Genomic DNA, 56,368 nt, shown 5'->3' with positions numbered 1-56,368 from the left:
CGCCACCGCCCAGCACGAAGCCCGCCACCAGGAAAAGCGCCGCGGTCGACAGCACCGTACGACGGGCCAGCCCCGAGATCAGCACGGCGGCGAACAACACCACCGCGAAACACAACCCGATGATGACGATGTCCGAGGGGCCGTTCACGGGAGGACGACACCATGTCGAGGACCGGTTCCTGTCCGCGCCATTGCGGTCATCTCGCCTGTGCCCTTTCTTGATCTCCGGAGGTGCCGCGTCGGCCACCGTGGGGCGGGCGTCGGCCCTCACGCGTCCTCGGCCTCCGCCACCTGCTCCTGGCTTGCAGGGGAGCTGCCGCCCTTGCCCCGTGCCGCCGACGTTATACCTGGGCGCTCACCAGGCGACCGCCATACAGCCGGACAGGCGTGTCCGTCCGCGCCTTACCGCCGGCGGCAGCGGATCGCTGGCGGGGCTCGTACTGGGCCAAAGAGGTGAACACCTCACCCCCCGAAGGCCTCAATACGGTCACGCACATTAGCCAGCTCCGCTGGAGTCACGCCCAGAACGTCCCACGAAATACCGAACTAACAAAGTACTACTAAGCATGGAGCAGCATGGCAGTCGCCACCAGCAGACGGGCCCGGTACAGGATGGCGAGCAGCACGCGGGCGGGCGCTCGACGACGATCCGGTGCTCGGTCCGGCCAACGCCGTCGAGCAGCGCGAGTCGGTCTCTGGCCGTGCTCATGCTCATGGAGCGTGCCCGGCCGAGCGGGCCGTCTACTCCCGCGCGAGGCGTTCTCCTACAGCCACGCCGAAATCGCCGGGATGCTCGGCGTCAGCAAGTCCGCGAGCCAGCAACACCTTCACTTGGCCCTGCGCCGCGTTACCGCCGCACGCCGCCGAGCGCCCAGGCGGCGATCTCCACCGCCTCCAGCTCTTTGCCTTGCACATCCCCGAACCACCTCCTCATCACCCCTGCCGTCGTCGCCCGGTGTGGTGGCCGCAGAGATTTACCCGATCCTCGACCGGCTCTTGGCGCTGCCGCCCTCCGGACAGGGGCAGGCGTAGCTCTACGCGGGCCGTACGTGGTGACTCCGGAAGGGGGAAATGTGACGCTGCAGATGAGCAGCGGTGAGTGGCGTGCGCAGCAGCCGGCACGCCGGCGCCTCGCTGCACGCCTGCAGCGCGCCGGATGGACCGCCTTCGCGCTCGTGGGCGGCGCGGCGCTCGCCGGGCTGATGGGACCCGGCCCGTTGAGCTGGGCGAGCGTGGTGACTCCGACGGGGTCGGTGCGGATGGATTACGAGCGCTTCACCCGGTTGCAGGGAGATACGAGTCTGCAGCTGCGGGTCCGGCGCGACGTGCGTCAGCCCGATAAGGCGCGGGTGTGGATCTCCAAGGAGTACCTCTCCACCGGCAACGTCCAGCAAGTGGTGCCGACGCCCGAGTCGTGGATTGTGGCGAACGACGGCTATGTCCTGACTTTCGCGCTCATCGGCCCGGCCGATCACGTGATGGCCGAGATTGAGCTCAATCCCGGTCGGCTGGGCCTGTCCCGCGGCAAGGTCGGCGCGCCCGGCGAGGAACCGGTCGGGTTCTGGCAGTTCGCCTACCCGTGACCACCCTGACGAGAAGGAGCCGGGTATGGACGCGGTGCTGCGAGCGGCTTGCATTTACATTGCCCTGCTGGTCATTTTCCGGGTGAGCGGCCGTCGCACGCTGGCCCAGGTGACCACGTTCGACTTCGTCCTGCTGCTGATCATTTCCGAGGCCACGCAGCAGGCGCTGCTCGGTGAGGACTTTTCGATCACCATGGCGGTTCTCGTCATCCTCACGCTTGTCGGCATGGACCGGTTCGCGGACTTTCTCGGCTGGCGGTTCCAGCGCGTCAACAAGGTCCTCGACGGTGTGCCGGTCCTGCTGATCGAACGCGGCCGGCTCCTGGAGGAGCCGATGCGTCACCATCACGTCGATCTGGAGCAGGTCCTGCAGGAAGCCCGCTCCGGCCAGGGCATACAGCGATTGGACGACATCGAGTACGCGATTCTGGAGCGCTCGGGGAAGATCAGCGTCATCCCTAAGCAAGGCGAGCAGCCCACGTGAGGGCCGGATGGCCCCGGCTACGTGCGTCCGGGCAGGATGACAGGCACGAACCGGCCCGCGAGCGCCCGCTCGATCTGCTCGGCCAGCGCGGTGAGTCGGGCCCGCTCCCCCGGCCCGAACCGCTGGCGGGCCGCCTCGGCCTGCAGCGCCCTCAAGCGATCGGCGATCGCCACGTGCCGGGAGGTGGAGGTGCACCAGGCGAGGTCGCGCAGCAAGCGGAACAGCTGGGTCAGGACGAGGGGATCGTGCGCACCGTAGTGGGTCGGTTGCACCAGCGCCTCGCCCAGCACGTCGGCGAAATCCGGCCGGCACAGCACCACCCGTACAGTGCCACGCCGGTCGCACAGCGGGTGCAGCCCGAGCTCGCGGCCAGCCAGCTCGCACAGCACGGCCGACAGGTGGCCCAAGGCGTGCACGGCAGTGGTCGGATCGTTGATCCCCGGGGAGAGCGCCTTCACCACCACGTCGACCAGTTGCCGGACGCCGTACGTCACGTCATGGGCGGCGGTGCGCTCCGGCCCGGTCCGCACCGCCGCCGCGACAGCGCTGACCAGCCTCGAGCGCGCGCCCGCGTCGAGGACGGTGTCGGCGCGCGACCAGCCGGCGCCCAGGGGCGTTCCCGATACCACCATGCTGCCCGGGCAACACTCCATGAACAGCACGACGTCGGCTTCCGCCGCGGCGGCCACCAGTCGCTCCTCGTCCAGGCTCAGCACGAAGCCGGAAGCGCCGGCAGGCAGGCACAGCGCCTCGGACGGCGGGGGCTCGAACACGAAGCCTGCACCCACGGGCGCCCGTTCCGGCAGGACACGCCGGATGGTGCCCTTGGCTTCCCGGTGCACCTGGCGCAGCAGTGTCTCCACCCGCACCTTGCGGGCCAGGTGCGCGAGGAACAGCACGAGCGCGAGAACGCTGGCCAGCGCCAGCACGAATCCCACCGTTACCGCCAACTGGGGCACGAACTCCTCTCCCTCCTGCCGGGATCGGATGGTGCGCAGGACGGTGAGCGCGTAGGTGAAGGTGGCCAGGCACACCGCCAACGTGAGCTGGACGAACCGATCACTGGAGAACGTACGCAGCAGCCGCGGCGAGAACTGGCTGCTCGCCAGCTGCAACGTCACCACCGTCATCGAAAAGGTCAGCGACGTCACCGTGATGAGCGATCCGGCGATGATCTCCAGCACGGTTCTGGCCGCGCTCGCTCCACCGCCGAACAGGTAGGCCGTCAACCACGCGGGAAGCTCGTCCCCGGTCTCGGCCCCCAACTGAGTGAGCCCCACCCCGAGCGCGAGCGCCAATGCCACTCCGATGGCAGGCGAAAGCCACAATTGGGTACGAAGGGTGTCGCGCAGGACACTCAACCTGCCCCGGAGATCCGATGGCCGCATGCGGCAGAGTTCCGTTCCTTCACCGACTGTACGCGCACTCCATCGGATCACAGGAGTCGCCGGTGGCGCCGGTACGACACGCGGCGACGCGGGGCGGCTTCGCCTTCATGGGCGCCACCGTGCCCGGCACAGTGCTGGCCTCGATCGGCCTGCAGAAGTCACTGATCCACGGCTGGGACATCGCCATCGGCGCGCACCTGCCCTACCCCGCCGACGGCGCCATCGTGCGCGCGGTCTGGCAGTTCGCCGCAACCGGCGTCGGCGACGCCCAGCGCCGCGCCGGCGAGTTCGCTGCAGCGATCATGGTCCCGCCCACGGCTTCGCTGTTCACCCGGCTACTCGCCCACCTGGGACGGCATAACCGGCTCTGACCCGCGCGTCATCCGTATCGCCCGCCGGCCACAGGCGGTCGACACGGCCAGGTTCGCACGAGCGGATGAGCAAGGCGATGGAGATCAGGACTGCGCGCGCGTTGAAGAAACCGACGTGGCGGCCGTTCCCCTAACGTTTGAAGCCCAGGTTGACGATGGAGAAACGGGGCAAGAGGGGGGCGCATCGCATGGGAACACCGTCGTGCTCTCCGCCGCATCGATGAAGGGACTGGAGAAGTGGACCGCCTTGGCCGGACAACCTGGATCGAAGCCGAAGGCCCCGCAGCGCCGGAGAGCACCGGTGGGTGCGGGTCCTTCTGCCGGCAGATGGTCGTGCCGTCCCGACGGACGGCTCACCGGCGCGTCGACGATCTGCAGAAGCCTGTCACCAAGGGTGGGGCCTACGCGAGGAGAGCCATGCTCACCTCGCGCTGTGACGCATCAGGCGGCTCGGCCGGGGCCGGCCGATGAACGGATTCTTCGCGCCCGTGTCCCTGCTCATGGTCGCTCTGCTGGCGGTGGGAGCGTTGTACGCCGTCTCGAGGTGGTCGCGTGCTAGCGCCGTCCCCCTCGCCGCCGCGCCCTTCAACGCGGGCGGGGAACCGGCTGAGCACGCGATGAGCCGGTACCACGTCCGCTGGTATCCGGTGACGATGCTGTTCCTCGCCTTCGACATGGAGATGGTGTTCATGTACCCGTGGATCAAGGTCATCTCCACCGTGGGTCCGGGCGCGGTGATCGAGATGTTCACCTTCCTGGCCGTCTTGCTGGCCGGTGTCGCCTACGCCTGGCGGGAAGGGGCTCTCCGGTGGACCTGACCGCCGTGCTCCTGCGAGCGGTGGCCGCTCGGCCGCACGTGTTCCTGGCGACCATGCCCGGCGGGACGCCGGTACGGCTCGCCCTGGAACGGGAGCTTCGCCTGCGTGACCTGCCGATCGCGCTCACGCCCGCGGATACCGACATCCTGCTCGTCGCCGGCCCTGGCCACCCTCGGTTCGAGGCGGTGGAGCGATTGTGGCGGGACACGCCCGCTCCGCGCCAGCGGGTACATGTCGAGGATCCCCGGGACGCGGCCACGGTCATCGACGCCGCCTGTGCTCGCCTGTCCGACCCGGACGACGACGGGGCACGGGAGCGTACAAGCGGCAAAAGCGAGCGCAGTGGAGACGGCGGCGATGACATGAAGATGCCGGCGGGGCTGCCGATGGCCGAGCGGGGGCCGGATCGTGACGGGCTCACGCTCGACCGCCTGCACGTGTCGCTCGGGCCGTTCCTGCCCGACTGGCCGCATGGGTTGACGGTGGGCGTGACCCTGCAGGGCGATGTCGTCCAGGAGGCCGAGCTCGCACACTGGCCGGTGAACCGTACGCCTGCCGGAGCCTGCTTCTGGACGGAGCCATGGGTGCGGGCCGCCGCAGGTGAACGAGTCCGGACCGGGGAGGCGGCCCGCCGCCGGGCGGCCGCTCATCTCGACAGCCTTGGACGGTTCCTCGCCGTCGCGGGATGGCCGGCGGCGGCCATGAGCGCCCGGCGGCTGCGTGACGCCCTGCTGGGCGAAGCGAGCCGCGAGGCCGTCCTGCCGCTTATGGCTGGCTTCACCCGGCGGGTCGGCGGTTCGCGCACTCTGTACTGGCTGACCCGCGGGCTGGGGCCGCTGCCTGGTCGCGAGGCCGCGGCCGCGGGCATCGCCGGGCCGGCGGCGAGGGCGGACGGCGACGTTTCGGCGCGTTACCGGCTGTGGCTGGCGGCGGTCCGGCAGGACATGGATCGGCTGGAGGACTCCGCACCGCTCGATCCGGTCCGCCACGAGCCGCCGCGTGGCCCGCTGTCCGCCCCTCGGCCACCGTCGGCGGCGCTGGCCGAGGTGCTGCCACGCCTCTTGGCGGGCGCTGAACTGGCCGCGGCCCGGCTGATCGTCGCCAGCCTCGATCCGGACCCGGACGAGCCGGCGGCCCAACCGGCGGGGACGGCTCATGACTGACGCCACACCGTGGTGGAGCTTGCTCGCCGCACCGGCCCTTCTGGTGGCCCTCGCGCTGCTGGCGGTCGCGGGTGACGGTGTGCTGTCCTCCCGAGCGGCGGGGCGGCCTGTCACCCTGTTCGCGGTGACTCGTCCACTGCTGGAGGTGCCGCGCCTGCTGGTGGCGCAGCCGCGCCGCTTGCCCGCGCCCGACGTGCCGCTGTGGCGGATCGGCGTGGTGACGGTGCCGGTCGCGGCCCTGTTGTCGGTCGTGGTCGTGCCCCTCGGGCAGGTCGTGGTCTCCGACCTGCCCGAGGGACTGGTGTGGTTCAACGCGATGGAGGTGCTGACCTGGGCGGGGCTGTGGCTGGCCGGGTGGGGGCCGAACGCCGCGTTGAGCCTGATAGGCGGTTACCGCTACCTGGCCCAAGGGCTCGCGTACGAGCTGCCGTTGATGTTCGCGCTGATGACGCCGGGCATCGGGGCGCAGTCGTTGCGGGTCGTGGACATCGTCACCGCGCAGGACGGGTTGTGGTTCGCGGTGTGGATGCCGGTGGCGTTCGTCGTCTATCTCGCCAGCGTACTGGCGTTCAGCTTTACCGGCCCGTTCGCCTATCCGGCGGGTGGCGACATCGCCGGGGGCGTGTTCGGGGAGGTGTCGGGTCCCGACCGGCTGCTGCTGTCAGCCGGCCGGTGGCTGTGGCTGGCCGCAGGGTCGGCCATGGCGGTGCCGCTGTTTCTGGGAGGTGGAGCCGGGCCCTGGCTGCCCGCCTGGGTGTGGTCGCTGGCCAAGACAGTGGCCGTGCTCGCGCTGCTGGTGTGGGCGCGCAGGCTGCTGCCGGTGGTCCGCGCGGACCGGTACATGGAGGTGGCCTGGGTCGTCCTGCTGCCCCTGAGCGTCCTTCAGGCGCTGGTTCCGGCACTGGTCGTGCTGTGAGAGGGGATCGCTGATGGAGGTGGCGCTGTTCTGGCTGCTGGCCACGCCGGCGCTGGCCGGGGGCGCGTTGGTGTTTCGTGTCAATTCGATGGCACGGGCCACGTTCGCGCTGCTGGCGGCGCTGATCTGCGTCGGCGGCGAGCTGGTGTTGCTGGGGCTGCCATATCTGGGGCTCGTGGTCGTGCTGATGATGGTCATGGAGATGCTGATCATGGCGGTGTTCATGGTCGCGTACATGATGAATCCCGGCGGCCTCATGCCGATGTCGATGGTGCACAACAAGCGCGGCGCGCTGGCCATCAGTGCCGGCGTCTTCCTGGCCCTGGCCGCCGGGATCCTGCTCGCACCGTGGCCGGCCCCGGCCGCCGCCCCACCTTCTGACACGACGTTCCAGCTCGGCGAGTCGCTGATGGGCGGGAAGATGCTGACGATGGTGACGCTGGGGTTCGTGCTGCTGGCGACGATGGTGGGCGCCACCGTGCTGGCGACCCGCCGGGGCCGCTACGACCGGTTCGGCGACGACCTCGACCAGCACCCGGCCGACGATCCGGCGCGCGGCGGGGTGGGCCGGTGACCCTGCAGCTGTTCCTCCTGCTGGCGGCGGGATTGTTCGCGATCGGCCTGTTCGGGGCGCTGTCCCAGCAGTCCATCGTCATGATCATGATGGGCCTCGAGCTGATGATCGGTGGAGTCATCGTGGGTGCCGCCGCGTTCTGGCGGTTCCTTGCGCCTGCGGCGAGCGGGCAGGTGATCGTCGTGGCGGCCGTTGTGGCGATGGCCGTCGAGATGGCGATGGGATTCGCCGTGACCACCGCCATCTACCGGTCCCGGCAAGTGGATATGACCGATATGGCCAAGGACCTCAAGGAATGAGCGCCCTCCTCTGGGCGCTGGTCGCCGTGCCTCTGGCCGCAGGAACGCTGCTCGGTGTCACCGGCCGACGCTGGAACCGGCAAGCCCCGGCGCTGGGCGTCGCGGCCGCCGTGGTGACGCTCGTCCTGGCCGTCGCCGCAGCACTGCTGCGGCCGGCGGCGAGCACGCCGCTGCTTGCGGGGATCGAGGCAGGACTGCGGGTGGACGGTCTGTCGGCCGTCATGGTGGTCACCGTCGCGGCCGTCACCGTCGCCGTGCTGGTGTTCGCGGCCGGTGAGTTCGGGACGGAGGCGAACCGCGGGCGCTTCTTCGGGCTCATGCTGCTGTTCGCCGGGGGCATGCTGGTCACCGTCACGGCGACCACGCTGCCGCCGCTCCTCATGGCGTGGGAGGCTATGGGGGCCACGAGCTGGGCCCTGATCGGCTACCGGTGGCACGAGCCTGAGCGGGCACGGGCTGCGGACGTCGCCTTCCTCACCACGCGGACCGCCGACCTCGGCCTGTACCTCGCGGCCGGTGCCGCCCTGGCCGGCGGCGTCGGCTCGCTCCGCCTGGACGCCCTGCCCACGGCCGCGTCACCGTGGCTGCAGGTGGTCGCCGCCGGGGTGGTGGTGGCGGCCCTGGGCAAGTCAGCGCAGCTGCCGTTCTCGTTCTGGCTGTCACGAGCGATGGAGGGCCCGGGCCCGGTCTCCGCGCTGTTGCACTCGGCTGCGATGGTCGCGGCGGGCGCGTACCTGTTGCTGCGGCTCGCGCCGCTGCAGGCGGCCACCGGTTGGGCCGGGCCTCTGGTGGCGTGGATCGGCGTGGGTACCGCGCTGCTCCTGGGTCTCGTCGCCGTCGCCCAGACGGACCTGAAGCAGCTTCTGGCGGCATCCACCGCAGCACAGGTCGGCTTCATGGTGCTGGGTGCGGGCTGTGCGGCTGTCGCAGCGGCGACGACGCAGTTCGTCGCGCACGCGGCCACCAAGGCAGGATTGTTCCTTGCCGCCAGCGCCTGGCTGTCCGCGCTGGGCACCAAGCGGCTGCCCGCGCTGCGCGGCGCCGCCCGTTCTCATCGGGTGGTCGGCGCCGCGTTCACCGCGGGGGCGCTCGCCCTGGCGGGGGTGCCGCCGCTGTCGTTGTGGGCCGCCAAGGACGAAGTGCTGGCCGCCGCCGGCGAACACGGCTGGGGGCTGCACCTGGCAGGGTTCGCGGCGGCCGTCGTCTCGGCCCTCTACAGCGTCAAAGCGCTCTGGTACGTGTGGCGGCCCCTGCCACGAGACGCCGCCGCCGGCTACGACAGCGAACAGCGGGGCACCCGCCGGGTCACGCCGCTTATGCGGGCGCCGCTGCTGGTGCTGGCGCTCGCCGCCGCCACGCTGGGAGTGCTCGCACTGCCTGGGCCGGCCGGCTGGCTGCGCGCGGCGGTGGGCGGTGCCGGGGAGCCCTCTCCACAACCGTGGGAGGTCGCGCTGTCGGCGGGCACCGCCCTGGCCGTCGCGGCGTTCGCCTGGTGGCGGGGACCGCGCCCGCTGCCCGCGATCGGATGGGCGGCCGGGTGGCTGGGGCTGGAGCGGGCGGCCCGGAAGCTGATCGTCCGCCCGGTCATGGCGCTGGCCAGATTCCTCGCGGACTTCGACGAGCGCGTCATCGACGCAACGGTGCAGCGGCTGGCGCGCGCGACCTTGTCGGTCGCTCGACTGTCGGCCGGATTCGACGATCGCCGCATCGACGGCGCGGTGCAGGGCGTGGCACGCGCGAGTCTGGCGGCGGCCAGGTGGTCGGCCCGTGCCGACGACGGCGGAATCGACGCTGTGGTCGGCACGGTCGCCGCCGGTGTGCGCCGGCTCGGGCGGTGGGCGCGCCGCCCACAGACAGGGCTGCTGCACCAGTACTACGCCCAAGCCGTGATCGGCCTGGCGGCGCTGCTCCTTCTCGTGTTGCTGATGGGGTGACCGTGTGCTGACCGTGATCGTCTTCCTGCCGCTGCTGACGTGTGCCGTGCTGCTGCTAGTGCGGCGCCGACTTCGCAACCGCACGTACGTAGGGGTGTGGGTCGCCGTCGCGGTGGCCGACCTGCTGCTCGTCATCGTCGCGTGGCTCGGCTTCCGGGTCGGCGGCGGCCTGCAGTACGAGCAGCGGCTACGCTGGATGCCCGGCGCCGGGGTGAGCTACCACGTCGGCGTGGACGGCCTGTCGCTGCCACTGGTGGCGCTGACCTGTCTGCTCTTCCTCGCCGTGGCCGTCTACTCGCTGCAGGAGGAACGCCGGGTCCGCTCGTACGTGTGCCTGTTCCTGTTCTTGCAGACGGTCTGCCTGGGGTTGTTCGTCGCGCAGGACCTGATTCTGTTCTTCGTCTTCTTCGACCTGTCGATCGTCGGCATGTTCTTCGTCATCGCGGGCTGGGGCCATGGCGAGCGCGGACGGGCGGCGGCGCTGAAATTCTTCCTCTACACGTTCGTCGGCTCGCTCGCCCTGCTCCTGGGTTTCATCGGCCTGTACCTGGCCGCCGTTCCGCACACCTTCGACCTGGTCGAGCTGACGCGGGCGAACCCGCTGGCCGGGCGTGGCGGGTACGGGGCCATGGTGCTGCTCGCGATCGGCGTCGGATTGGCCGTCAAGACGCCGACGGTACCCTTCCATACCTGGTTGCCGCCCGCGCACACAGAGGCGCCGGCCGCCGGATCCGCCATTCTCGCCGGTATCCTGCTGAAAATGGGCACCTACGGTTTGGTGCGCATCGCGATGCCGCTGCTGCCGGGCAGCTGGCGGGACTACGCTCTGGTCTTCATCGTCGTCGGTGCCGTCTCCGCCGTCTACGGAGCCCTGGTGGCCCTGGCCCAGACCGATTTCAAGCGCATGGTCGCTTACACGTCCGTCAACCACATGGGGTACGTTTTCCTCGCGGTCGGCGCGGCAGGCGTGCTGGCCGGCACCGATGCCGGGGCCCGTGCCCTCGCGGTCACCGGAGCAGTCACCCAGATGGTCAGCCACGGCCTGATCACGGGCGCCCTCTTCCTGATCACGGGGGTGCTCTACAACCGTGGCGGCACCTACGAGATGGACGCCTATTCCGGACTGGCAGGACCGGCGCCCAGACTGGCGGCGGCGACGGGCGTCGCGGCGTTCGCGAGCCTCGGCATCCCCGGTTTCTCCGGCTTCATCGCCGAATTCCAGATCTTCGCTGGAAGCCTGGCCTCCCAGGCGGTCGCCACCGCCGTGGCCTTGACCGGCATCGTCATCACCGCCACGCTGTTCCTACGAGCTCTGCGCGGCATGTTCCTGGGGGCTGTGCGCCTGCCGCCCTCCACCGATGTGAACGGCCTGCGCGACCTGGCCGGCACCGAGACGCTGTCCATCGTGCCGCTGCTGGCGCTCGCCCTGCTCATCGGTGTCGCCCCACGCCTGCTGCTGGACGTCGTCGAGCCGGCCGGCCGGGTCCTCGTGGGGCTGGTCGCGCGGTGAACAAGAATCTGCCCGCCCTCATCCCCGAGATCGTGCTCCTCGCCGCAGCCGTCGCCGGGTTGCTCGCCGGCTCCTGGCTGCCCCGGCGCAGCCAATGGATCATCGCGGCCCTGTCCGCCGTGGCCTGCGCGATCGGCATCGGCACGACCGCAGGCGGACTCGGGCGGACCCAGACCGTGTTCTCGGGTACGTTCGCCGTCGACACCGCCACCCATGTAGGCCGGCTGATCGTTCTCCTTGCCCTGCTGCTGGTCTGCGGTATGTCCGTAACCAGGATGCGGCGAGACAAGCGCGAGGCCGAGTACTACGTGCTGCTGCTCCTGACCGGCGCCGGCACCCTCGCCATGATCGGTGCCGGTGATCTACTGATGCTCTTCGCCGGCTTTCTGCTAGCCGGCATCCCAGCCTACGCACTCGCCGGCTTCGCCAAGGACGGTGCCGGTACCGAGGCCGCCCTGAAGTACTACCTGATGGGAGCGCTGCTGGGCACCGTGATGCTGGCCGGAGTGGCCACGCTGTACGGAGCGGGCCACACCACCGTGTACGCCGGTCTGCGCGCGGAGCTGCACACTGCTCCGCACGCCCTGGTCGCCGCCGGGCTCGTCGCGGTGCTGGCCGGGCTGCTGTTCAAGGCCGGCGCCGTACCGGCTCACTTCTGGGTGGCCGACGTCGCCGACGGAGCGACGGCGCCCATCGCCGCCTATGTCACCACCCTGCCCAAGATCGGCGCGCTGATCGCCACCTACCGGTTCCTGCACCAGACTCTCCCCTCGGGAGACGAGTGGCCCCTGCTGGTCGCCGTGCTCGCCGCCGCCTCCATGACGCTGGGCAACTTGGCGGCGTTCTTCCAGACCTCGGTCAAGCGTCTGCTGGCCTACTCCACCATCAGCCAGGTCGGCTACCTGCTCATGGCCATCGCCGTAGCCACGCGCAGCGATCTGTCCCAGCCGGCTCTGCTGTTCTACCTGGCCGCCTACGCCGTGACCAAGTTGGGCGCGTTCGCCGTGGTGACCGAACTGTCTGATGCTCGTGTCATCAACGACTACCGCGGGCTCGCCCGCCACCGTCCCGGCTTGGCCGCCGTTCTGATCGTCTGCCTGCTCGGTCTGGTCGGCACCCCGCCCACGGGTGTTTTTCTCGGCAAACTGGAGGTCTTCAGCGCCGCGATCGACGGCGGTTACGCCTGGCTCGCCGTCCTGGCCGTCGCCAACACCGTGGTTTCCCTCTTCTACTACCTGCGCTGGCTCACCCCGCTCTTCCGGCCCGCGCCCGTCGCCGCGTTCCCTCGCGCGAGCCGGTGCTCCTGGCCTACCGGGGTGGCCTACGTCGCCGGCGCGCTCTCGCTCGCCCTGGGCATCGCGGGAGGAACCGTCCTCCCCTTCCTGCAAGGCAACCTGGCACTCTGACGCCGGTCCACACACCCCTGATCACGCGCGGCTGCCTGGTCACTCCGTGACACGACCCGGTCATCCTCGTGACGGTCCTGGTGACCGGTGCTTCGCCTGCAGGGGCGGACAGCGTTCCCGCGTGCCAGTCTGGCGAGCACGGTCAGAAGCAGGGTGGCGTGCCTGATCATCATGACCCGGGTGGTGACGGCACGTATGCCTCGATCCATTCGGCAGGAGCGCCGATCAAGTGGGCGGCGATGGAGCCGTCCCGGTTGAGCAGGTCGCGTGCGGTGACGGATAGCGAAACCTTCTGGCGGTGTCTTGACTCTCTGGATTGTTGACATGGCTGATCGGTGTCGCCATCGCCGCCCTCTCCCTGGCCGCCGTCTAGGTCGTGTTTCATAAGGCACTGAGCCACTGGTTGATCGCAGCGATGATGACGACGGCTTCGTAGCGTACGGCGAGCTTGCCGTAACGGGTCGCCATGCCGCGGTTGCCTTTGAGCAGGTTGATGCCGCACTCCACAGCGTGACGCAGCCGGTAGAACGCGGGGTCGAAGGACGGCGGGCGACCTCCCTTCGATCCCTTGGCTCGCCGGTGAGCGTCCTGGCCGGCCTTGCTCGGAATGCACGCCTTGATCCCACGCCGGCGCAGATGAGTCCGGTTGGCCTTGCTGGTGTAGGCCTTGTCGGCCAGGACCCGATCCGGGCGGGTCCTGGGACGGCCACCGCCGAGGCGGGCCACCCGGATCTTGGCGAGCACCGGGATGAACTGCGGGCTGTCGCCCCGCTGCCCGGCGGTCACCACCGCAGCCAGCAGCTTGCGGCCCTGCTCGCAAGCCAGATGGGTTTTGGTGGTCAGCCCGCCGCGTGAGCGCCCCAGCGCGTGATCGGCCGGCTCGCTGTGCACCCCGCCGGGTGGCTCCTTCTGCAGGTGGCCGTCCCGGCGGGCTCCGGCCGCGTGCTGGTGAGCCCGGGTGATCGTGGAGTCCACGCTCACCGTCCAACCGATCTTCCCGGCGGCGTCCGCACACGCCTGCAACGCCGCCAGGATCCGCGCCCAGACCCCCTCCCGCTGCCAGCGCCGGAACAAGCCATACACGCTGAACCAGTGGCCGTAGCAGGCAGGAACGTCCCGCCACGGCGCCCCGGTCCGGATCCGCCATCGGATCCCGTCGATCTGCAGCATCAGCCCGTCGATCGCGGCAAGGATCAGCGTGGCGACCCCGATCGCCTGGCCGGCCAACCAGCCGGGGTGCAGCGCGCGCAGCCGGTCGGCGATCTGCCGCCGGGCCTCGCGATGCTCGTCGCGGAGCATGGCGCTGAGCACGGGGGCGGTGGTCGCTCCGATGATCAGCTCGGCGGCCAGCCGGGAGGCCAGCTCGTCGCCGGCGGCCTGCGGCACCAGGGTGCGAATCGAGGCCAGTGCGACCCGCTCGTCGCCGGCAGCTCGTCGACGAGCGGGTTGACGAGGAGGCCGGTGCCGCGCCGGAAGATCGCCGTGCGCTGGCCGGGCCGGCCGCCGAAATGGTAGCGGGTCAGGCCTGGATTGGTGCCGACGCGCTCGGCCGCGGCGCGCCGTGTCGCCGGGCCAACCGTGCTCGCTCAGGAGCGCGAGGCCGGTCTCCACCCGTTGCTCGCGCCGCCAGTCGCCCCGCGCCGAGTTTGGTCGTCCGGCCAAATTGGTCATGTGGTCAACTTAGCGCGCGAGCTGGCGGCCACTGCACGTGATCGGCCCGCACTCGCTGGGGGTGCGCGCCATCTGGCCTGGCAGCAGCCGTCTGAGAAGCGTCCATGCACGGAGGGGCATTACCGCAGATACTCGCGGATCCGCGGCAGCGCTGGATGTCCGGCGGGGGCGACGGCCAGGAATCGGGCGAGCGTGCGACGGCCCTGCGCCGGTTCGGTGGTGAGCTGCGCCGTGCCGAGGACAAGCAGCAGGTCGGCGTCCCGGAAGTGGCTGCCGGTGACCACCGGCTGGAGTAGCGACAGGGCCTCAGCGGCCCGTCCCGTCTCGATGAGCTGTAGTCCCAGCAGGCAGAGCGCGGTGCGGTCGTCCGGTCGCCGGCGCAGCGCCTCCCGGTAGGCGCGCACCGCACCCTCGTGATCGCCGGTGGACGCGAGCACCCGCCCCCTTGCCAAGGGTTCGGCGGGCTGGTCCGCCGTCATCCGTTCGGCGGTCCCGCCGCTCGCCCAGGCGACGGCACCGCCGGCCGCGAGGGCCAGCGCGGCCAGCACGATCACGGGCCTGGCCGCGGCGTCCGGGGCGGGTGCGGTGCACGATCGGCGGCCACGGGACGACAAGCGCGGCGGCCGCCGTACAGCCAGCAGCACCGCCGTCGCCACGGCGGCGGTGGGGAGCGCCCAGAGCACCACCGGGATGCCGCTCACTGGCGGGGAGAGCAGGATCCAGTCCCCGTAGCGCTGCCGGAAGCGGCCGACGATGTCCTCAGGGGCGTGGCCGGCGCGCAGGAGGCGCTCGATCTCGGCGCGGACGGACAGCGCCATCGCCGAGGACGACTCCGCGGCCGACACGCCAGCGCAGTCGGGGCAGCGCAGTACGGCGGCGATGTCTCGCGCCTGCTCGGCCGGATCGGGTTCGCGCCGGGCGGCGGTCCAGAGCGCCAGGCCGGCGAGCACCGTCAGGAGCAGCACGGCAAACCTGGCCATCATGGATCTAGCAGGGGCGGCACGTGGGCCTCGATCCACCCGGGAGTAAGCGCGCCGATCATGCGGTCGATGATGAAGCCATCCCGGTCGAGGAGGAAGGTCTCGGGGACGCCCCGTGCCCCGAGCTCGAGGGCCAGGCGCCCGTCGGGGTCGGACAGGTGCGGGAAGGAGGTCGCGCCGGTCTCCTTGAGGAACGCGCGGGCTGCGCTGGCCGTGTCGCGCAGATCGACGCCGAGCACGTGGACGCCGCGCAGGTCGCGTGCGGCGGCGACGAGGAGCGGGAACTCCTGGCGACACGGGTCGCACCAGGAGGCCCACACGCTGACGAGCACCGGGGCGCCGCGCAGGTCGCTGGGTGTGAACGGCCGCCCGTCGAGTGTGTGGCCGGACAGGTCGGGCTTGCGCCGCTCGGGCGCGGGCCGCGTGCCCGGGTCGTCGCCGAGGGCATGGACGAGCACGGCCACCAGTATCGGGACCGTGATGGTGACCGCGAGCAGGCGTCTCATGCCGCCGGCACCTTGTCGGCGCGGGCCCGTACCCGGCCGCCGCGCAGAGCGAGGACGCCGCCCAGGGCGATCAGGCCGCCGCTCGCCCAGAGCATCCCCATGAGGGGGTTCACCGCCACCCGCAGCATCACCATGTCCCCCGCCTGGTCGATCTCCGTCACCGACAGATACAGGTCGCCCGCCGGCCCGCTGCGGACGGCCGGCCGGGCGACCGGGGCGCCTCCCCATGACGGGTAGAAGGCGAGTGAGGGCCGCATGACGTCCACGATCCGTCCCTCCGCAATGACGCTGACACGGGCGGTCGCCGTCATGGCGTCAGCGCTTCGCTGCCGTTCAATGCCGTCGAGCCGGACGCTGTATCCGCCGGCCTGGAGTGAGTGGCCCTGTTGGATCCGTCCTTGGCTCTCCTCGGCGTAGGCGGTGGAGGCGGCGATGGCGACGGCTGCCAAGGCGACCCCGGTGTGTGCGAGCAGCCCGCCCACGCGTTTGCCGTCGAGGCGTTCGCGTGCCGGGCCGAGCAGGCGTCTCGCGATCGCGGCCAGCGCGAACGCGGCCACTCCGAAGGTGATCAGTGCCATGAGGGAGTGACGGCCGGTGAAGCCCAGGCAGGCGATCGTGGCGGCCCCTGCGCCAGCGGGCAGGATAAGGTCGTGGCTGGGTCGGCGGGTGCCCGCTCCCATGAGGACGACCAGCGCCAGCAGGCCCGGCACGACCGTGCCGTCGTAGTACGGCGGTCCTACCGACACCTGCTCACCGCCGAGCAGGCCACTGATTGCGGGAAACAGGGTGCCGAGCAGCACGGTGCCGGCCAGCACGGTCAGCAGCGCGCAGCCGAGCCGGATCAGCGGGTCCTGCCGGGCCGCCACCTGCGGCTCCCGGCCGCGCCAGGCGAGCAGCCCGCCCGCGCCTACCAGTGCGACCGTCAGCAGCGCGAGCAGCGCCGGCCCGGCCTGCGAGCGGGTGAAGGAGTGCACGCTCGCCACCGCCCCGCTCCGGGTCAGGAACGTGCCGAGCAGCACGAGCAGGAACGTCCCCACCGCCAGCGGTGTCGTCCAGGTGCTCAGCGAGCGCGTCCGGGTGGCGTGCAGCAGCGCCGTCGCGAGCAGCCAGGGCATCAGGGACGCGTTCTCGACGGGATCCCACTCCCAGTAGCCGCCCCACCCGAGCACCCCGTACGACCACCAGGCGCCGAGGACGATTCCGGCGGTCAGCGGAATCCAGGCGGCCAAGGTCCAGGTCCTGATGCGCGCCACTGCCGTATCACCAGTGACAAGACACGCCACACCGTACGCGAAGGGTGCCATCAGTGCGGCGAATCCCAGGTACAGCAGCGGTGGGTGCACCCCCATCAGCGGGTGGCCGCGTAGCAGCGGGTTGGGGCCGGGTCCGTCCGCCGGGACGGGGCCGGCCAGGACGAAGGGGTCGGCTACGAGGGCGGTGAGGGCGAAGAACGCGGCGCAGACCAGCATGACGACGGTCATCGCCACCGGCTGGAGCGGGTCGCGAGCCCGGGCGACGGCGGCGGTTACCGCGGTGAGGATCAGCAGCCACAGGACCAACGATCCTTCCAGCGCCGACCACAGGCTGGTGATCGTGTAGTAGAGGGGCACGTGGCGTCCGCCGTGCCGGGCCACGAATTCCACTGCGAAGTCGTGGGTGACCAGCGCGGTCTCCAGCAGCAGGAAGGCCAGGAGCGCGGCCCCGAGCGTCGCCGTCGTGCCGCGGGCCGCCAGGGTGCGGGTCCGTTCGCACGGCCACGTAAGCGCGGCGAGCAGCGACGCGGCCAGCCCGGACCACAACGCGGCGGTACCCAGAAGGTTGATCACGGTCGCGCTGTTGGGCTGGTGGACATGGTCCAAGCATTCCGCTGGCCGCCCCTCCGGACAAGTTTCCCCAGGTCACTGGCGTGGCGGTGTGGCTGCGTCGCCAATGTCGACTTAACTTGCGCACATAGGGGATGGGAGGCCCGGCACGTGGCGGCATTGACGATCAAGCGCGTGGCGTCAGCCTGGCTACCGCTTCTCACCGCGTCCTGCTCGGGCGGAGCGCCGTCCGCGTTGTCACCGGGCGGGCCGGGTGCGGAGCGGGTGGCCGGGCTGTGGTGGCAGCTGTTCACCATCGCTACTGTCGTCTGCGTCGTGGTCACTGTCCTGGTGGTGTGGGCGATCGCGCGGCGCCGCGACGCCACCGCGCGCGCCGCGTCCGGACGGCGGTTCGTGGTGGTGTGCGGGCTGCTCATCCCGGCCGCCATCCTGACCTTCACGTACCTGACGGGCCTGGACGCCATGCGGGCTTTCGAGGATCCGCGTGACCCGAAGGCGCTGACGGTCGAGGTGACCGGGCATCAGTGGTGGTGGGAGGTCCGCTACCCAGCTTCGCACTTCACCACCGCCAACGAGATCCACGTGCCGGTCGGGCGTACCGTGCACGTGCGGCTGCGCACCGCCGACGTCAACCACAGTTTCTGGGTGCCGCAGCTCACGGTGAAGACCGACCTGGTCGCCGGACGGGTCAACGACCTGTGGTTCACCGCCAACCGAGCCGGCCTGTTCCGGGGGCAGTGCGCCGAGTACTGCGGCACCCAGCACGGCCGCATGGCCCTGCACATCGTGGCCGAGCCGGACGCCGCCTTCCGCGCGTGGCTGGCCCGCCAGTCGCGGCCGGTGACAGCGGCGAGCCAGGGGCGGCAGGTGTTCGAGGCCGCGTCCTGCGCCTCCTGCCACACCGTCGCCGGGACGTCCGCGCAGGGCCAGCAGGGGCCGGACCTGACGCACGTCGGCGGGCGCCGCTTCCTCGGCGCCGGCACCCTGCACAACACGCCGGCGAATCTGGCCGCCTGGATCGCGAACGCGCAGGTGTACAAGCCGGGCAACCGCATGCCGCCGCAGCCGCTCACCCCGCAGCAGTTGCGTGCCGTCACCGCCTACCTGAACAATCTGGAGTAGCACGTGGAGACCGTCGCCCAGACGCGGGCGAGCGCCGCCGAGCGCGTCTCGCGCCACTGGCAGGAGCCGCCCGGCCTGCGCGGCTTCCTCACCACGGTGGACCACAAGCGGGTGGGCCGCCGCTACCTGGCGACCGCCGCCGTGTACTTCACGCTGGCCGGGCTGCAGGCCGTGGTGATGCGCACGCAGCTTATCGCACCGGACGCCGGCGTGGTTTCGCCGCAGACCTACAACCAGTTGTTCAGCCTGCACGGCACCGCGATGATTTTCCTGTTCGCGACACCGATGCTGTTCGGGTTCGGCAACTTCCTGTTCCCGCTCATGCTGGGCACCAGAGACATGGCCTTCCCGCGGCTGAACGCCTTCGGCTACTGGGTGTTCGCGCTGGCCGGGGTGTTCATGTTCGGCAGCCTGCCGTTCGGCGCCGCACCCGACGGCGGCTGGTTCGCCTACGTGCCGCTCACCGGCCCCCGCTTCGCCCCCGGCCCCAACCTGGACGTCTACACGCTGGGGCTGCTGTTCCTGGGCGTGTCCACCACGGCGGGCGCGATCAACTTCATCGCCACCGCGCTGAAGCTGCGCGCTCCGGGCATGACGCTCAACCGCGTGCCGGTGTTCGTCTGGGCGCTGGTGGTCACCTCGTTCATGGTGGTGTTCGCGCTGCCGCCGCTGAACACCGCCAACTTCCTGCTCTTCCTGGACCGCCGGTTCGGCACGCACGTCCTCGACCCGGTAGCGGGCGGCGACGCGGTGTTGTGGCAGCACCTGTTCTGGCTGTTCGGCCATCCCGACGTGTACATCATCGTGCTGCCCGCGCTCGGCATCGTCTCCTCGATCGTGCCGGTCTTCTGCCGCCGCCCGATCGCCGCCTACAGCCTCATCGTGCTGGCCACGGTGGCGACCGGGGTGATCAGCTTCGGCGTGTGGGTGCACCACATGTTCGCGGTGGGGCTGCCGCAGCTGTCGCTGACCTTCTTCTCCGCCGCCAGCATCGTGGTGTCGATCCCTGCCGGCATCCAGGTCTTCTCCTGGCTGGCCACCATGCTTATGGGCCGCGTGGTGATGGGAGTGCCGATGCTGTGGGCGGCCGGGTTCATCGTGGTGTTCACGATGGGCGGGGTGACCGGGGTGATGTTCGCCGTCGTCGCCTTCGACCAGCAGGTCACCGACTCCTACTTCGTCGTCGCGCACTTCCACTACGTGCTGTTCGGCGGCGCGGTCTTCCCCATCATCGGCGGGCTGTTCCACTGGTGGCCGAAGCTGACCGGCACGATGACGAGCGAGCGGGCCGGGCGCTGGTCGTTCTGGCTCACCTTCGCCGGGTTCAATCTCACCTTCTTCCCCATGCACGTGTCCGGGCTGCTGGGCATGCCGCGCCGCGTCTACACCTACCCGTCGGAGATCGGCTGGGAGCCGTGGAACCTGGCAGCGACCGTCGGGGCGTACCTGCTCGCCATCGGCCTGATGGGGGTGCTCGGCACGTTCTGGCACGCGCACCGGCATGGGCTGGCCGCCCCCGCCGACCCGTGGGGCGGCGAGACGCTGGAATGGGCGACCGCGTCCCCGCCGAAGCCGTACAACTTCCCGGTCATCCCCACGGTGCACAGCCTGCACCCCATGTGGGACGAGCGTTCGCGCGCCTCGCTCGCCGAGGGCGCGACGGCCGAGGCCCGGGTACTGGGCGGCGGCCACGAGGTGCTGCGCACCTCGGAGCTGGACGGCGAGCCGGAAGGTCCGCTGGAGATGCCCGAGAACTCGTGGCTGCCGGTCGCGGCAGCGACCGCGCTGTTCCTGACCGTCGTCGCCTTGCTGTTCGACCGGCTCGGCTTCGCCGCCGCCTTCGGCGCCGCCACCGCGCTGGTCGTCGTCCGCTGGCTCTGGCCGAAGGAGGCCGCACGGGCATGACCGCCGTTAACGAGATCACCGAGCCCGCGGCGCTGAGCAGCGCGCCCCCGGGCCGCACTCCGGCCTGGTGGGGCATGGTGCTGTTCGTGGCCACCGAGGCGACGCTGTTCGCCTGTCTGCTGGCCTCCTACTTCTACCTGCGTTTCCTGACCTCCGCCGAGTGGCCGCCATCTGGGATCAAGCAGCCGGAGCTGGTCAAGCCGCTGGTGATGACCGCATTGCTGCTGTCGAGCAGCGGCTGGATCGCCTGGGCCGACTGGGCGATCAGGCACGACCGACAGCGGCTGCTCAGGATCATGCTGGTGCTCACGCTGTTGTCGGGTGGGGCCTTCCTGGGTGTGCAGGCCTCCGAGTACGCCACCAAGCTGGCGGAGTTCACCTGGACCACGAACGCCTACGGCTCGCTGTTCTACGTCATCACCGGCTTCCACGGCACGCACGTCGTCACCGGCCTGGTCATGGTGGGTTTCACGCTGGTTGCGGCACTGGCCGGCAAGTTCGGCGGCGCTCACCACGAGCGGGTGCGGATCGTGTCGTTCTACTGGCACTTCGTGGACGGCGTCTGGCTGGCAATCCTGTTCTCGATCTACCTGAGCCCCCACCTATGAGCACGCGACCGATCACCCGGCGGGCGGGGCGGTGGCTGCTGGCCTTCGCCGTCGCGGGAGGCGCGCTGGCCTGGGCGGCGCACCTGCTGGTGGCCTGGGGCGTAATTGAGCTGGCCTGTTCCATCGGGCACCAGCACGTGGCAGGGATTTCGGTGCGCGCCTTCGCGCTGCTGGCCACCGTGCTGCCCGGCGTGGTCGCGGCCGCGGCACTGGCCGTCTCGTGGCGGTTGCACCGGCACGACCTGGCAGCCCCGCGGGGGCGGCGGGAGCGGCGAGCCGGGTTCCTGGCAGAGCTGGGGCTCGGGCTGAACGCGCTGTCCTGCCTGATGGTCCTGTTCGGCGCGATCGCAGTGGCGGTGCTGGCCCCGTGCGGATAACGGTCCTGCACCATCACGCCGGCGGCCTGGACCTCGCCGGGCTGGTGCCGGTGGCGTGCTGGCTCGTGCTGGGCGCCGCCGGATATCTCCTCGGGCTGCGGCGGCTCGGCGGTCCCTCCCGGTCTCCGGCGGCGGGTGCGCGCCGGCTGGGCAGGGCCAGGGTGTGGGCCTTCGCCGGCGGGCTCGCAGCGGTTGCGGCGGCCCTGCTGCCGCCTCTCGACGCTGTGGCGGACCAGCGGTTCGCCACGCACATGCTGCAGCACATGATCCTCATCTCGGTGGCCGGCCCGCTGCTGGCCGCCGGTTCCCCCGGCCTGCCGCTCACCCTGGCCCTGCCACGACGGGCACGGCGGGTGCTCGCGCTGGTCAGGCACGGTTCACGCCGGGTGCCGTTGCTGGGGCACCCGGTCGCGACCTGGGCCGGACACGTGGCCGTGCTGTGGTTCTGGCACCTGCCGGGCCCGTACGACCTGGCGCTACACGATCCGGTGACGCACCTGGTGGAGCACGCCTGCTTCCTTGGAACCACGTACCTGCTGTGGAGGCACGTCGTTTCCGCCTCCCAGTCCCGGTTGAACCCGCCCGCCGCGATCCTGTACCTGTTCGCCACGGCGCTGCCCAGCGCGGCCCTCGGCGCTGTCCTCACCTTGGCCGGGGCACCGCTGTTCCCCGGGCAGGCGGCGGCCGCGCTGGCGTCGGGCGCCGACCCGCTGACCGACCAACAGCTGGCCGGGCTGGTTATGTGGATTCCGGCCGACCTGGTATATCTCGGCGCGATCTTTGCCATCTTCCTCGCGTGGATGGACAGGCCCCGGGAAATCAGGCCATCGAGGCCGTCCGTCGCCTCGTCCACGTCCGGAGGTGAGCGATGATCGCACGCGTGCTCGCCGCCGCGGGCAGCCTCGCCCTCGCCCTCGCTGTCCCGGCCGCGGCCGCCCGGACCCCGTCCCCCGAGGAGCGGGGCAGGGACCTGTACGGGGCCAGCTGCGCCACCTGCCACGGCCAGGCGGGCGAGGGCAGCGATCGCGGGCCGTCGCTAAGGGGTGCGGGCGCGGCCGGGGCGGACTACCAGCTCTCCACGGGACGTATGCCGATACCGCGGCCCGACGTACGCCCGGAGCGGCAGCCGCCCGCGTTCACCGAAGCCGACATCGCCGCCCTCACCGCCTACGTCGCCTCGCTCGGCACTGGACCGGTCATCCCCCGCGTCCGGCCCGGGGACGTCCGGCAGGGCCGCGAGCTGTACCTGGCCACCTGCGCCTCCTGCCACTCCGGCTCCCAGGCGGGCGGCACGCTGGCCCACGGCCTGGCTGCTCCCCCGCTGCTGTACTCCACCCCAACGCAGATCGCCGAGGCCGTCCGGCTCGGCCCCGGCGCGATGCCCGCTTTTCCTGCCTCGGTGCTCAGCGACGCCCAGCTCGATGCGATCGCGTCCTACCTGACCACCACCCGTCCCCAACTCGACCACGGCGGCGCCCCGCTGGGCGGCATCGGCCCGGTCGCCGAGGGCGCGGTCGCCCTGCTGGCCGGCCTCGGCCTGCTCCTGCTCTTCATCCGCCTGATCGGGAAGAGGGCGCCATGACCGATCCGCAGCGGGGGGCCGAGCGGGGCATCGCGACGGCCTTCGCGGTGACCGTCGCCGGCGCGGTGCTGGCCGCGGTCGCCTACATGGCGGGCCACGACCGGCTGCTGCTCGCGCTCGGCTTCTGCGCGGCCTTCGCCGGGCTGGCCGCCGGCTTCACGCTGTGGGCGGCCCGGTTGCTGCCGCAGGGCCCGTACGTCGGGGAGCGCGAGCCGATGCGCTCCCCGCCGCAGGAGCGGCAGGCGCTGGAGCCGGAGTTCGAGCGGCCCGCCGGCCGGCTGCCGCGCCGCATGCTGACGGCGGCTCTCGGCGCGCTGGGGCTGGCAGGGCTGTTCCCGCTGCGGTCGCTGCTGGTGCACGGCCCCTCGCCGGCGGTCGCGCTGGCCACCACCGCCTGGCGGGACGGCGTACGCCTGGTGGATCAGGACGGCCAGCCCGTCCGCCCCGAACGCGTCCCCCCGGGCACGATGCTGACGGTCTTCCCCGAGGGCCACCGTGACACCGGCGACAGCATGGCGCTGCTACTGCACGTGGAGCCCGCCCGGCTGGACCTACCGGCCGGCCGCGAGCGCTGGACGGTCGGCGGCATCATCGCCTACTCGAAGCTGTGCACCCACGCCGGCTGCCCCGTCGGCCAGTACATGCGGCCGCAGGAGCGGCTGGTCTGCCCGTGCCACCAGTCGGTGTTCGACGTGCTGCGCGGCGCCGAGCCGGTGTTCGGCCCGGCCGCCCGCTCGCTGCCGCAGCTTCCACTGCGGATTGGGCCAGGCGGGGTGCTGGTGGCCGCGGGCGATTTCCCCGAGCCGGTCGGCGCGGGCTACTGGAGGACGATGTGATGCTGCGCCAGCTGGGCCGCGCCGCCTGGCGCTGGACGGACGGGCGGCTGAGAGCAGCCCAGCTCACCCGGACGGCACTGACCAAGGTCTTCCCCGACCACTGGTCGTTCATGCTGGGCGAGATCGCGCTTTACAGCTTCGTCACGCTGGTGGCAACCGGCGTGTTCCTCATCTTGTTCTTCGTGCCGAGCAGCGCCGAGACGATCTACGGCGGCTCGTACGCTCCGCTGCGTGGCTCGTCGGTGTCGGCCGCCTACGCCTCGGCGATCAGGCTGAGCTTCGACGTGCGCGGCGGGCTGCTGTTCCGGCAGGTCCACCACTGGTCGGCGTTGATCCTCCTGGGCGCGATCGCCGCACACGCGTGCCGGATCTTCTTCACCGGCGCGTTCCGCAAGCCGCGCGAGATCAACTGGCTGGTCGGCGTCACGCTGCTGCTCACGTCGCTGGCCAACGGCTTCATCGGCTACTCCCTGCTGGACGACCTGCTGTCCGGCAGCGGGCTGCGCATCGGCTACTCGATCGCGCTGTCGGTGCCGCTGGTCGGGCCGTGGCTGGCGTTCCTGCTGTTCGGCGGCGAGTTCCCGGGCGACGTGATCATCTCGCGCCTGTACGGGCTGCACGTGCTGCTGCTGCCTGTGCTCATCGCCACCCTGATCGCCGTGCATCTGGCGATCCTCGTGCGACAGAAGCACACGCATTTCGCCGGCCCGGGGCGGCGCGACAGCAACGTGGTGGGCTCCAAGTTGTGGCCCACGTACGCCTTCCGCTCGCTGGGCCTGCTGTCCGGCGTGCTGGCGGTGACCTTCGGCCTGGGCGGGCTTGTCCAGATCAACCCGGTGTGGGTGTGGGGGCCGTTCGAGCCGGCGAACTCGACCACGCCGGCCCAGCCGGACTACTTCCTGGGCTGGGTGGAGGGCATGATCCGGCTGTTCCCCGCGGCCGAGTTCTGGGTGTTCGGTCACCTGGTGCCCTCGCCGTTCCTGCCGGCGGTGGCGCTGCCGCTGCTGATGGTACTCGTCATGTACGCCTGGCCGTGGCTGGACCGCCTGGTCACCGGCGATCGGGGTCGGCATCACGTGGCCGCCCGGGTCAGGGAACGTCCCGGACGGACGGCGGTGGGCGCGTGGGCGGTGGCGCAGGCGGGGCTGCTGCTGTTCGCCGCGTCCGACGACCTGATGGCCCGCTGGCTGTCGGCGCCCGTGGAGGACGTCGTGGCGGTGCTGAGGATCGTCGTGCTCGCCGGGCCGCCGGTCGTCGCCGCGGTGGCGTACGTGCTGGCGCGGGCCCTGCGGGCGTATCCGGAGAGCACGCTTATGACGCTGGAGCCCCGGCACGTCGGCGAGGCGCTGGGGCTGTCCCGGCCCCGCCCGTCCCGGCGCGCCGCGCCGGAGGGTGGGCCGGGCGCCCGGCCCGAGGTGCCGTCGGAGGATGCGCCGCAGGTCGTGAACGCTGGAGGCGGGCATGCCGATTGAGGTATGGCAGCAGCCGAACGGCTACTGGCGGTGGGCCTACAGGGAAGGACAGACGCACCTGCTGAGCAACTCCGAGTACACGAGCGAGCAGGCCGCTCGCCGCAGCGCGGGCGTGGCCTACCCGAACCCCTGTGTCGCGCACGACGAGCGGCCGTCACGGGCGGACCGCCTGCTGAGCGGGGCCTTGATGCGGTTTCTCCTAGCCGTGATCACCTACCGGCTCCTGCGGCGGACGATCGACAGGTTCCGGCGGGAGCGCCTCCCCCGCGGCGACGGACGGGCTCGGTAGATTGGGGATCGTCACGTACAGTGACGACGGAAGGAGGCGGCATGCGACCGTCTTTGCCAGGGACGCTGGTCGCGGCGCCCGCCGTGACGGCCCTGATCCTCGGTCTGGTGGTGGCGCCACCCGACGCCGCACAGGGAGAGCTGCAGCGCCTCATGTACGTGCACGTGCCCGCGGCCTGGACGGCGTACCTGTGCTTCACCGCGGTACTCGCTGCCGGGCTGCTGCGGCTGCGGCACGCCAGGCCGGCACTGGAGCGGATCGGCAGGGCCGCGGGCGAGGTCGGCACCGGCCTGACCGCCCTGGCCATCGCGCTCGGCATGGTGTGGGGACGGCCGGTCTGGGGCGTGTGGTGGACCTGGGATCCCCGGCTGGCCACGACGGTGCTGATGCTAGCCGCTTACCTCGCGTACCTGATCGTGGCACGGCTGGCGGGTGGCCGGGCGGCGGCCTTCGTCGGCTGCGCCGGGTTCGTGACCGTGCCGCTGGTGCACGGCTCGGTCCTGTGGTGGCGCGCCCTGCACCAGCCGCCCACGGTGCTCGGCCCGGAAGGCCGGCTGCCGATCGCCGCGCCGATGCTGGCCGCGCTGCTCGCGGCGATGGCGGCGTTCGCCGCGCTGGCGGCCTGGGTGATCGCGCGCCGCGTCCGCTCGCTCGCCGCCGCACCCGTGCCGCAGTTGCTCGCTACGCGCACGCCCGCCGGAGCGGCGCGGTGAGTGAGTGGGTTTGGGTGGGCGCCGGTTACCTGCTCACCGCAGCCACCTTGGCGGCGTACGTCGTGTGGTCGGGCCGCACACCGTCATGAGAAGACTGCTGATTGCCGCCGTGGCTCTAGTGGCCGGAGGCGCGCTGGCGTACCTGGGGCTGGACGAAGGTCTCGTCTACTACCGCACCCCACAGGAACTCGCCCAGGAGCCGCCGGACCGGGACGAACGGCTGCGGGTCGGCGGGCTGGTCATCGCCGGCAGCGTGCGCGCGATACCCCGGGGTGTCGCCTTCACGCTCACCGACGGCGTACGCGATCTGCCGGTAGAGCACGAAGGCGGGGTCACTCCGGCCTTCACGGGTGGACAGGGAGCGGTCGTCGAGGGCCGCATGGACGGCTCGGTGTTCCACTCCGACCGGCTGATGGTCAAGCATTCCAACGAGTACCGGCCGCCGTCGGCGGTGGCGCGCACCCGCGTCGGCCTCACCGAATGGGCGGTGACTGTCCGCGACCCCGTGCTGCGGGCCGGGCCGGTGACGCTGGAGGTGACCAACGCAGGAGCCACTGCGCACGACCTCATCGTGACCGGCGCCGGCGTTTCGGCGCACACACCGGTGCTGGCCCCAGGGCAGGCCTCGACGCTGCGCTTCGACGCGCCGCGCGGCGCCCTGCTGACGCTGGTGTGCGGCGTCATGGGCCACGAACCGCTGGGCATGAGCGGCACTCTGGGCGTCGCAGACCTCTAGGATGTGCCGACCCGGCGGGCCGCGCTGCGGCCCCACCGTACACTCCAGGTTCCATGCCGCAGCGACGCTCGCGTAGAAAATGCCGAAGCGCGTGCGGCCGGTAGGCGTCCAGAGCGTGCGCGAGCACGCGACGATCGTCGTTCGCATGCAGACGACCGCCGCCATCGCCAAGACGCCACTCAGCAAAGACGACCCGGCCCTGAGCAGGTGGCCGTCATCCACACGCTCCGGATGTCGCGCAGACCTGTACCGGTGCGCTGAGGTCTGCTTGACGGAGCAGGAGCGCGGCTGTCGATAAAAAGCAAGGCCAATGGAGGGCCCGCCACGTCCTTTCGTGCCGCCCGCCGTCGTCTGTCTGCCGCCGGGCACCCCATCTGTTCGCGGAAGTGGCGGTGAACGGCTCGCGGCCATGGGGCGCTGGACCGCGAAGCCGCTCACGCACTCCGGACAGACGAGGAATCGAGGCGGCCTCGGGCTTGGTCTCGCTGCGCCCATTCTCGTCGACGTCGTCCTCGCGGGCGTGCCGGACGCAGCTCGGGCGCAATAGGCGGGGTGCTCTCTACTGTCAACCAGGTCGGCGGTGCCGCCGGTATCGCCGTACTCGCACGATCTTCTTCGCTTTCGTCACTGGTTCAGCCACCGGAGCACCGGTGCTGACCACCTACAGTCACGCGCTCAGCATTGTCCTGCTCGCTTCCGCCACGCTTTACCTGGTCACGGCGCTCATGATGCTCGCACTTCCGAGAGCCGCAGTCAGGCACGCCCAGTACACTGGGCATGACGAGCATCGGCGCCCCGTTGATCGTACGGGTGCCCGCCTGGTGAGGTGCCATCAAACGGGGGCTCGTCGGGCCAGGGTCTCACCAACCTGTGGCGGGCCGCTTCCAGATCAACGCCGAAGCGTCCGCCCGGCGAGTATCAGGACCGCGCCCGCCGTAGTGGTGGCCGCGAGCGTGGCGAGCAGGCGGGCCGTGCGGGAGGGTGGTTCGGGACGGTGGGCCCAGTGCCGTTCCGGGCGGTCCTCGCTGTCGTCGCCGTGCAGGCCGGCGCGCAGCAGCTCGGCAAGGTGCATGCCACGCCGTCCGCCGGCCCGGCTCTGGTCGAGCTGGGTGCGGCAGCTGAACCCGTCGGCGAGAATCACATCGGCTTCGGCGGCGGCGCGGACAGCGGGCAACAACACCCGCTCGGCGCATGCTTCCGACACCTCGTAGTGGCCCTGCTCGAAGCCGAAGTTGCCGGCCAGGCCGCAGCAGCCGGAGTCCAGCACGTCGGCCTCCACCCCGGCGGCAGCGAGCACTGCCCGGTCCGCTTGGAAACCCATGATCGCGTGGTGGTGGCAGTGGGTCTGGACGCGGGCGGTGCGCCGCACTCGTGGCGGTCTCCAGCCGGGGGTGTGCTCGTGCAGCAGTTCGGACAGGGTGACGGTCTGGCGGCTGAGCCGGTCCACGTCCTCGTCGTGCGGGAACAGCTCACGGGCGTCGCCGCGGAAGACGGCGGTACAGCTCGGCTCCAGGCCGACCACGTAGGCGCCCGCGCGCAGGTGCGGTCGTAGCACGTCCAGCGTCCGCCGCAGCACCCGCTTGGCAGTACCGATCTGGCCGGTGGAGATCCAGGTCAGGCCGCAGCACACCGCCTGTCGCGGAACGATGACCTGCCAGCCGGCGTCCTGCAGGACCTCGGTGGCGGCCTCGGCGATTTCCGGGCTGAAGTGGTTGGTGAAGGTGTCCGGCCACAACACGACACTGCCGCGCGTGCCACCGCCGCCCGCTGGGTCGAGCCGTTGCTGGAAGGTGCGGCTGGCGAAGAGGGGGATCTCCCGGCGCACGTCGACGCCACCCGCCTTCTTGATCAGCCATGCCAGGCCGGGCGCGTGCGTGACGGCGTTGACCAGGCGTGGAACGAGGGCGGCGGCGCGCGCGGCCAGCGGCAGCCAGCCCATCGCGTAGTGGGCGCGGGGCCGCAGCCGCCCGGCGTAGTGATGGGACAGGAACTCGGCCTTGTAGGTGGCCATGTCCACGTTGACCGGGCAGTCTGCCTTGCAGCCCTTGCACGCCAAGCACAGGTCCAGCGCGTCTCTGACGGCGTCGGAGCGCCAGCCGTCGGCGATCGCTCCGCCGCGCGCGGTGCCGTCCAGCATCTCGAACAGCAGCCGTGCCCTGCCGCGGGTGGAATGCTCCTCTTCCCTGGTGACCATGTAGGAGGGGCACATCACGCCGCTGTGCTCCCGGCGACAGCGGCCGACGCCGACGCAGCGCAGCACGGCCCGGCCGAAGCTGCCCTCATCGTGCGGGTACTGGAAGTGCGTGTCCATCTCACCATGGTGGTAGTCGGTGCCGAGTCGCAGGTTGTCGTCCAGCCGGTACGGCGCCACCACCTTGCCGGGGTTCATCCGGTTGCCCGGGTCGAAGATCGCCTTGAATCGGCCGAACGCCTCGACCAGGTCGTCGCCGAACATCTTCGGCAGCAACTCGCCCCGGGCCTGCCCGTCACCGTGCTCTCCGGAGAAGGAGCCGCCATACGCGACAACGAGGTCGGCGGCCCGCTCGATGAAGGAGCGAAACGCCCGCACGCCATGGGCGTGCGTGAGGTCGAACGGGATGCGCGTGTGCACGCAGCCCTGCCCGAAGTGGCCGTACAGGGACGCGGTGCCGAAGTCGTACTCGTCATATAGCCGGTGCAGGTCACGCAGGTAGTCACCGAGCCGGTCGGGGGCCACGGCGGAGTCCTCCCAGCCGGGCCAGGTGTCGGGCAAGCCGGGAACGCGAGCGGTGGCGCCCAGTCCGGACTCGCGGATGTGCCACATCTCCTGCTGGTGCTGCTCGTCGTCGAAGTAGCCGACGTCCGGGTCGTGGCGCGTTTTGCCCAGCGCGCGGAGCATCTCCTCGGCCGCTGCGGCGGCCTCGTCCCGGGTGTCGCCGCCCATCTGGACCAGCAGGTAGGCACCCTCTTGCGGGAGCAACTTCAACGCCTCGGGGTTGAGGTGCTTGCGCTTTTGAAAGTCGATGAGCTTGCGGTCCAGTCCCTCCAGGGCGATCGGCCGGTGCGGCAGGATGTCGGGCACCGCGTCGGCCGCGGCGGCGATGTTCGGGTAGGTCAGAAACGTCAGCACTCGGGCTTTGACGATCGGCACCAGCTTGAGCCGGGCTCTCAGCACTGTCACACAGGTGCCCTCGGTGCCGACCAGCGCCTGGGCAAGGTGGAAGTTCTTCTCCGGCAGCAGACTGTCGAGGTTGTAGCCGGAAACCCGCCGCGGTATTTGCGGGTAGCGGGTGCGGATCTCACCGAGATGGGCGTCGCGCACTTCGCGCAGCGCGTGGTAGATCTCGGCCCGGCGACCTCCTGCAGCGATGATCTCGGCGTACTGCTCGTCGGATGTCTCGCCGACCCACATGCGGGTGCCGTCGTAGAGCAGCACTTCCAGCTCGGCGACGTTGTCGACGACCTTGCCGGTACGCTGCGCTGTGGCGCCGCACGAGTTGTTGCCGATCATCCCGCCGATCGTGCAGTGATCGTGTGTCGCCGGTTCCGGACCGAACTCCAGACCTGTGTACTTGAGCTCATCGTTGAGCTGATCCAGGACGATGCCGGGCTCGACCAGACAGGTACGGCGCTCCTCGTCCACGTCCAGCAGCTGGTGACAGTACTTCGACCAGTCGATGATCACCGAGGTGTTGGTGCACTCCCCCGCCAGGCTGGTGCCGCCGCCACGCGAGGTGATCGGCGCCCCGTGCCGCCGGCAGACTGCTACCGCCGCCACCGCGGCTTCCACCGTTCTGGGAATGACCACGCCGATCGGGGTTTGGCGGTAGTTGGAGGCGTCCGTGGAGTACGCGCCCCGCGACCCGGCGTCGAAGCGCACCTCGCCGTCCACCTCGACAGCCAGGTCACGGGCCAGGGCCTTGACGTCCACATGAGGGAAGGCAATCTTGCTGACGGGAGCAGGCAGATCGATCCTGGTCATGCGCGCAACTCGTTGATCTTGTCACGGACGACGGTGGCGAGGGTGGCGACCTTGTGCGGCTGGCCGCGCAGGAACGCCTCGGTGAAGTGCTTGGCCTGGTCGTACTTGACCTTGCCCGGCATCGGCGGCTCGTTCGGGTTGACATCCACGTCCACAAGCGCCGGGCCTGGATGCTCCAGGGCCAGGCCGACGGCGTGTTCCAGGTCGCCGGGCCGGGTGACCTTCACCCCGTAGGCACCGCACCCGCGTGCCCAGGCGGAGAAGTCCGCCTCCGGTTGGCGGTGCCGGACCGCGTACTCCGGATAGCCGAGAATGATCTGTTCCCAGAGGATCTGGCCGTAGGAATTGTTGTTGTTGACGATCACCTTGATCGGCAGCTCGTGCCGGACCGCGGTGAGGAACTCCGCCATCAGCATGGCGAACCCGCCGTCGCCGACGAACGCGATGATCTGTCTGCTCGGGAAGGCATGCTGCATCGCGATGGCGTACGGCAGGCCCGGCGCCATCGTGGCCAAGTTGCCCGACAGGTAGAAGCGCCGATCGCCGCGGATGGTCCAGTGGCGGGCCGCCCAGGTGGCGATCGTGCCCGAGTCGCAGGTCAGGGTCGCGTCATCGGCGGCCAGCCGATCGATGCAGCCCATGAGGTACTGCGGCGCGATCGGCTCACGGCTGCCGTCCTGCAGCGCCGTCATGTCCGCCCGCCAGGAATCCATCTCCTGGCGGTACTTGTGCAGGAAGCCCTGATCACCATCGGACAGCAACGGCAGCAGCCCTCGCAGGGCGAGCTTGGCATCTGCGGCGATCTGCGCCTCCACCGGCAGTCGAAGGCCCAGCAGCGTCGCGTCGGAGTCGATCTGCACCACCCGGACCTTGCCCGGCTCAGGCAGGTATTTCCCGTAAGGGAAGGACGTGCCGACCATGAGTAGCGTGTCGCATTCCTCCATGGCTTCCTCGCTGGGCTTGGTTCCCAGAAGGCCGAGTCCGCCGGTGGTCACCGGATGGTCGTCGGGCACCACGGCCTTGCCCGGCAGCGTCTTGACCACCGGAGCGCCGAGCTTCTCCGCCACGGCGATCACCTCGTCCCGGGCGTGCAGCGCCCCTACGCCGACGAGGATGGCAGGCTTGCGAGCGGAGTTGAGCACCTCGGCCGCCCTGCGCAGGGCCGCCTCCTCCGGCCGTAGCAGCGGCCGGTCCAACGCTGGCATGCTCGACGGCGCGACGCCCGGTGCCGGATGCCGGTAAGGGTCCTGCTCGACGGAGGCCACCTGAATGTCGTTCGGGAAGCTGAGGTGCGACACGGTGTTCTTGACCAGGGCATTCCGGATCGCCAGGTCCACCACTCCGGGCATCTGCTGCGGATTGGTGATCATGAGGTTGTAGTCGGCGACGTCCTGGAACAACCGGTCGACGTGCACCTCCTGCTGGTAGCGGCTGCCCAGCAGCGAGGTCTCCTGCATGCCCGTGAGCGCCAGCACCGGCGCGTGATCCAGCTTCGCGTCATACAGGCCGTTCAGCAGGTGGATCGCCCCCGGCCCCGACGTCGCGGCACACACCCCGAGCCGCCCCGTCGCCTTGGCGTAACCGGTCGCCATGAACGCCGCCGCCTCCTCGTGATGCACCAGGACGAACCGCAGCTTCTCCCGATGCCGCCGGAAGCCCTCCATGAGCCCGTTGATGCCGTCGCCCGGCAACCCGAACACGGTGTCCACGCCCCATTCGACCAGCCGTCTGGCCAGGCTCTCGCCAACGATTTCTGGCATTTCGATCTCCCGTCTCGATCCTCGCTCGCAGCGCGCCTTACCCCCGGACCTCCGCCTGATACAGATCTTGGACATCGCTGGTGTTGGGATGGTCATGTCGTGGCATGGCAGACAGGGGTGTGACCTGGGACAACAGGGGTATACGCGGCTGGCCGGAACTACAGAACGGAAGTCACCGATGAAGACCCAGCAGCTCAAACGCAAGGCCAAGGAGACCGCCACCACCGTGGCAGGCTCGGCAGCGGGCGCCGTGGCCGACCCCAAGACCGCTTCGAGCAAAATCAGGTTGTCCGCCACCAAGCCGAAAACACTTGCCATACTCTCGGCCCTGCTGACCGCATACCTCCTCGGCAGACGTGCCCGCCGCAGATGAAGTCGAAATTCGCCGCCGCAACGGACCTGCTGCCGGCCCTGCGGCTCGCATCGGAGGCGGGACAGAACCCGCACACCACACCCCAACAGCCCGCCAGGCCCTGATCCGACCACAAGAGCACTCGACAACCTTTGCATTGTGCAATAGATTGCCGCGGGACGGCTCAGCAGCCCTGCGCCGTCATTCGTGGGACAAGGAGGGGTCCCGTTAGCAATGAAGAAATTTTCAACGAAGTAGCGTCTGACCTGCGGTAACGGAGGGGGTTGACCTCCTGTGGCGGGTTGATGATCACTGCCGCTACGGTCGTTTCGGTTTTGTCCGGTACGGCACGTGGAGTGGTGCGTCGTCAGAGAAGATGTTCTCCGAGGAGCAGTTGGAGCAGCTGCGTTCGTTCCCGGAGATCAGCGCGGATGAGTTGATCCGGTATTTCACGCCGACGTTGGCTGACGTGGCGTTCGTGAGTCCCGGCGGGCGGGGCCCGGTGGACCGGTTGGGCATGCTGGTCCAGCTGTGCACGCTGCCGTGGCTCGGGTTCGTGCCCGACGATGTCGCCTCGGCGCCATCGTCGGCGGTGGCCCGGGTCGCGGAGCGGCTGGGCGTGGCGCCGGCGGCGCTGCGGCTGTACGGCAAGCGCGATCAGACCCGCTCGGACCATCTGAGCCTGATCGCCAAGTATCTGGAGTGGCAGACCGCTCCGGCGGGCAGCCAGGCGATGAAGGAGCTGGAGCAGTTCCTGCTGGACCGGGCGATGGAGCATGACTCGCCGACGCTGCTGTTCAACCTGGCGCGCGAGTATCTGATGGCGGCCAAGGTGATCCGGCCCGGCGCGCTCATCTTGGCCAAGATGGTCGGCACGGCCCGCAAGGGCGCCTCCGATCTGACCTCGCAGCTGGTGGGGCACCTGCTGACGGCGGAGGTCCGCGCCGATCTGGAGCGGATGCTGGCGGTGGATGCGGGGCTGGGGATGACCCGGCTGGAGTGGCTGGTCAGCCCGGCCCGGGACGCGTCGGCGACCTCGGTGAAGACCGCGATCGACAAGCTGACCTGGCTGCGCGCGATCGACGCCCACCAGATGGATGTGTCGGTGCTGCCGAACGAGCGGCGCCGGTTCCTGGCCCAGGTCGCGCGCCGCTCGACCAACCAGGGTTTGGAGCGGCGCAAGGAGCGCAAGCTCCCGATCCTGCTGGCGTTCGTGGCCCAGGCCGCGGTCGACCAGCTCGATGAGGTGGTGGCCCTGTTCGATCAGGCGGTGTCGGCGCGGGAGTCGCGGGCGAAGTCCAAGACGGATGACGCGCTGGTCGAGCGGGCCAAGAAGGGCGAGGCCCGGCAACTGGTGATGGAGCTGATCCTGCCGGTGCTGGCCGACCCGTCGATCCCCGACGATGAGGTGGGCGGGATGCTGCGCGAGCGGATCGGCATGCAGCGGCTGCGGGAGATCACCTCCGATGCGTGGAAGCCGCTGCCCCGCGACCATGGCCGGCTGTCGGAGCTGGAGTCCTCCTACACCTACCTGCGCCAGTTCACCCCGAACGTGCTGGCCGCGATCGACTTCCAGGGCGGGCCGGGCACGAGCGAGCTGATGGAGGCGGTGGCCATCTTGAAGGAGATGAACCGGCTCGGCGGCCGGAAGGTACCTGCGGGGGCGCCGACCAGCTTCGTGCCGACTAAGTACGCCGACTACCTGGCCAAGGCCCGCAAGTCCGGGGAAGACACCGCCTACCGCCATTTCTGGGAACTGTGCGTGATCTTGTGCCTGCGGGACGGGCTGCGCAGCGGGGATGTTTTTGTGCCGGGCTCGCGCCGCTACGCCGATCCGGCCACCTACCTGTACACGCCCGAGCAGTGGGCGCCGCGGCGCAGCGAGTACTGCCGCCTGGTGGGCAAGCCGCCGAACGCGGCCGAGGCGCTGGAGCAGGGCAAGGAGGAACTGCACTCCGCCCTGGAGGAGTTGGAGAAGACCCTGGCCGGCGCCGCACCGGATGACACCGGCATGGTCCGGCTGGATGAGGACGAGCATCTGGTGGTGCCGCCGCTGTCGGCCGAGGACGTGCCGGCCGAGGCCAAGGCGCTGAAGGACGAGCTGGCCGGGATGCTGCCGTTCGCGCCGATCGCCTCGTTGCTGATCGAGCTGGACGCGCGCACGCACTTCCTGGATTGCTTCACCCACGCCGGCGGGCGCAAGCTCAGCACGTCCGTGGAGACCAAGCGCAACATCCTGGCCGTGCTCATCGCGATGTCCACCAACTTGGGCCTGGCCCGCATGTCGGAGGCCTGCGGGGTGTCCTACGACGTGCTGGCCTGGACGATGGAGTGGTATGTGCGGGAGGAGACGCTGCGCGAGGCCAACACGGTCATCGTTGACCACCATTACGGCCTGGAGCTGGCCAAGGTGTTCGGCGGCGGCACCATGAGCTCCTCGGACGGGCAGCGGTTCCCCGTCCGCGGCAAGACCGTGACCGGCCGGAACATGGTCATTCACGGTGGTCAGGTGCTGTCCACCTACACCCATGTCTCCGATCAGTGGTCGACGTACGGCACGAAGATCATCGTGCCGACCGCGCGCGAGGCGCACTACGTCCTGGACGACTTCCTGGGCAACGCCACCGACCTGCCGATCGCCGAGCACGCGACCGACACCCACGGCGCCACGTTGATCAACTTCGCGCTGTTCGACCTGGTGGGCAAGGCGCTGACCCCGCGCTTGCGGGACCTGACCCGGGTCACCCTGGTACGGGACGAGACCCCGACCGAGATCGCCAAGCGCTACCCGCACGCCGGGCCGCTGCTGGGCGCGCGCTGGAATGAGGACCTGGTCGCCGGCTGCTGGCCGGACCTGCTGCGGATGGCCGGGTCGCTGAAGTACGGCCAGGCCACCGCCTCGCTGATCGTCGGCAAGTGGTCGGCCGCCTCCCGGCAGAACACCCTGGCCGCCGCGCTGAAGGAATGGGGCATGCTGCGCAGGACCGTCCACCTGGCCAAATACCTGTCGGACCCGGCGTTCCGCAGGAAGATCTCGCGGCAGCTGAACAAGGGGGAGAGCCTGCACGCGCTGCGCCGCGACCTGCACTACGCGCAGCAGGGCACGATAACCCGCCCGCACCTGGAGCAGCAGACCGAGCAGGCGTGGTGCCTGACCTTGCTGACCAACGCCGTCGTCGCCTGGACCACAGAATATTATTCTAGAGCGGTGACGGAGCTGCGCTCGCAGGGCCGGGAGGTGAGCGACGAGATCTTGTCGCACATCTCCCCCGGGCATAGCGACAATATCAACTTCTTCGGGGTGATCAATGTGGACGTCGAGGCGGAGCTGGCCAAGCTGGATGGCAGCGGCTGGCGGCCGCTGCGGCCCGCGCAGCTGCGTGAGCTGGGACTGATGCCCTGACAAGCCCTGCGCCGCGCGCGGTGGAGGAGGCGGCGTAGGCGATGATCGTCGGGGTGGTCTGCGCCGGGCGCGGGCCACCCCCTGGTGCTTACGGCCCGTTCTGGGCGAGCGCGACGATGACTTGGAGCATGCCGTAGGCGGCCGGCATGGTCTCGGCGTGGAAGGCGACGGTGCGCCCGCTTCGGGTGACGCCGGGCAGGAGAGCGGCCAGGTCCGCCGCTCGCGGTTGGTGCAGGTCAACCTCGATGCGGAGCGGCTGCGGCACCGACGCCGGCGCTCTGGTGGCGTTCAACCCGTAGTCGTAGCGCTCAGGGGTGGTCTCGGCGGGGTGGACGATGCCGGCGATGCCCTCCAGGTCCACCGAGATCAGCACCTTGATCGTCACCTTGTTCCCCCGGATGTGCTTGCTCTAGAGGGTGCGCAGGGCGATGCCGCGGCCACCGAAGAACGTCTCGAACACGGCGCTGGGCAGGCTGGCCTGGCGGGCGTCAGGGGGTGTGGCCGGAGGGGTTGTGCAGGTGGAGCAGGCCATGGTCGTGGCCGGTGAGCAGGACCAGGTGCCCGCCCCGGCCGGGCGCCGGCACCTCGGGGCGGCGGATCTCCTTGTGAACTGAGGCGATGACCAGGTGCCCGTCGGCGAGCAGGCCGGGCAGGTCGGCGGCGGCCAGGTGCGGGTGCACGTCGGCGTGCAGGCCGTGCTCGGCGCGTACGTAGTCGGCGAACGGTGCGTAGTACAGGCCCTTGATCTGACCGTCGTCGTGCTCGACGTAGCCGCCGTAGGCGCGGCAGCCATACAGCAACTCAAGGAGGGGGCGGGGCATGGCCGTCGCGGTGGTCCAGGGCCATCTGCAGGCAGTCTATGCCGCAGCCGTGCCGGCACCAGCGGCCGTACTCGGCCCGGGTGCGTGCCCCCGAGGCGTGCCGTCGTGGATCATCAGCGGGATCGGCGCCCTCATAGACGATGGCGCCGATCCGCTGTGGGCTCATGTACTGGTGAACAGGGCGACACCGTCATGAAGTGCCTGCTGGCTGCTGCCCGCTCCAGGCGTGCAGGCCAGGCACCCCACCATCTCCCCAGCAGCGGCTGTGCGGTCGATCAGCGACCGGAACGTGGTCCAGGAGATGTTGCCCCCGGACAGGACCACGCCCATTCTGCCGGAAAAGATCTCGATCCGCCCGCCCATCGCCGTGGCGAGCGCGCACGCGCCGCTCGGCTCGACGACGGTCTTGGTGCGGGTGAAGCAGGCCGCGATCGCTTCGACGATCTCGGCGTCGGTGACGGTGACCACCTGGTCCAGTCCCTGCTGCCCCAGCCTGGTGCTTACGCGCCGATCGTGATGCCGAGCTCCGCTTCAGCGAGCTTGAACAGCAGCTCCCAGCTCCCAGCTCTTGGCCTCGGTGTGGACCTGGGCCGTGATCTCTGCGAGCGCGCGGCGTTGTTGTCCCTGGCTCAGCGGCCGGCGGCGAGCAGGTCGAGGGATACCTGCCACAGGCGCTCGGCCGCTTCGGGGTCCAGTGCGTGGTCTGCGACTCCAGTGCTCTGGCGGGGCTCGTTACGTACGGCCTGGTTGCAGTTCTCGAAGTACATTCCGCCCTTGCCCTCCAGGTCGGGCCAGGTGGCCAGAAGGGTAGGGGTGGCCGCGCCCTGCTCGGCCGTCCGGTAATCGAAGTCGGGCAGCGCTGCCCGGGTCTCAGCGCTCAGGTGCCGGTCGAGGTTGGTCTTGATCGGTCCTGGGTGCACGGTGTTGGCGGTGACACCGTCGGCGGACCAGCGCCGCTGGGCCTCGACGGCGAACAGCGCGGTGGCGGTCTTGGACTGGCCGTAGGCGACGGCTGGATTGTAGGGCCGATCGCGGAAGTTGAGGTCGTTGAAGTCGACGGGTCCGTAAATGTGGGCATCCGAGCTGAGGGTGACCAATCGCGCGCGTCTCGCAGCAGCGAGCGCCGGCTGCAAGCCGGTGGTGAGTGCGAAATGCCCCAAGTGGTTGACGGCGAATTGCGTCTCCAGGCCCTGGGCGTTGTGTGTCTCGGGCGGGAAGCACACGCCGGCGTTGTTGACCAGGATGTGCAGGGGGCCGCTCCAGGCCGCGACCAATGCGCCCACCGATGTGAGGACGGACAGGTCCAGGTGCGCGACGCGGACGGTTGAATTGCCGGTGCTCGCCGCGATGTCTCGGGCGACCTGATCGCCGGCACCGGTATTGCGCACAGCCAAGGTCACCTCGGCTCCGGCTGAGGCCAGTGCCCGTGCGATTTCGACCCCGATACCCGAGGACGCGCCGGTGACGATGGCTCTCTGCCCGTACAGGTCTCGGCCGGCGACAACGTCGGCAGCGGTGCTGTCAGCGTTGAACGGTGTGGTGATGAGCACGGTCATAAGAACATTCCTTGTCGGATGGTGCAGAATCGCAGAAATCGTTATCAGCGCACGGTGGGGCGGGGCCACGTCCACCCGCGCAGTCGCGGTAGTGCGAGCCCTGGGCACGGCGTGGACGGGCGCCCAGGGCGGCACCCGGGTCGAGCATGTTTGGTGCCGGTCCGCTGCGGCGGTGTAGTCGCTGTGGAGCAGCCGAGCTCGTCCCGTTGTCGAGGTCGGTGATGCGGAATGCGAGCTTGGCCCGGAGCCCTCCGCCGCCCAGCAGCACATCTCGTCAGCACACTGGTTGACAAGAGCAATCTTGTCGGGCACGGCTTGCTTCGTCCAACATGAGTTGCCTGCAACGGTCACAGCCCGACCCTGTTAGCTCGGAGCAACTCTCCCTTGCGCCTGCTCCTGGCTCCATGCGACGGACGTAGCGGCCCCTGGTTCTGGCAGGTGTGGGGTCAGCCGGATTCGGTGAGGTCAGTGGAGGCGGCCAGTTCGGTGACGACGTCCAGCAGATGGCGCAGCGCGGGTGAGGTGTTGTCGGAGACCCACACCATCTCGGTGGGAACGAACTCCCTGGTCAGCGGTACGAACACCACACCGGTGCGCCGGAGACTGCTCGCGGACCTGGCGAGCCGGGTTATCCCGACACCGGCCGCCACAAGGCCGAGAAGCCCTTGCACGCTCGCGTCCCGCTGGACCACGTTGGGGGTGAACCCCGCCGTACGGAAAGAGTGGTCGAACGCCTGGTGCCAGGGTTCCCATGAGCTGCGCGGGGTCAGCACCCACCGTTCGGCGGCCAGCTCACCCAGCGTCAACTCCGTTCGGTCGGCGAGCGGGTGGTCCTCGGGCAGGACGGCGCAGGCCGGCTCGCTGATCAGTGTTCTGGTCGCCAGACCGGCCACCAGCGGGGGCCGGGTGAACGCGACGTCGCAGCGGCCTTTGAGCACGCCTTCGACCAGAGGCGCGATCGTTGTCTCCTCCGTCGTCAGGCTGATTCCCGGCAGTCGTTTCCGGACGGCCCGGACGACCGGGGGGAGCAGGTGGTTGGTGGTGGTGGCGAGGAAGGCGAGGCGGAGGCTGCCGATCTCGCCGCGGACGGCTCGTGCCACGACGTCGATGGCTTCGTCGGCTCGGTCGAGTACCGCGCGCGCCTCGGGGAGGAACAGCACACCTACAGCGGTCAGCCTGGTGCCCCGGGTGCCGCGGTCGAACAGTTTCGCACCCAGCATGCGTTCCAGCAGGGCGATCTGCTGGGACAGGGACTGCTGGCTGATCAGGAGTCGCTCGGCGGCACGTGTGTAACTGGATTCCTCGGCGACGGCGACGAAGTACCTCAGCTGCCGAAGATCAGGGGTCACAGGTAAAGCCTACAACCGCGACAGGTAGTAGGTGTTGGACGGCTTTGGCGTGCCACAACCACCATTGACCTCGGCAAACACCACGTTGAAGGGCATGGGAATGACGAACGAAACGCAGGGCCGCGTCTGGTTGATCACGGGCTGCTCCACCGGGTTCGGCCGGGAGATCGCGCTGGCCGCGCTGGCCGCCGGCGACCGGGTGATGGCCACCGCACGCCGTCCGGAGACGCTCGCCGACCTCGCGGAGATCGGCGGCGACCGGGTCAGCACAGCGGCGCTGGACGTCACGGACCCCGAGTCCGTCCAGGCCGCGACAAAGGCGACGCTGGCTGTGTTCGGCCGCATCGACGTCCTGGTGAACAACGCAGGGTTCACCATGATCGGGGCCGTCGAGGAAACCTCGATGGAGCAGCTGCGCTCGCTGATGGAGGTCAATTTCTTCGGTGCCGCGCAGGTCACCAAGGCGATCGTCCCCCTGATGCGCGAGCAGGGCAGCGGGACGATCGTGCAGATGAGCTCCCTGGGCGGCCGGATGACCTACCCCGGGCTGGCCGGCTATGACGCCGCGAAGCACGCGCTCGAGGCTTTCAGCGAGGCGCTGTCGAGCGAACTGGCCCCCTTGGGCGTTCGGGTGCTGCTGGTGGAACCGGGTATGTTCCGCACCAAGATCACCAACAACATGGTCCTGGCCCCCGAGAACCCGGTCTACCAGGCGAGCTCGGGAGGTGTCCGGCAGATGGTCGCGGGGATCGCGGGCAAAGAACCGGGTGACCCCGCGAAGGCCGCCTCGGCCATCATCGAGGTGCTCGACGCCGAGAACCCGCCGCTCCGTCTGGTACTCGGCGGCGACGCGGTCGATGCGCTGCGTGCTCACCACGAGTCCCTGCTGGCCGACATGGTCACTTGGGAGACGCTCAGCCGCTCGACCACGATGTCGTGACGTCCGCACCCGTCCCTCCCATGATCGGGGCCATGTGGCGGCGTCCGACATCGACAGCTGATCGAGGCCGTCCCCGAACTGGCCGACACCCTCACCAGCGGCATCCTGCTCACCCCACGCCACGAGGACTGTCGTCGCGGAACGCGACCATGACGGCGATCCGCGTCGAACAGAAACTCGACGAACGCGCATGCATCGCCCGAAAGGCGCGAGGTAGACGGGGTCTGCAGCACCTTTTCAAGGAGAAATCTGACATGACTAGTCCTCAACAACCGATCGGCTCCGGCTTCGGTGCCGCGTCCACCGCTGCCGACGTCATCAAGAGGACAGACCTCTCGGGCAGAACCGCAGTAGTCACAGGCGGCCACTCCGGCCTCGGCCTGGAGACCACCCGGGCCCTGCGCTCTGCCGGCGCCACCGTCGTCGTCCCGGTGCGCTCCCCGGACCGTGCCCGCGACATGCTCAGGGGGATCGACGGTGTCGAGATCGACCAGTTGGACCTGATGGATCCGGCCTCGATCGACGCGTTCGCCGATCGGTTCCTCGCCACCGGGCGACCGCTGGACATCCTGGTCAACAGCGCGGGGATCCAGAACGTACCGCTGACTCGGGACGCCCGTGGGTACGAGGCGCAGTTCGCTACGAACCACCTGGGACACTTCCAACTCAGCACACGGCTTTGGCCCGCCCTGCGCCGGGCCCGGGGCGCGCGGGTGGTCTCGGTCTCGGCCTGGGCGCACCACCTCTCGCCCGTGGTGTTCGACGACCCGAACTTCGAACGACGCGAGTACGACGGCTGGCTGGGCTACGGCCAGTCGAAGACTGCCAACATCCTGTTCGCGGTCGGGCTGGACCAGCGCGGCGAAGCCGATGACATCCGCGGCTTCTCCCTGCACCCGGGTCTCATCATCGGCACCAACCTCAGTCCGTGGACCACGCCGGAGTATCTGCGAGCGAATGGCCTCGTCGACGAGCACGGCAACCGCGTCATCGACCCGCAGTCGGGCCGCAAGACCGCCGAACAGGGGGCGTCGACCATCGTCTGGTGCGCCACCGCACCGCAGCTCGACGGCATGGGCGGCGTCTACTGCGAGAACAACGAGATCTCTCCGCTGCTCACCTCACACGACGAGAGCATCGACGTGATGACGGGTCGGGTGGAGACACCCGTCGGGGTGATGTCCTACGCCGTCGACCCGCAGCTCGCCGACCGCCTGTGGGACCTGAGCGAACAGTTGACCGGCAGCAAGGTGTAATACTCCGACGCGACCATCGCCGACGTCGCCAAGCGTGTGGGCTACGCTGACGCGTTCAACTTCAGCGCCGCGTTCAAACGCGTCAAGGGCATGAGCCCAAGCAACCACCGATCACAGCACGCGCGACCAGTCGCATCCGCACGCTCGTCACTCTCCACGCATGACCAACGTGCCCTCACGCGGCATCTGGCCATGTCCCGAAGTCCCCGTCCGCGATAGCCCGGGCCGGGTGCGGTCCCTGACGCCACCGCCGGGGGCGCGCCGGTCGGCGTCGGTGAGCCACGCGGTCCAAGCGGGGTCCTTGAAGATCGCTTGGACCGCAGCGGCCCGGTCAACGGCACGGCGGGTGTGGTCCTGGCCGCGGCTCCGTTCGCGCATGTGGCGCTACATCGCCGCCGGCGGTGTCATCGTGCTGATCACCAAGGCCCGCGCGGCCGCCATCGGCGACGGCGCGCTGCCGACCCAGATCGAGGTCATGATCTCTACGCACTCCTCACCCGGCTGACGGCGCTGATCGACACCTTCGGCTGGCCACCGGCCGATGTGGGCATCTCCGCCAGCTGACGTCGCCGTGTTTCATAAGCGTTCGCCTATGAAACAGTGGCCCGGCGTCTGGCCGTCCAGGGCGTTCCCGCCCCGATCCTGTTCCATGAGTCGTTTCAAATCGCTGGAGCTTTGAAACGTATCCATGAAACGATCGCGGGGTGAGCCACGACGACTTTTCCCGCGTGGAAGCCTTCGACTGCCCGATGTCCTCCTGCGCCGCCCCGGCCGGATCGCCCTGCCGCACCGGCCGGGGCAAGGTGGCCGCCCAGTACCACACCGCCCGGTTCCGGCTCGTGCGGTCCCTGGCCAAGGTGCTCAACGTGCCGACCCCGGCGCTGCGCAAACCCGGAACCTCGTGGGTGGAACTGCCCCGCCCCGCCGCCGGCACCCAGACGTCCGGACACGCCAAGATCGGCTACGCCCGCGCCTCGACGGTGCGCCAGCCGCTGCAGACCCAGCTCGACTCCCTCAAGACTGCCGGGGTCACCCGGGTCTTCTCCGAGAAGATCTCCACTCGCGCCACGCGGCGCCCCGAACTCGAGCGGGCCGTGACCCTGGCCCGGGAGATGCGCGCCTCCGGCGTCGCGGTCACCCTGGTCGTCCACGAGCACAAGCGGCTCGGCCGCGGCCTGGCCCTGGCCGAGCTCGCCGAACAGCTGCGCGCCTGCGACGTCGGCCTGGAGTTCCTCACCGGCGAGCTGCAAGGCAGCCACGACCCGTCCGGCGTGGTGTTCACCGTGCTGGCCGCCCTGTCGGGGATGGAACGCGAATACATCCGCGACCGCACCCTGGAAGGCCACGAGAGCGCCCGCAAGAACGGCAAGGCCATTGGCGGTGCCGCCGTCACCGATGAGGCCATGCTGTCCATGGCGGTGCATCTGCGCGACCAGGACCTCAGCCTCCGTGAGATCGCCTCCCGCCTGGTCATCACCCAGGGCGCCAAGAGGGGTCGACACCCGTCCCCGGCCACCGTCATGCGCATGCTCCGCGACCACGACACCAGCATCACCGAGCTGGGCGCCGGAGCCGACGATGCGAAGCAACGGCCGTAGTCGCTGGCCGGTACCCGAGCCGCGAACTGTCCTTGGCCATGATCCAACACCGTGACCAAACCGAGACACCAGCCGATGGCTCCTGCGTTATCGCAGGTCAGACGCTACTTCGTTGAAAATTTCTTCATTGCTACCGGGACCCCAAGGAGCCGGGCGCGTCCAGGACGCGCGCCTGAGGACCAGGCCGGTTGCCGGCCTTGCGGGTGGACGTGTCCGGCTCCGTCCATAGAGGGCGATCGCGGTGACTGCGGGAAGCCGTGCCGATCATGAGGAATGGCCGCCATGGCAGCCGTTCCTCATGATCGTGTCAGGAAGTCGTCCGCCATCAGGACGATGCCAATGAAGCTGCCGAGTGCGGCGATGAGCGTGGCGGGACCGTGATGCGGAACCACTGCGATGAGGATCACGAAGAAGCCGCCCAGCCCCGTCCATACAGCACCGCGAAACCGCGGTCGCGACGTCACGGAGGGAAGGTCCGCGAGCACCTGCCGCAGTTCTTCCTCTGTTGCGGCCCCCTGAGCGGCCCCTATCCTTCCGCGGAGCTCATCGAGCGCGATCCGGCCTTCGGCGAAGTGCTGCCCGAGGAGGCCGCAGACCTCGTCCCTATCCACATCCGACACCCTCATGCCGGCCGGCCGCCGCTGCATGCGCTGAGCAAGCTCGCAACCATCCTGGCTCCCTGCACACCTCACGCCGATTCCGCCCGGAGCGAGCCGGAAGCGGCAGCGTCAGGTATGACCCGTTCAACGAGGCCAAGGGCGACACGTGCCGGGAGCCGCCTGGCGATTTCCCTGGCCCGGGGCCCGCGGGCTGACGACGGCAAGACCAAGGAGCCGTGTATGCGCGTCATGCTGACCCTGGTGTTGCTCATCGTGCTCGGCGGATCGCTGTTCTTCATGGTCTTCGGCCTTCTTCATCGTTGGGCGCCATGTTTCGAGGGCACGCGTACGGCCTTCCGGCACAGTCCCCACAGCCACCGCTGGACATCGCCGCCCGGTCGACGAGTGCCGCCTCGAGGGGCAGTCTCGTTCCCGTACCCCAGCTTCGCTGGCTGAATACGATGGCCGAAGCACGGATGGGTTCGTCGCGAGGCCGATCGGCAGCTCATGACCGTGCTCGTGGCAGTGAGCCGCCTTGACGCACGGAGGTTGGGCCCGGACCTATCGGGCGTCGGCGCCGGAACTCAAGTGTCACGGGAGCGGCCATAGCCGTACGCAGGCTTTTCGCCACATTCATCGCCGTCCTGACGGTGATCTCGGGCCTCGCCGTCGCGGACCAACTGCCGCCCTTGGCGAAGGATTCCAGGTCGGTCCGGATGAGGACGGTCGCCACGTAAGGAACCGCGTTTGCGCTGGTACCTGTTTCATCTCCGGGGTGAGGGCCTCGAGACCGAGGCAGGTCACTGTAACTATGAAAGGGGCAGCCTGCTGATGCCTGCCGCATTTTCCAACCCATGACCTCACCCGCGTCCAGCTGACGAGAGAACGCGGGACATGAATGGGCGGGACACCATCTCATCACGATGCTCCACTGGTCACCCGCCCCTCGCCCTGGAGAGCGCTTGCGCCTGGGGCGGGCGGGGACACCGCTGCCGCCGCGCGGAGGTCGAACTCGGCCCATACGACCTTGCCCCGACGGCGCTTCTCACTCCCCCACCGGTCCGCCAATGCCGCCACCACCATGAGACCGTAGTGTCGCTCGTCCATGTCCTGCGGCATGACCAGGCGAGGCCGGTGCCGATCGCCATCGGCCACCTCGACGCGCAAGGAGCATCCCTGCACGATGATGCGAACGGCGATCGAGGTCCGAGCCCACTGCACGGCATTCGTCACCAGCTCCCCCACCACGAGAATGAACTCGTCGGCGCGGCACAGGTTCCATGCCACAGTAGCCGCCAGGGCCAGATCCCGAGCTTGCTGCGGGGCCGAGGCGAGAGGTGGCGTGCGCAACTCGACCGTGCCGAGGGTGCCTTGCGTCAGTCGTCGGAACATGGCGGCGCGGTTACCCCCGCCCCAGCGTGGCATACCGGCAGCCTCCAGATGTACGCAATCGTTATCGGACACTGCCGAGCCTGCCGCGCTCCTGCCTGGGCCCGTCATGTGGGGCGCAGCCACCGTCGGAGCCTGTCGCATGCCCTGGCCTCCAGTCTGGAGACCTGCACTTGCGAAACTCCGAACGCTTTCGCGATCTCCGACTGGGTATGGTTTCCGAAAAAGCGCATCAGCAGGACCTCCCGTTCCTGGTCGGGAAGTTCGCTCAGCAGCGGCCACAGGGTGGCGCGATCGACGACGAGCTCAAGATCTTTGTCCAGCTGTGCGACGACAGTCTGATCGTGTCTCTCATTGTCCTCACTGATCATCGTGTCCAGTGACAGGCAGCTGTAGACCTCGTTGGCCGCGAGCCCTTCCCTGGTTTCCTGGTCGCTCAGGCCGAGCTCGCGCGCCACTTCCTGACTCGCCGGAGGGCGCCCGAGCTGCTGAGTGAGTCTGGCGCCGGCATCGTGTACCAGCATCTTCAGGTTCTGCAGCCTCCGAGGGACGTGTATCGCCCAGCCGGTGTCGCGGAAGTGCCGCTTGATCTCCCCGACGATCATCGGGATGGCGTACGCGGTAAAGGGGTGCCCGCGCGTGATGTCGTAGCCGTTGATGGCCTTGACCAGGCCTACGTTGCCGGCCTGCAGAAGATCTTCCAAGGGCTCGCCACGATGGAGGAAGCGTCTGGCGAGGCTGGACACCAGTCCTTGGTGGCGAGTCGCCAGATCCTGGCGGATACGTTCGCTGGTGTGATGACCTGGAGGTAGGTCGGTGAGCCGCTCGAACAGCAGCCTCTCGGACGGTTCGGTCCACGCGCCAAAGTCGTGCACGGGCTCTGAATTGACAGGCGTCACCATGTCGCCTCCTCGTGAGAGCCTTTCATTGCAGTATGCAATGATTCCCGTGTGCACCAGATAAGGCCATGCGGAAACATGGCAAACGAAGGCGCCACCACTTCCGATCTCGCACGAGCTGATCAGGCAGCACCACGCCCGAGAGAGTGGCCTTTCGAGCCACCCCCCGGATTCATGGCCTGGTCAGAGCCGACACCAGGGGCCGTGTACACCCCTGCCGGCAGCCATCCGGCACCGGCCTACCGTACGGGGAGTGGCGCGAGTAACGGTTCCGCATCCATTGCATCGATGGTCGGCAGCAGCCGCCGTACACAGGCTAGTAACCCGCTGCGCTTCTGATCACAGGCCACCTCCCCGCGATGACCGCCGTGTGGAACGAACCGCCTCCGTCTGTCGCGACCGCCACGGCCCCGAGGGGCCATTCCTGACGGAATCTCCGCGTTCGAGCTCACCTGAGCCGTCCGCCGGAGGCGCTGGGCCATCGGCACAGGAGTGAGATCCGGGCAGAAGCTGCAGCGCATCGTGCAGCGCAGCACGATGAGCACGGTGCGTTATCGGCGGGCGATGATCCTGCTGGCCCGCCGCCGGGCGACGCGTTCGTCTACACGGTGCGGCACACCGGCGACGCCCACTACAGCAGCGGCATCGCCCACGGCGACGGCGTCTTCAACCACAGCGGGTTCGCGGTGTACTTCTTCGACCGCGCTCTCGTCGATCGCTTGGCCGAGGGCTGGCAGCTGCGCCAGGTGCACCCCTTCAGCGAGGGCGAGCTGCCGCGCCAGTTGTGGCGTGTCACGCAGGTGCGCTCCGACTTGTAGCGGCGAGCCTGGCAGGGGTCAACTTTTGCGGTGCTCGACGATCCACCGGGAGGCCAGCAGTCCGGAGGCGGCGGTGAGCACGGCGGCGGCGATGACGGTGGCCTCCAGATCGAAGGCATCGGCCAAGATCCCCGCGAGCAGGGCGCCGGCGGCGTACCCGATGTCGCGCCAGAACCGGTAGGTGCCCAGCGCGCCTGCCCGCCAGGCCGGGTGGGCGTGGTCGGAAACCGAGGCGATCAGCGCCGGGTAGACCGTCGCGGTGCCCAGGCCCAGCGCGACAGCGGACAGGATGCCGGCCAGCAGCGGCCGCTCCAGCAGGGCCAGGGCGAGAACGAACCCACCGGCTTGGACGAGCATGCCGGACACGATGAGGGGCTTGCGGCCGAGGCGGTCGGCCAGATGCCCGGTGGGAATCTGGCCCAGGCCTCACAGGATCGGATACAGGCCCTTGATCAGGCCGACGGCGGCCAGGCCGAGCCCGTGGTCGGTGAACAGCAGCGGAAACACGCCCCAGGTCAGGCCGTCGTTGAGGTTGTTGACCAGGCTGGCCTGGCTGGCGCCGCGCAGCGAGCGCTCCCGCCAGGAGGTGCGCGCGAACGTCGCCGCGAGCCCCGGGTGCTCGCCAAGATCCGGGTGGCCCGCCTCGGCGGTGGCCGTCCCAGGACCCGCCCGGATCGGGTCCTGGCCGACAAGGCCTACACCAGCAAGGCCAACCGGACTCATCTGCGCCGGCGTGGGATCAAGGCGTGCATTCCGAGCAAGGCCGGCCAGGACGCTCACCGGCGAGCCAAGGGATCGAAGGGAGGTCGCCCGCCGTCCTTCGACCCCGCATCCTACCGGCTGCGTCACGCTGTGGAGTGCGGCATCAACCTGCTCAAAGGCAACCGCGGCATGGCGACCCGTTACGACAAGCTCGCCGTACGCTACGAAGCCGTCGTCATCATCGCTGCGATCAACCAGTGGCTCAGCGCCTTATGAAACACGACCTAGAGGACCCGGTACTTCTCGACGTCGGGCACGCGGAGCTCCAGGCCGTTACCGGGACGCGTCAGGTCGGGCTCGACCGCACCCTCGTTCGGCGCGTGGAAGCCGTCGAAGAACATCGACTCGATGCGCACGTGATCATGGAACCATTCCATATGACGCAGGTTGGGTGTGGCAAGCGCCGCATGCAGATGGAGCTGCGGCGCACAATGAGACGAGACCTGCAGATTGCGCGAAGCCGCGACCGAGGCGGCGCGCTGCCACTCCAAGATCCCGCCGCATCGCGTGACATCGATCTGCAGGCAGTCCACCACTTCGCTCATCTGACGGAAGTAGAACAGGTCATAGCCGTATTCGCCGGCCGCCACGTCGATCTGCGTAGCCTCACGGACCCGGCGAAGTCCCGCGAGGTCGTCGGAGGACACCGGCTCCTCGAACCACGACACCTCCGAGCCCTCCAGGACCTCCGCGATCCTGAGCGCCTGCTTGACGGTGTAGGCGCCGTTGGCATCGACGTAGAGGTCCGCCAGAGGGCCGATCGCGCTACGGGCCTGCCTCACCCGGTTGATGTCGTCCTCACCTCCTATCTTGATCTTCACCCGGGGGATGCCCTCCTCATGAACCCACTGGCCGACCTGATCTCGCACTTGCTGCACGCTGTAGTTGACGAAGCCGCCGCTGCCGTACACCGGCGCACTCGGCAGCGCCTGGCCGAGCAGCCCGCACAGCGGCAGGTCGAGCAGGCGGGCTTTGAGGTCCCACAGGGCCGTCTCCACCGCGGAAATGGCATACCCGACTAGACCCGGACGTCCGGCGTTGCGAACCGCCCGCACCATGGCCATGAACGCCGCGGGGACATCACAGGCGTTCATCCCCCGGACCACGGGAGCGAGTTGGTCCTGGACAACGAGCGCGCAGGCGCCCGGCCCGTAAGTCCAGCCGATCCCGATCTTGTCCTCGGCCCCGGCCTGGACCAGCACCATCGTCGTGTGATCCCAGCTCAGCGTGCCATCGGCCTCAGGCTGTTCGGTGGGAATGCTGTAGACAGCAAGGCTGATCTCCGAGATGGCGCTCATGTCGTCCTCGCTTCGGTATCCGCGGCTCGTCGGGATGATCTGGCACCGCCGGTGAAGGTTCCGGTCAGCGTCGGCACTGCTCGCACCCGACCATGACGTCACGGTAAGAGCCAACAGCCGGGGTGCGAGTTACACCGGCGCTGTTACCCTGCCCACGGAGCCTCATACAGGCGCACGCAGTGCCGCCCGCTGCTACATCGGTCACCTGACTGCGGTCATGACCCGAGCCGGCCTCACCGCGGCCGCCGACCGCCTGGCGGACCGGCTGATCGCCACCTGCCACGTTGCGGCGCAACCGCCGGGCTTTACGCGGCTGCTGGGTTCCAGTAGCTGCACCGCCCAGTCCTGGGCTGATCTTGTTCCGGTTTCGCTCGCAGGTGCAGCGGCCCGCTCAATGCACTGCGCCTGTCCGCCGTCCCCGGTACGGCGGACACGACACAGCTGTGCGAGCGCCCCAGTCGACGGCCTCGCAGCCTTTCCCTAGAGTCACCATTGGGCGATTTTTTACTTCCGAGCGCTGAATTATCTCGGTTTGAGTCCTCTTCGGGTCACAAGCGAGGTCGCAAAGGCAGGCCACAAAGAAGTGATCTATGTCACGTTCAATCAATCACGGAGCGTAGGAATGCCGTAACTACCTCCTATTATGCGGCGCGTCAACATGACCTCCACCTGAGCTATTGGGGTTGCCCATTAACACCTCGCGAAGATCCCCAAATGATCACGCAAAAATAACGCTGGTAAAGCCCCCAGGTGAGCGCGGTTCAGAGGTGGCTTTGCACACAGGTGCGGTCCAGTATGTTCCCTCGTAGAACAAGCAGGGCGGCCCTCCGGTGCAACGGAGGGCCGCCCAAGGTGACATTCCCAGACAGGACGTCAACCAATGAGCGTACAGCCCGAAGACCCGCGCCCCAGCAAACCGGCTGAAGCCGGGACGCACGCGTTACTGTCCATTCGCTCTACCGTGATCTTCGTTACCGCAGGGATCGCCGGAGCCGTAATCGGCGGCCTGAGCCACCTGACGCCGCTCCCCATCCCTGCTTCCCTAGCCACCGGCCTGACAGCCTTCGGCGCCGCCGTACTTGGCCTGAACAGCATCATCCGGTAAGCACCCGAAGGCCGGATATACCTGGCACCACCTCATTGCGGCCGGCCGCGGCACTCCAACCGCGGCCGACTACTCGTACCGAAGCGGACTCAGCTTGCGTCACACGGTCATGATGCCCACGCGCCCACCTCGTCCGCGATCTCCCTGTAGGTGAAGTTCTCAGCCCGCATACGCCGGGCCCCACTCCGCGTCCCACCGCGGCCGCTTGCCCTTGAAAAGCGGTGAGGTTCTCCCGCTCGGCCAGCCGCGCCACCGTCGAAGGAGTGACCTTCACCAGGCGCGCGATCTCCGCCGGGTTCATCTTCTGCAAGATCGAAGCCCGGATCTCCGCCTGCTTGTCCGGGGACTGCCGCAGCGCCCGAGGGTGGGACGGCGTTCGCATCTCCACATCAGCGCGCTGGCGCAACAGCGTGGACAACCGTTGGAACGAGCAGTGCTGCTCGGCAGCGATCTCCCGTAACGTCCACCCCTTCCGGTAGAGGTCGGCCGCCTTGTCCCCCATGTCCTCAGTGATGCGGGTGCGTGTCGTGCTGGAGGGTGATGCCATGTCGGGCAGTGTCATTCACCTGGGGTGTTAGCGTCTGCCTGCAATATGGCGTTCGCCTCCTCGCGCGTACACGCAGGACTGCCCGCGCGAGGGGCTGGCCCCCACGAGAACCGCTATCGCCTCGGCCGGCCGCTCCTGGCTGCTCAGTTCCGCGATCTGGTCAGGGTCGAGACGTTGGCTGCCCACCGACCGGCCGCCGCGGTGTGCCCGCCTTGTCGGCGATGCGGCGCACCGTCTCATCGCACACGCCGGAACCGAGCGACGATGTCCGCCATCGGCACGTCGCCGGCGTACGCCTCAGCGACCTTGTCCCGCACCTCCTGCGGGATGGAGATGAGTCCCCGCCCTCCCCGGCCGGACGCATGGCCACGCGCCCGTTCAGCCTGCGCTGAATAGCGGTGTGCGACCTCCCGAAGCGGCCAGGGCGCGGATGGACGCGCCCGCCTGGACCCTGACGAGCTCGGCCACGTCGATTCGCTTACGCGCTGGCACGGGCCCCTGTCGTACGGCTCGGCCAGCCCGTTCGGGAGGAGCAGTTCGTTCAGGGACACTCCGGTCGGTCCGCTGCGCAGCGTGGCCAGCATCCGCCCGTACTTGTCGCGGCGGTTCTTCTGCGTCTCGACGAGCAGTTCGGGCTGGCCGTCCACCCAGCCGCGCACCAAGTCGGCCACGCTGGCGCCGCGGCCTGTGTTCTTCTCAGCCACATTGAGGACGGCCAGACGCAGCTTGGCTTTGATGGCGACACCGTCATGGGCAGCAGCAGCGCCTCCATTGTGTCGCCGTCGATGACGCGCACGTCTCGCGCCGGGTACACGTACGGCGGTTCGTCACCGTCGAGCACCGCGCCCGTCAGCTTGCGCGGGTTGGACACCTCCAGCCGCAGGAGAAACGTATGGGGGTGGGGCGTCGGCTGAGCCAGACCGGGACAGGTCTGGGCTGGAATCCCCGGCCCGTCGCTGCCGCCGGCTGCGCCGCCGGCAGCGACGGGCCGGGGAGGCTTACGACCGGCAGGGCGCCGGCTGTCCACCAGCGTCCTGGGAGGCGTCGTGGACGGCGTCCGAGGCTTCGCCAGGTTCCAGGTCGGCCCACACGATCCGGTAGCCGCACGGGAGCAGGTAGGTGCCGCAGCGGATCGACAAAGCGGCCACAAGGCCCAGGCCGCGACCCGACTGCTCCAAGGACCCAGACGTCAGCGGCGTGAACTGCGGCTCCGGGTCCGTCGTTCCCGGGTCGATCACTTCCAGCCGAACGAAGTCGCCCGTCACACCGAGCCGGACCGTGACCCAGTCACGCTGCACCCCCCCAGGGACATGCCGCACGACGTTGGTCACCAGTTCACAGGCGATCAGCACCGCGCTGGACACCAGAACCGGCTCGGCGTCGCCCAGCCACAGCCGGAGCGCTAGGCGGGACTGGCACGGCGTCCTGGCACTGCGCCGCAGCGTCGTGATCTGCCATCGGGCGGCATCGGGCATCGGAGGGGCAAGGGTTTGCGACACAGACATCACCGACCGTTGGGGCATCGACCTCCAAGTCCACAAGATCAGAACGTGCTGTGAACTTGGCTATGGCCTGGTTCTCGTAAGACCTTCCCCAGAGTGGTACTCCACAGCTACTTTTAGTAGTTCACAGGCAACACAGTTACTCCACACCTCGGATTCACCGATGTGTGTGAACGTGTGAACTGGATGGTGCGATGGCGGGAAGCGAGCTCGATCCAGGAGCCAGTCCTCTGGCCCTGTTCGGCGCCGAACTGAGGAGGCTGCGCGAGGAAAGAGGCATCACCCAGGAAGAGATCGCGGCCTACACCCATGTGAGCAAGAGCCTGGTCAGCCAGATCGAGAACGCCAAACGCACCCCGCAGTGGAACTTCGCCGAACAGGTCGAAAGACTGCTCGACCTGCACGGGGAGCCGCTGATTCGACTGATGCCCCTGGTGGTCAAATCCGGGCCGACCTGGTTCCGCCAGTGGCCGAGAATCGAGGCCACGGCTCACAGCCTGCGCACTTGGCAGCCCCTGGTCGTCCCGGGCTTGCTCCAGACCCGCAGTTACGCCCGCGCGATCCTGTCCGGGCAGCCGGGCATCACCGACGACCGCGTCGAGGAAGCGACCGAAGCCCGGCTGGCCCGGCAGACGGTGTTCGACCGCCCCGAGCCGCCGATCTACGCAGCGGTCATCGACGAGGGAGTTCTCACCCGTCCCATCGGCGGAGCGACGGTCATGCGCGAACAGCTAGGCCACCTGCTCAAAGCGCTGGATCACCCCTGCATCACGGTGCAGATCGTCCCCATGGACGCCGTTCCCACGATCGGGCTGCTAGGCGGATTCGTGATCGCCCAGCAGCCCCAAGGGCCGGACACGGTCTACCTGGACTCCGCCGCGGACGGCGAGGTAACCGATCGCGAGGACCGCGTGCGCACCGTTAATGTCAGATTCGACGCCATCCGGTCATATGCCCGACCAGTCAACGAGACGGCAGAGGCCATACGCGAGAAAATGGAGATGTTTCACGGTGAATGACGAGCTGGCCGCCGAGCTGAAGGGCGCAGCCTGGCGCAAGGCGCAGAAGAGCGGCGCCAACGGTGGCGACTGCATCGAGGTGGCACCGCTGAGCGGAGACCGCGTCGGTATGCGGGACACCGAGCGCCCTGACTTGGAGCCTTGGATCCTCCGCGGTGCCGTCTTTCGCGCCTTCGTGGACGGCGTCAAGAACGACGAATTCGACTTCTGACCGTACGCCGAAGGCCCTCCGCACCGGCGGAGGGCCTTCGCTGTGCTCTCATGCTGTCGCGCTATCCGAACAGGCTGGAACCTAGAGGTCAACGTGGCCGCAATGGCCCCGGACCAGCGGCTCGGCGATCTCCGAGCCCCCGCCGCGCCCTTGGCCCCATCCGCACCTGTACTCGATTCCAGGCGCCTGCGACACACGTCTCCGCCCCAGGCATACCGCGCACTGCGCGGTCTCGATCGCGTGACGTTGGCCCGCGGCGTGGTCAGCGAGCGCCTGACCGCACAGGAACGCCCAGATGTACTGAAACCACCCGCCAACATGGCGACCGCCGAGCTTCAACCGGACCTGCATCCGCTGCACCTGGACCCCATCGCCTGAGCAGACCAGAGCCAGACCAGCGCCCGAGCAACCAGGGAGGCAAACCAAGAGCGGCAGGCATGACCTTCCCTGCAATGCGGCACAAAGCCGACCGGCGCTGCGCCCGATTCAGTGGCTAGGACCAGGCAGTCACGGGTAAATTGAACGGTATGGAAGGCGAACGCGAGATCTTCGAGATCGACGAGCAGCGGGTCTACAGCGAACAGCGACGAGCCGACACCCTGGCCACGCTTCGCGACATCATGGGCGGCCCTCCCCCAGCTGACATGCTCGACCTCGCCGACCGGCGCGAAGAGGAATTCGCCGCCCGCCGAGCCGCCCACGCCGCCTGACGTGCTCGGCCGCGTCCTTGACTCCAGCGCGCTCACAGCCTGGAGCCTGCGGTCCAGCGCCTACATCGACGCCATCGTCTGGTCCCGGGCCGAGCACCGCGAGTACGTGGTGCCGCTCATCACCACGGCAGCCGCGCTTACCGCAGCGATCGCCCAACTCCCCGACAAGGCCGTCCCCGTACTGGACGCACTCATCGGCATGGACATCACCATCGTCGACCCCCTGACCAGTGACAGCGCTCCCGCCGTGGCCGAAATCCTGCGCACCGTCGCGCCATACGCGGCAGCGCAAGCAGTGACGGCCGTGTCAGTGGCCCACGCGGCACGCCGTCGCGGGCTGCCCATCGTGACGGCCGACCCCATCCCGCTCCGGACCCTGTGGCCCAAAGCGGAGATCGATCACATTCCCTAGCCCTCGCCGGCAGCACGCTGCACCACCGTAGGAGGGCCTACCAGGAACGCTGCACGTCGAGCCACGCCGCTCCTGTGCACATCACCCCCGGCTGCGGAACGTCGCGCCAGGAACAAGGCGCCCGGCAAGGAAATCGCAGGCGGTCCAGAGCCTCCTCCGGTGCACGGCCGACCCCGCGGTACAGCCACACACCGCATAAGACGCGAGCCACGTACCCCAGGCTGGGGCCAGCCCCCAAGCAGACATCATGAAGGGTCGAGCGGGTCTCGCTGGACGAGGTACACCCCGGACAGCGCCCTCCGGCCGTTACCCCGCTCGACGGACATCGAGATCTCACGGCGCAAGAGGGGGTTGCGTCCACGGAAGTGGTGTACGAGTTTGGCCTGGTCACAGGCGTGGCGTCGTGAAATGAAGACGGCCATCGAGTGATCCTTCGAGTAGCTAGATCAAGATCGAAGGGAACCAGACGATGGCCGCAGACCCCAGTGTGACGCCCGCCCAGTGGCTGGCGAAGCAGATCGAGACCGATGACCCTGACATGTTGCGATCCATGGTGAAGACCATGGCCGAGACGTTGATGTCGGCCGAGGCCGACAGCCTGTGCGGAGCCGCTTATGGTCAGCGCAGCGACGAGCGGACCAACTCCCGCAACGGCTACCGCACGCGCGAGTGGGACACCCGAGCCGGCACCATCGACCTCGCCATTCCCAAGCTCCGGCAGGGCTCCAACTACCCGGACTGGCTGCTGGAGCGACGCCGCCGGGCCGAGCAGGCGCTGATCAGCGTGGTCGCCACCTCCTATCTGCTCGGGGTGTCGACGCGGCGGGTGGACAAGCTGGTCGAGCAGCTGGGCATCAAGCACATCTCCAAGAGCCAGGTCTCGCAGATGGCCAAGGTGCTGGATGAGCAGGTTGAGGCGTTTCGGACCCGCGCGCTGGATGCCGGCCCGTACACGTTCGTCTGGCTGGACGCTTTGACGCAGAAGGTGCGCGAGGGCGGGCGGACGGTCAACGTGCACGCTCTGGTGGCCACCGG

58 protein-coding genes and 1 pseudogene (1 of these 59 cut by a window edge) are annotated in these 56,368 nt (G+C 69.3%); 38 read left to right on the top strand and 21 right to left on the bottom strand.

What is annotated here, in order from left to right:
- On the bottom strand, positions 1-148 hold the 5' portion of the coding sequence (locus AB0K28_RS48115) for a cation:proton antiporter (protein WP_364384384.1). Its footprint begins 1,025 nt before the window's first position; 148 of the gene's 1,173 nt are visible here — the first part of the coding sequence; its start codon is at positions 146-148; its stop codon lies off the left edge, out of view.
- Between the two features lie 428 nt (positions 149-576).
- Here AB0K28_RS48115 and AB0K28_RS48110 point away from each other — a divergent pair, with 428 nt between their 5' ends.
- Genes AB0K28_RS48110 through AB0K28_RS48100 form a run of 3 tightly spaced genes read left to right on the top strand, consistent with a single transcriptional unit; the run spans position 577 to position 2,067 of the window.
- Positions 577-1,032, top strand: a complete 456-nt coding sequence (locus AB0K28_RS48110) for a sigma factor-like helix-turn-helix DNA-binding protein (protein ID WP_364384381.1) — start codon at positions 577-579, stop codon at positions 1,030-1,032.
- A 41-nt stretch (positions 1,033-1,073) separates the two neighbouring features.
- Complete coding sequence (locus AB0K28_RS48105) at positions 1,074-1,583, top strand: hypothetical protein (protein WP_364384378.1); 510 nt, start codon at positions 1,074-1,076, stop codon at positions 1,581-1,583.
- A 25-nt stretch (positions 1,584-1,608) separates the two neighbouring features.
- Positions 1,609-2,067, top strand: a complete 459-nt coding sequence (locus AB0K28_RS48100) for a YetF domain-containing protein (protein WP_364384375.1) — start codon at positions 1,609-1,611, stop codon at positions 2,065-2,067.
- Positions 2,068-2,084: 17 nt separating this feature from the next.
- Here AB0K28_RS48100 and AB0K28_RS48095 read toward each other — a convergent pair whose 3' ends face one another.
- On the bottom strand, positions 2,085-3,455 hold the full coding sequence (locus AB0K28_RS48095; protein WP_364384372.1) for a DUF2254 domain-containing protein: 1,371 nt from the start codon (positions 3,453-3,455) through the stop codon (positions 2,085-2,087).
- A 62-nt stretch (positions 3,456-3,517) separates the two neighbouring features.
- Between AB0K28_RS48095 and AB0K28_RS48090 the strand changes: the two genes are divergently transcribed.
- The 9 genes from AB0K28_RS48090 to AB0K28_RS48050 all read left to right on the top strand — a co-directional run bounded on the left by AB0K28_RS48090 (position 3,518) and on the right by AB0K28_RS48050 (position 12,446).
- A complete protein-coding gene (locus AB0K28_RS48090) occupies positions 3,518-3,826 on the top strand; it encodes a hypothetical protein (protein ID WP_364384369.1) in 309 nt (102 codons plus the stop codon).
- A 467-nt stretch (positions 3,827-4,293) separates the two neighbouring features.
- Positions 4,294-4,644, top strand: coding sequence for an NADH-quinone oxidoreductase subunit A (locus AB0K28_RS48085; RefSeq protein ID WP_364384366.1), 351 nt, complete (start codon positions 4,294-4,296; stop codon positions 4,642-4,644).
- A complete protein-coding gene (locus AB0K28_RS48080; protein WP_364384363.1) occupies positions 4,635-5,807 on the top strand; it encodes a hypothetical protein in 1,173 nt (390 codons plus the stop codon). Before AB0K28_RS48085 ends, AB0K28_RS48080 begins: the two co-directional genes overlap by 10 nt.
- Complete coding sequence (locus AB0K28_RS48075) at positions 5,800-6,723, top strand: complex I subunit 1 family protein (protein WP_364384360.1); 924 nt, start codon at positions 5,800-5,802, stop codon at positions 6,721-6,723. The genes AB0K28_RS48080 and AB0K28_RS48075 overlap by 8 nt, the downstream gene beginning before the upstream one ends.
- Before the next feature lie 13 nt (positions 6,724-6,736).
- Entirely contained in the window at positions 6,737-7,297 is a 561-nt protein-coding gene (locus AB0K28_RS48070; RefSeq protein ID WP_364384357.1) for an NADH-quinone oxidoreductase subunit J, read from the top strand.
- Complete coding sequence (locus tag AB0K28_RS48065; RefSeq protein WP_364384354.1) at positions 7,294-7,596, top strand: NADH-quinone oxidoreductase subunit K; 303 nt, start codon at positions 7,294-7,296, stop codon at positions 7,594-7,596. Before AB0K28_RS48070 ends, AB0K28_RS48065 begins: the two co-directional genes overlap by 4 nt.
- A complete protein-coding gene (locus tag AB0K28_RS48060; RefSeq protein ID WP_364384351.1) occupies positions 7,593-9,530 on the top strand; it encodes a proton-conducting transporter membrane subunit in 1,938 nt (645 codons plus the stop codon). The genes AB0K28_RS48065 and AB0K28_RS48060 overlap by 4 nt, the downstream gene beginning before the upstream one ends.
- Before the next feature lie 4 nt (positions 9,531-9,534).
- Positions 9,535-11,040, top strand: coding sequence for an NADH-quinone oxidoreductase subunit M (locus AB0K28_RS48055; protein WP_364384348.1), 1,506 nt, complete (start codon positions 9,535-9,537; stop codon positions 11,038-11,040).
- Entirely contained in the window at positions 11,037-12,446 is a 1,410-nt protein-coding gene (locus AB0K28_RS48050) for an NADH-quinone oxidoreductase subunit N (protein WP_364384345.1), read from the top strand. The genes AB0K28_RS48055 and AB0K28_RS48050 overlap by 4 nt, the downstream gene beginning before the upstream one ends.
- A 381-nt stretch (positions 12,447-12,827) precedes the next feature.
- Here the strand turns inward: AB0K28_RS48050 and AB0K28_RS48045 are convergent, their stop codons facing one another.
- From AB0K28_RS48045 to AB0K28_RS48030, 4 genes are all read right to left on the bottom strand, one after another.
- A complete protein-coding gene (locus AB0K28_RS48045) occupies positions 12,828-13,832 on the bottom strand; it encodes an IS5 family transposase (protein WP_364384342.1) in 1,005 nt (334 codons plus the stop codon).
- Between the two features lie 404 nt (positions 13,833-14,236).
- A complete protein-coding gene (locus tag AB0K28_RS48040) occupies positions 14,237-15,100 on the bottom strand; it encodes a cytochrome c-type biogenesis protein CcmH (RefSeq protein ID WP_364384339.1) in 864 nt (287 codons plus the stop codon).
- Positions 15,097-15,603, bottom strand: a complete 507-nt coding sequence (locus AB0K28_RS48035; RefSeq protein WP_364384336.1) for a redoxin domain-containing protein — start codon at positions 15,601-15,603, stop codon at positions 15,097-15,099. Before AB0K28_RS48035 ends, AB0K28_RS48040 begins: the two co-directional genes overlap by 4 nt.
- Entirely contained in the window at positions 15,600-17,429 is a 1,830-nt protein-coding gene (locus tag AB0K28_RS48030; RefSeq protein ID WP_364384333.1) for a cytochrome c-type biogenesis CcmF C-terminal domain-containing protein, read from the bottom strand. Before AB0K28_RS48030 ends, AB0K28_RS48035 begins: the two co-directional genes overlap by 4 nt.
- 171 nt (positions 17,430-17,600) lie before the next feature.
- Here AB0K28_RS48030 and coxB point away from each other — a divergent pair, with 171 nt between their 5' ends.
- From coxB to AB0K28_RS47975, 11 genes are all read left to right on the top strand, one after another.
- Positions 17,601-18,548 (top strand): cytochrome c oxidase subunit II, encoded by a 948-nt coding sequence (gene coxB / locus AB0K28_RS48025; RefSeq protein WP_364384330.1) that lies wholly within the window; start codon positions 17,601-17,603, stop codon positions 18,546-18,548.
- A 3-nt stretch (positions 18,549-18,551) separates the two neighbouring features.
- Entirely contained in the window at positions 18,552-20,453 is a 1,902-nt protein-coding gene (gene ctaD, locus AB0K28_RS48020; RefSeq protein ID WP_364384327.1) for a cytochrome c oxidase subunit I, read from the top strand.
- The gene (locus AB0K28_RS48015; RefSeq protein ID WP_364384324.1) at positions 20,450-21,061 is read left to right on the top strand and encodes a heme-copper oxidase subunit III; all 612 of its coding nucleotides are present in this window, start codon (positions 20,450-20,452) and stop codon (positions 21,059-21,061) included. Before ctaD ends, AB0K28_RS48015 begins: the two co-directional genes overlap by 4 nt.
- A complete protein-coding gene (locus tag AB0K28_RS48010) occupies positions 21,058-21,438 on the top strand; it encodes a hypothetical protein (protein WP_364384320.1) in 381 nt (126 codons plus the stop codon). Before AB0K28_RS48015 ends, AB0K28_RS48010 begins: the two co-directional genes overlap by 4 nt.
- Entirely contained in the window at positions 21,429-22,310 is an 882-nt protein-coding gene (locus AB0K28_RS48005; protein ID WP_364384317.1) for a cytochrome c oxidase assembly protein, read from the top strand. The genes AB0K28_RS48010 and AB0K28_RS48005 overlap by 10 nt, the downstream gene beginning before the upstream one ends.
- A complete protein-coding gene (locus AB0K28_RS48000; RefSeq protein ID WP_364384314.1) occupies positions 22,307-23,020 on the top strand; it encodes a c-type cytochrome in 714 nt (237 codons plus the stop codon). Before AB0K28_RS48005 ends, AB0K28_RS48000 begins: the two co-directional genes overlap by 4 nt.
- Positions 23,017-23,856 (top strand): Rieske 2Fe-2S domain-containing protein, encoded by an 840-nt coding sequence (locus AB0K28_RS47995; RefSeq protein ID WP_364384311.1) that lies wholly within the window; start codon positions 23,017-23,019, stop codon positions 23,854-23,856. Before AB0K28_RS48000 ends, AB0K28_RS47995 begins: the two co-directional genes overlap by 4 nt.
- Entirely contained in the window at positions 23,856-25,328 is a 1,473-nt protein-coding gene (locus AB0K28_RS47990) for a ubiquinol-cytochrome c reductase cytochrome b subunit (RefSeq protein WP_364384308.1), read from the top strand. The genes AB0K28_RS47995 and AB0K28_RS47990 overlap by 1 nt, the downstream gene beginning before the upstream one ends.
- On the top strand, positions 25,318-25,617 hold the full coding sequence (locus AB0K28_RS47985) for a hypothetical protein (protein WP_364384305.1): 300 nt from the start codon (positions 25,318-25,320) through the stop codon (positions 25,615-25,617). Before AB0K28_RS47990 ends, AB0K28_RS47985 begins: the two co-directional genes overlap by 11 nt.
- A gap of 41 nt (positions 25,618-25,658) precedes the next feature.
- The gene (ccsA, locus tag AB0K28_RS47980) at positions 25,659-26,330 is read left to right on the top strand and encodes a cytochrome c biogenesis protein CcsA (RefSeq protein WP_364384302.1); all 672 of its coding nucleotides are present in this window, start codon (positions 25,659-25,661) and stop codon (positions 26,328-26,330) included.
- Positions 26,331-26,415: 85 nt separating this feature from the next.
- On the top strand, positions 26,416-27,066 hold the full coding sequence (locus AB0K28_RS47975) for a cytochrome c maturation protein CcmE (protein ID WP_364384298.1): 651 nt from the start codon (positions 26,416-26,418) through the stop codon (positions 27,064-27,066).
- A gap of 889 nt (positions 27,067-27,955) precedes the next feature.
- On the opposite strand, the gene AB0K28_RS47970 is transcribed toward AB0K28_RS47975, so the two are convergent.
- Both AB0K28_RS47970 and AB0K28_RS47965 read right to left on the bottom strand, forming a co-directional pair.
- Complete coding sequence (locus AB0K28_RS47970) at positions 27,956-31,027, bottom strand: FAD-binding and (Fe-S)-binding domain-containing protein (protein WP_364384295.1); 3,072 nt, start codon at positions 31,025-31,027, stop codon at positions 27,956-27,958.
- Positions 31,024-32,787: a thiamine pyrophosphate-dependent enzyme gene (locus AB0K28_RS47965; protein WP_364384292.1), complete on the bottom strand. Its 1,764-nt coding sequence runs from the start codon at positions 32,785-32,787 to the stop codon at positions 31,024-31,026. The genes AB0K28_RS47970 and AB0K28_RS47965 overlap by 4 nt, the downstream gene beginning before the upstream one ends.
- 178 nt (positions 32,788-32,965) lie before the next feature.
- Here AB0K28_RS47965 and AB0K28_RS47960 point away from each other — a divergent pair, with 178 nt between their 5' ends.
- Both AB0K28_RS47960 and AB0K28_RS47955 read left to right on the top strand, forming a co-directional pair.
- Positions 32,966-33,160 (top strand): hypothetical protein, encoded by a 195-nt coding sequence (locus AB0K28_RS47960; protein ID WP_364384289.1) that lies wholly within the window; start codon positions 32,966-32,968, stop codon positions 33,158-33,160.
- A gap of 355 nt (positions 33,161-33,515) precedes the next feature.
- Positions 33,516-36,542 (top strand): Tn3 family transposase, encoded by a 3,027-nt coding sequence (locus AB0K28_RS47955; RefSeq protein ID WP_364384286.1) that lies wholly within the window; start codon positions 33,516-33,518, stop codon positions 36,540-36,542.
- A gap of 88 nt (positions 36,543-36,630) precedes the next feature.
- On the opposite strand, the gene AB0K28_RS47950 is transcribed toward AB0K28_RS47955, so the two are convergent.
- From AB0K28_RS47950 to AB0K28_RS47930, 5 genes are all read right to left on the bottom strand, one after another.
- Positions 36,631-36,927 (bottom strand): M55 family metallopeptidase, encoded by a 297-nt coding sequence (locus AB0K28_RS47950; RefSeq protein ID WP_364384283.1) that lies wholly within the window; start codon positions 36,925-36,927, stop codon positions 36,631-36,633.
- A gap of 103 nt (positions 36,928-37,030) precedes the next feature.
- On the bottom strand, positions 37,031-37,363 hold the full coding sequence (locus tag AB0K28_RS47945; protein WP_364384280.1) for a hypothetical protein: 333 nt from the start codon (positions 37,361-37,363) through the stop codon (positions 37,031-37,033).
- A 162-nt stretch (positions 37,364-37,525) separates the two neighbouring features.
- Entirely contained in the window at positions 37,526-37,831 is a 306-nt protein-coding gene (locus AB0K28_RS47940) for a hypothetical protein (protein WP_364384277.1), read from the bottom strand.
- A 161-nt stretch (positions 37,832-37,992) separates the two neighbouring features.
- Positions 37,993-38,919: an SDR family NAD(P)-dependent oxidoreductase gene (locus AB0K28_RS47935; RefSeq protein WP_364384274.1), complete on the bottom strand. Its 927-nt coding sequence runs from the start codon at positions 38,917-38,919 to the stop codon at positions 37,993-37,995.
- Positions 38,920-39,365: 446 nt separating this feature from the next.
- A complete protein-coding gene (locus AB0K28_RS47930; protein WP_364384271.1) occupies positions 39,366-40,268 on the bottom strand; it encodes a LysR family transcriptional regulator in 903 nt (300 codons plus the stop codon).
- Positions 40,269-40,302: 34 nt separating this feature from the next.
- Here AB0K28_RS47930 and AB0K28_RS47925 point away from each other — a divergent pair, with 34 nt between their 5' ends.
- The 5 genes and pseudogenes from AB0K28_RS47925 to AB0K28_RS47905 all read left to right on the top strand — a co-directional run bounded on the left by AB0K28_RS47925 (position 40,303) and on the right by AB0K28_RS47905 (position 44,062).
- Positions 40,303-41,208, top strand: coding sequence for an oxidoreductase (locus AB0K28_RS47925; protein ID WP_364384268.1), 906 nt, complete (start codon positions 40,303-40,305; stop codon positions 41,206-41,208).
- 149 nt (positions 41,209-41,357) lie between these two features.
- The gene (locus AB0K28_RS47920) at positions 41,358-42,464 is read left to right on the top strand and encodes an SDR family NAD(P)-dependent oxidoreductase (RefSeq protein WP_364384265.1); all 1,107 of its coding nucleotides are present in this window, start codon (positions 41,358-41,360) and stop codon (positions 42,462-42,464) included.
- A gap of 6 nt (positions 42,465-42,470) precedes the next feature.
- Positions 42,471-42,683: pseudogene (locus AB0K28_RS47915) on the top strand (AraC family transcriptional regulator); the annotation flags it as partial.
- A gap of 157 nt (positions 42,684-42,840) precedes the next feature.
- Positions 42,841-42,969, top strand: coding sequence for a hypothetical protein (locus tag AB0K28_RS47910; protein WP_364384262.1), 129 nt, complete (start codon positions 42,841-42,843; stop codon positions 42,967-42,969).
- Positions 42,970-43,192: 223 nt separating this feature from the next.
- Positions 43,193-44,062, top strand: a complete 870-nt coding sequence (locus AB0K28_RS47905) for a recombinase family protein (protein WP_364384259.1) — start codon at positions 43,193-43,195, stop codon at positions 44,060-44,062.
- Between the two features lie 296 nt (positions 44,063-44,358).
- Here AB0K28_RS47905 and AB0K28_RS47900 read toward each other — a convergent pair whose 3' ends face one another.
- From AB0K28_RS47900 to AB0K28_RS47890, 3 genes are all read right to left on the bottom strand, one after another.
- On the bottom strand, positions 44,359-44,688 hold the full coding sequence (locus AB0K28_RS47900) for a DUF1707 domain-containing protein (protein ID WP_364384393.1): 330 nt from the start codon (positions 44,686-44,688) through the stop codon (positions 44,359-44,361).
- An 891-nt stretch (positions 44,689-45,579) separates the two neighbouring features.
- On the bottom strand, positions 45,580-46,053 hold the full coding sequence (locus AB0K28_RS47895; RefSeq protein WP_364384256.1) for an ATP-binding protein: 474 nt from the start codon (positions 46,051-46,053) through the stop codon (positions 45,580-45,582).
- A 104-nt stretch (positions 46,054-46,157) separates the two neighbouring features.
- Positions 46,158-46,952: a SigB/SigF/SigG family RNA polymerase sigma factor gene (locus AB0K28_RS47890; RefSeq protein ID WP_364384253.1), complete on the bottom strand. Its 795-nt coding sequence runs from the start codon at positions 46,950-46,952 to the stop codon at positions 46,158-46,160.
- Between the two features lie 605 nt (positions 46,953-47,557).
- Between AB0K28_RS47890 and AB0K28_RS47885 the strand changes: the two genes are divergently transcribed.
- Positions 47,558-47,767 carry a hypothetical protein gene (locus AB0K28_RS47885; protein ID WP_364384250.1) on the top strand — a complete coding sequence of 70 codons (210 nt, stop codon included), beginning with the start codon at positions 47,558-47,560 and terminating at the stop codon, positions 47,765-47,767.
- Positions 47,768-47,785: 18 nt separating this feature from the next.
- On the opposite strand, the gene AB0K28_RS47880 is transcribed toward AB0K28_RS47885, so the two are convergent.
- Both AB0K28_RS47880 and AB0K28_RS47875 read right to left on the bottom strand, forming a co-directional pair.
- A complete protein-coding gene (locus AB0K28_RS47880) occupies positions 47,786-48,181 on the bottom strand; it encodes an MFS transporter (RefSeq protein ID WP_364384390.1) in 396 nt (131 codons plus the stop codon).
- 12 nt (positions 48,182-48,193) lie between these two features.
- Positions 48,194-48,490, bottom strand: a complete 297-nt coding sequence (locus AB0K28_RS47875) for a hypothetical protein (RefSeq protein ID WP_364384396.1) — start codon at positions 48,488-48,490, stop codon at positions 48,194-48,196.
- Here AB0K28_RS47875 and AB0K28_RS47870 point away from each other — a divergent pair.
- Positions 48,383-48,745 carry a transposase gene (locus AB0K28_RS47870; RefSeq protein ID WP_364384387.1) on the top strand — a complete coding sequence of 121 codons (363 nt, stop codon included), beginning with the start codon at positions 48,383-48,385 and terminating at the stop codon, positions 48,743-48,745. The genes AB0K28_RS47875 and AB0K28_RS47870 overlap by 108 nt on opposite strands.
- Positions 48,746-48,753: 8 nt before the next feature.
- On the opposite strand, the gene AB0K28_RS47865 is transcribed toward AB0K28_RS47870, so the two are convergent.
- From AB0K28_RS47865 to AB0K28_RS47855, 3 genes are all read right to left on the bottom strand, one after another.
- Positions 48,754-49,827, bottom strand: a complete 1,074-nt coding sequence (locus AB0K28_RS47865; protein WP_364384247.1) for an enolase C-terminal domain-like protein — start codon at positions 49,825-49,827, stop codon at positions 48,754-48,756.
- A gap of 1,888 nt (positions 49,828-51,715) precedes the next feature.
- On the bottom strand, positions 51,716-52,183 hold the full coding sequence (locus AB0K28_RS47860; protein ID WP_364384244.1) for a hypothetical protein: 468 nt from the start codon (positions 52,181-52,183) through the stop codon (positions 51,716-51,718).
- A 294-nt stretch (positions 52,184-52,477) separates the two neighbouring features.
- Complete coding sequence (locus AB0K28_RS47855; protein ID WP_364384241.1) at positions 52,478-52,954, bottom strand: ATP-binding protein; 477 nt, start codon at positions 52,952-52,954, stop codon at positions 52,478-52,480.
- Positions 52,955-53,175: 221 nt separating this feature from the next.
- Between AB0K28_RS47855 and AB0K28_RS47850 the strand changes: the two genes are divergently transcribed.
- The 6 genes from AB0K28_RS47850 to AB0K28_RS47825 all read left to right on the top strand — a co-directional run.
- Positions 53,176-54,000: a helix-turn-helix transcriptional regulator gene (locus AB0K28_RS47850; protein ID WP_364384238.1), complete on the top strand. Its 825-nt coding sequence runs from the start codon at positions 53,176-53,178 to the stop codon at positions 53,998-54,000.
- Entirely contained in the window at positions 53,993-54,211 is a 219-nt protein-coding gene (locus AB0K28_RS47845; protein ID WP_364384235.1) for a DUF397 domain-containing protein, read from the top strand. Before AB0K28_RS47850 ends, AB0K28_RS47845 begins: the two co-directional genes overlap by 8 nt.
- Before the next feature lie 240 nt (positions 54,212-54,451).
- Positions 54,452-54,589: a hypothetical protein gene (locus tag AB0K28_RS47840; RefSeq protein WP_364384232.1), complete on the top strand. Its 138-nt coding sequence runs from the start codon at positions 54,452-54,454 to the stop codon at positions 54,587-54,589.
- Positions 54,590-54,738: 149 nt separating this feature from the next.
- Positions 54,739-54,921 carry a hypothetical protein gene (locus AB0K28_RS47835; protein ID WP_364384229.1) on the top strand — a complete coding sequence of 61 codons (183 nt, stop codon included), beginning with the start codon at positions 54,739-54,741 and terminating at the stop codon, positions 54,919-54,921.
- Position 54,922: 1 nt separating this feature from the next.
- A complete protein-coding gene (locus tag AB0K28_RS47830; RefSeq protein WP_364384226.1) occupies positions 54,923-55,333 on the top strand; it encodes a hypothetical protein in 411 nt (136 codons plus the stop codon).
- Between the two features lie 469 nt (positions 55,334-55,802).
- Positions 55,803-56,368: transposase (locus tag AB0K28_RS47825; protein ID WP_364384223.1), on the top strand; the 566-nt coding region annotated here is incomplete at its 3' end.

The sequence above is a fragment of the Nonomuraea sp. NPDC049504 genome (assembly GCF_040676845.1).
Taxonomy (GTDB): Bacteria; Actinomycetota; Actinomycetes; order Streptosporangiales; family Streptosporangiaceae; genus Nonomuraea; species Nonomuraea salmonea.
The sequence above is the reverse complement of the archived record's forward strand: the minus strand, read 5'-3'. Positions and strand labels throughout refer to the sequence as shown.

Bases quoted from the DNA above. Each gene is read 5' to 3' on its own strand.
- AB0K28_RS47960 (WP_364384289.1), top strand. From the start codon at position 32,966: ATGAAGACCCAGCAGCTCAAACGCAAGGCCAAGGAGACCGCCACCACC.
- AB0K28_RS47835 (WP_364384229.1), top strand. From the start codon at position 54,739: ATGGAAGGCGAACGCGAGATCTTCGAGATCGACGAGCAGCGGGTCTAC.
- AB0K28_RS48010 (WP_364384320.1), top strand. From the start codon at position 21,058: ATGAGCACGCGACCGATCACCCGGCGGGCGGGGCGGTGGCTGCTGGCC.
- AB0K28_RS47900 (WP_364384393.1), bottom strand. From the start codon at position 44,688: ATGAGGGTGTCGGATGTGGATAGGGACGAGGTCTGCGGCCTCCTCGGG.
- AB0K28_RS47855 (WP_364384241.1), bottom strand. From the start codon at position 52,954: ATGCCCGATGCCGCCCGATGGCAGATCACGACGCTGCGGCGCAGTGCC.
- AB0K28_RS47990 (WP_364384308.1), top strand. From the start codon at position 23,856: ATGCTGCGCCAGCTGGGCCGCGCCGCCTGGCGCTGGACGGACGGGCGG.
- AB0K28_RS47975 (WP_364384298.1), top strand. From the start codon at position 26,416: ATGAGAAGACTGCTGATTGCCGCCGTGGCTCTAGTGGCCGGAGGCGCG.
- AB0K28_RS48040 (WP_364384339.1), bottom strand. From the start codon at position 15,100: ATGATGGCCAGGTTTGCCGTGCTGCTCCTGACGGTGCTCGCCGGCCTG.
- AB0K28_RS47945 (WP_364384280.1), bottom strand. From the start codon at position 37,363: ATGCCCCGCCCCCTCCTTGAGTTGCTGTATGGCTGCCGCGCCTACGGC.
- AB0K28_RS47970 (WP_364384295.1), bottom strand. From the start codon at position 31,027: ATGACCAGGATCGATCTGCCTGCTCCCGTCAGCAAGATTGCCTTCCCT.
- AB0K28_RS48110 (WP_364384381.1), top strand. From the start codon at position 577: ATGGCAGTCGCCACCAGCAGACGGGCCCGGTACAGGATGGCGAGCAGC.
- AB0K28_RS47850 (WP_364384238.1), top strand. From the start codon at position 53,176: ATGGCGGGAAGCGAGCTCGATCCAGGAGCCAGTCCTCTGGCCCTGTTC.
- AB0K28_RS48085 (WP_364384366.1), top strand. From the start codon at position 4,294: ATGAACGGATTCTTCGCGCCCGTGTCCCTGCTCATGGTCGCTCTGCTG.
- AB0K28_RS47910 (WP_364384262.1), top strand. From the start codon at position 42,841: ATGTGGCGCTACATCGCCGCCGGCGGTGTCATCGTGCTGATCACCAAG.
- AB0K28_RS47895 (WP_364384256.1), bottom strand. From the start codon at position 46,053: ATGTTCCGACGACTGACGCAAGGCACCCTCGGCACGGTCGAGTTGCGC.
- AB0K28_RS47890 (WP_364384253.1), bottom strand. From the start codon at position 46,952: ATGGTGACGCCTGTCAATTCAGAGCCCGTGCACGACTTTGGCGCGTGG.
- AB0K28_RS47920 (WP_364384265.1), top strand. From the start codon at position 41,358: ATGACGGCGATCCGCGTCGAACAGAAACTCGACGAACGCGCATGCATC.
- AB0K28_RS48035 (WP_364384336.1), bottom strand. From the start codon at position 15,603: ATGAGACGCCTGCTCGCGGTCACCATCACGGTCCCGATACTGGTGGCC.
- AB0K28_RS48070 (WP_364384357.1), top strand. From the start codon at position 6,737: ATGGAGGTGGCGCTGTTCTGGCTGCTGGCCACGCCGGCGCTGGCCGGG.
- AB0K28_RS47965 (WP_364384292.1), bottom strand. From the start codon at position 32,787: ATGCCAGAAATCGTTGGCGAGAGCCTGGCCAGACGGCTGGTCGAATGG.
- ccsA (WP_364384302.1), top strand. From the start codon at position 25,659: ATGCGACCGTCTTTGCCAGGGACGCTGGTCGCGGCGCCCGCCGTGACG.
- AB0K28_RS47985 (WP_364384305.1), top strand. From the start codon at position 25,318: ATGCCGATTGAGGTATGGCAGCAGCCGAACGGCTACTGGCGGTGGGCC.
- AB0K28_RS47875 (WP_364384396.1), bottom strand. From the start codon at position 48,490: ATGAGTCCGGTTGGCCTTGCTGGTGTAGGCCTTGTCGGCCAGGACCCG.
- AB0K28_RS47935 (WP_364384274.1), bottom strand. From the start codon at position 38,919: ATGACCGTGCTCATCACCACACCGTTCAACGCTGACAGCACCGCTGCC.
- AB0K28_RS48100 (WP_364384375.1), top strand. From the start codon at position 1,609: ATGGACGCGGTGCTGCGAGCGGCTTGCATTTACATTGCCCTGCTGGTC.
- AB0K28_RS48015 (WP_364384324.1), top strand. From the start codon at position 20,450: ATGACCGCCGTTAACGAGATCACCGAGCCCGCGGCGCTGAGCAGCGCG.
- AB0K28_RS47995 (WP_364384311.1), top strand. From the start codon at position 23,017: ATGACCGATCCGCAGCGGGGGGCCGAGCGGGGCATCGCGACGGCCTTC.
- AB0K28_RS48000 (WP_364384314.1), top strand. From the start codon at position 22,307: ATGATCGCACGCGTGCTCGCCGCCGCGGGCAGCCTCGCCCTCGCCCTC.
- AB0K28_RS48060 (WP_364384351.1), top strand. From the start codon at position 7,593: ATGAGCGCCCTCCTCTGGGCGCTGGTCGCCGTGCCTCTGGCCGCAGGA.
- AB0K28_RS48095 (WP_364384372.1), bottom strand. From the start codon at position 3,455: ATGCGGCCATCGGATCTCCGGGGCAGGTTGAGTGTCCTGCGCGACACC.
- AB0K28_RS47865 (WP_364384247.1), bottom strand. From the start codon at position 49,827: ATGAGCGCCATCTCGGAGATCAGCCTTGCTGTCTACAGCATTCCCACC.
- AB0K28_RS47955 (WP_364384286.1), top strand. From the start codon at position 33,516: ATGTTCTCCGAGGAGCAGTTGGAGCAGCTGCGTTCGTTCCCGGAGATC.
- AB0K28_RS48075 (WP_364384360.1), top strand. From the start codon at position 5,800: ATGACTGACGCCACACCGTGGTGGAGCTTGCTCGCCGCACCGGCCCTT.